The organism is Bradyrhizobium sp. UFLA03-84 (assembly GCF_002289535.1).
In the GTDB taxonomy this organism is placed as follows: domain Bacteria; phylum Pseudomonadota; class Alphaproteobacteria; order Rhizobiales; family Xanthobacteraceae; genus Bradyrhizobium; species Bradyrhizobium viridifuturi.
In genome coordinates, this window is record NZ_NSJY01000013.1 from 962622 (window position 1) to 1019623 (window position 57002).

The 57002-nt window shown below is 64.9% G+C and carries 53 protein-coding genes (2 of these 53 cut by a window edge); 27 read left to right on the top strand and 26 right to left on the bottom strand.

Going from position 1 to position 57002, the window contains the following annotated elements:
• From CK489_RS18675 to CK489_RS18685, 3 genes are all read left to right on the top strand, one after another.
• Positions 1–920, top strand: the 3' portion of a protein-coding gene (locus CK489_RS18675; protein WP_028337031.1) for an isocitrate lyase. Its footprint begins 718 nt before the window's first position; 920 of the gene's 1638 nt are visible here — the last part of the coding sequence; its start codon lies beyond the left edge, outside the window; its stop codon occupies positions 918–920.
• 211 nt (positions 921–1131) lie between these two features.
• A complete protein-coding gene (locus CK489_RS18680; RefSeq protein ID WP_095733248.1) occupies positions 1132–1659 on the top strand; it encodes a DUF4269 domain-containing protein in 528 nt (175 codons plus the stop codon).
• A gap of 259 nt (positions 1660–1918) precedes the next feature.
• Positions 1919–3106 carry a hypothetical protein gene (locus tag CK489_RS18685; RefSeq protein ID WP_143278185.1) on the top strand — a complete coding sequence of 396 codons (1188 nt, stop codon included), beginning with the start codon at positions 1919–1921 and terminating at the stop codon, positions 3104–3106.
• 32 nt (positions 3107–3138) lie between these two features.
• Here the strand turns inward: CK489_RS18685 and CK489_RS18690 are convergent, their stop codons facing one another.
• From CK489_RS18690 to CK489_RS18720, 7 genes are all read right to left on the bottom strand, one after another.
• Positions 3139–4353, bottom strand: a complete 1215-nt coding sequence (locus CK489_RS18690) for a PepSY-associated TM helix domain-containing protein (protein ID WP_095733250.1) — start codon at positions 4351–4353, stop codon at positions 3139–3141.
• Positions 4346–5362 (bottom strand): extracellular solute-binding protein, encoded by a 1017-nt coding sequence (locus tag CK489_RS18695; RefSeq protein ID WP_095733251.1) that lies wholly within the window; start codon positions 5360–5362, stop codon positions 4346–4348. Before CK489_RS18695 ends, CK489_RS18690 begins: the two co-directional genes overlap by 8 nt.
• A gap of 1 nt (position 5363) precedes the next feature.
• Entirely contained in the window at positions 5364–7697 is a 2334-nt protein-coding gene (locus CK489_RS18700; RefSeq protein ID WP_095733252.1) for a TonB-dependent siderophore receptor, read from the bottom strand.
• A 270-nt stretch (positions 7698–7967) separates the two neighbouring features.
• Positions 7968–8204 carry a hypothetical protein gene (locus CK489_RS41405; RefSeq protein ID WP_157860908.1) on the bottom strand — a complete coding sequence of 79 codons (237 nt, stop codon included), beginning with the start codon at positions 8202–8204 and terminating at the stop codon, positions 7968–7970.
• Positions 8205–8413: 209 nt separating this feature from the next.
• Positions 8414–9340 (bottom strand): acyl-CoA thioesterase, encoded by a 927-nt coding sequence (locus CK489_RS18710; RefSeq protein WP_095733253.1) that lies wholly within the window; start codon positions 9338–9340, stop codon positions 8414–8416.
• A 5-nt stretch (positions 9341–9345) separates the two neighbouring features.
• Positions 9346–10461: an Rv3169 family protein gene (locus tag CK489_RS18715; RefSeq protein WP_095733254.1), complete on the bottom strand. Its 1116-nt coding sequence runs from the start codon at positions 10459–10461 to the stop codon at positions 9346–9348.
• A gap of 48 nt (positions 10462–10509) precedes the next feature.
• Positions 10510–11745 (bottom strand): ABC transporter substrate-binding protein, encoded by a 1236-nt coding sequence (locus CK489_RS18720; protein ID WP_095733706.1) that lies wholly within the window; start codon positions 11743–11745, stop codon positions 10510–10512.
• Positions 11746–11946: 201 nt separating this feature from the next.
• On the opposite strand from CK489_RS18720, the gene CK489_RS18725 reads away from it, so the two are divergent.
• From CK489_RS18725 to CK489_RS18765, 9 genes are all read left to right on the top strand, one after another.
• Positions 11947–13500 carry an acyl-CoA synthetase gene (locus CK489_RS18725; RefSeq protein WP_095733255.1) on the top strand — a complete coding sequence of 518 codons (1554 nt, stop codon included), beginning with the start codon at positions 11947–11949 and terminating at the stop codon, positions 13498–13500.
• A gap of 131 nt (positions 13501–13631) precedes the next feature.
• On the top strand, positions 13632–14567 hold the full coding sequence (locus CK489_RS18730; RefSeq protein WP_158226469.1) for a phosphotransferase family protein: 936 nt from the start codon (positions 13632–13634) through the stop codon (positions 14565–14567).
• The gene (locus CK489_RS18735) at positions 14564–15067 is read left to right on the top strand and encodes a hypothetical protein (protein WP_050627701.1); all 504 of its coding nucleotides are present in this window, start codon (positions 14564–14566) and stop codon (positions 15065–15067) included. The genes CK489_RS18730 and CK489_RS18735 overlap by 4 nt, the downstream gene beginning before the upstream one ends.
• Before the next feature lie 181 nt (positions 15068–15248).
• Complete coding sequence (locus tag CK489_RS18740) at positions 15249–16508, top strand: aromatic ring-hydroxylating oxygenase subunit alpha (RefSeq protein WP_095733257.1); 1260 nt, start codon at positions 15249–15251, stop codon at positions 16506–16508.
• On the top strand, positions 16508–17005 hold the full coding sequence (locus tag CK489_RS18745; RefSeq protein ID WP_095733258.1) for an aromatic-ring-hydroxylating dioxygenase subunit beta: 498 nt from the start codon (positions 16508–16510) through the stop codon (positions 17003–17005). Before CK489_RS18740 ends, CK489_RS18745 begins: the two co-directional genes overlap by 1 nt.
• Positions 17006–17018: 13 nt before the next feature.
• On the top strand, positions 17019–17813 hold the full coding sequence (locus CK489_RS18750) for an enoyl-CoA hydratase/isomerase family protein (protein ID WP_095733259.1): 795 nt from the start codon (positions 17019–17021) through the stop codon (positions 17811–17813).
• A gap of 1 nt (position 17814) precedes the next feature.
• Complete coding sequence (locus CK489_RS18755; RefSeq protein ID WP_095733260.1) at positions 17815–18564, top strand: SDR family NAD(P)-dependent oxidoreductase; 750 nt, start codon at positions 17815–17817, stop codon at positions 18562–18564.
• Between the two features lies 1 nt (position 18565).
• Positions 18566–19501: an alpha/beta hydrolase gene (locus tag CK489_RS18760; protein WP_095733261.1), complete on the top strand. Its 936-nt coding sequence runs from the start codon at positions 18566–18568 to the stop codon at positions 19499–19501.
• Positions 19498–20691: an acyl-CoA dehydrogenase family protein gene (locus tag CK489_RS18765; protein ID WP_095733262.1), complete on the top strand. Its 1194-nt coding sequence runs from the start codon at positions 19498–19500 to the stop codon at positions 20689–20691. Before CK489_RS18760 ends, CK489_RS18765 begins: the two co-directional genes overlap by 4 nt.
• A 38-nt stretch (positions 20692–20729) precedes the next feature.
• Here the strand turns inward: CK489_RS18765 and CK489_RS18770 are convergent, their stop codons facing one another.
• The 9 genes from CK489_RS18770 to CK489_RS18810 all read right to left on the bottom strand — a co-directional run bounded on the left by CK489_RS18770 (position 20730) and on the right by CK489_RS18810 (position 29883).
• The gene (locus tag CK489_RS18770; protein ID WP_050627695.1) at positions 20730–20942 is read right to left on the bottom strand and encodes a hypothetical protein; all 213 of its coding nucleotides are present in this window, start codon (positions 20940–20942) and stop codon (positions 20730–20732) included.
• Between the two features lie 187 nt (positions 20943–21129).
• Positions 21130–21873: an NAD(P)H-dependent oxidoreductase gene (locus tag CK489_RS18775; protein WP_050627694.1), complete on the bottom strand. Its 744-nt coding sequence runs from the start codon at positions 21871–21873 to the stop codon at positions 21130–21132.
• Between the two features lie 4 nt (positions 21874–21877).
• Positions 21878–23038, bottom strand: a complete 1161-nt coding sequence (locus CK489_RS18780; RefSeq protein ID WP_095733263.1) for an ABC transporter substrate-binding protein — start codon at positions 23036–23038, stop codon at positions 21878–21880.
• Between the two features lie 36 nt (positions 23039–23074).
• Positions 23075–24121, bottom strand: a complete 1047-nt coding sequence (locus tag CK489_RS18785; protein WP_095733264.1) for a branched-chain amino acid ABC transporter permease — start codon at positions 24119–24121, stop codon at positions 23075–23077.
• Positions 24121–24993: a branched-chain amino acid ABC transporter permease gene (locus tag CK489_RS18790; RefSeq protein WP_095733265.1), complete on the bottom strand. Its 873-nt coding sequence runs from the start codon at positions 24991–24993 to the stop codon at positions 24121–24123. The genes CK489_RS18785 and CK489_RS18790 overlap by 1 nt, the downstream gene beginning before the upstream one ends.
• Entirely contained in the window at positions 24994–26925 is a 1932-nt protein-coding gene (locus CK489_RS18795) for an AMP-dependent synthetase/ligase (protein WP_095733266.1), read from the bottom strand.
• Complete coding sequence (locus CK489_RS18800; RefSeq protein WP_095733707.1) at positions 26925–27716, bottom strand: ABC transporter ATP-binding protein; 792 nt, start codon at positions 27714–27716, stop codon at positions 26925–26927. Before CK489_RS18800 ends, CK489_RS18795 begins: the two co-directional genes overlap by 1 nt.
• On the bottom strand, positions 27713–28567 hold the full coding sequence (locus CK489_RS18805; protein WP_095733267.1) for an ABC transporter ATP-binding protein: 855 nt from the start codon (positions 28565–28567) through the stop codon (positions 27713–27715). The genes CK489_RS18800 and CK489_RS18805 overlap by 4 nt, the downstream gene beginning before the upstream one ends.
• A gap of 5 nt (positions 28568–28572) precedes the next feature.
• On the bottom strand, positions 28573–29883 hold the full coding sequence (locus CK489_RS18810; RefSeq protein WP_245350418.1) for a phytoene desaturase family protein: 1311 nt from the start codon (positions 29881–29883) through the stop codon (positions 28573–28575).
• Positions 29884–30134: 251 nt separating this feature from the next.
• Between CK489_RS18810 and CK489_RS18815 the strand changes: the two genes are divergently transcribed.
• Entirely contained in the window at positions 30135–30770 is a 636-nt protein-coding gene (locus CK489_RS18815) for a TetR/AcrR family transcriptional regulator (RefSeq protein WP_095733268.1), read from the top strand.
• An 18-nt stretch (positions 30771–30788) separates the two neighbouring features.
• Here the strand turns inward: CK489_RS18815 and CK489_RS18820 are convergent, their stop codons facing one another.
• The gene (locus tag CK489_RS18820; protein ID WP_095733269.1) at positions 30789–31928 is read right to left on the bottom strand and encodes a thiolase family protein; all 1140 of its coding nucleotides are present in this window, start codon (positions 31926–31928) and stop codon (positions 30789–30791) included.
• A gap of 18 nt (positions 31929–31946) precedes the next feature.
• Positions 31947–32366 carry a Zn-ribbon domain-containing OB-fold protein gene (locus CK489_RS18825; protein ID WP_143278187.1) on the bottom strand — a complete coding sequence of 140 codons (420 nt, stop codon included), beginning with the start codon at positions 32364–32366 and terminating at the stop codon, positions 31947–31949.
• Positions 32367–32511: 145 nt separating this feature from the next.
• On the opposite strand from CK489_RS18825, the gene CK489_RS18830 reads away from it, so the two are divergent.
• The 11 genes from CK489_RS18830 to CK489_RS18875 all read left to right on the top strand — a co-directional run bounded on the left by CK489_RS18830 (position 32512) and on the right by CK489_RS18875 (position 43590).
• Positions 32512–33114, top strand: coding sequence for a TetR/AcrR family transcriptional regulator (locus tag CK489_RS18830; RefSeq protein ID WP_158226470.1), 603 nt, complete (start codon positions 32512–32514; stop codon positions 33112–33114).
• The gene (locus tag CK489_RS18835; protein ID WP_095733272.1) at positions 33111–34661 is read left to right on the top strand and encodes a class I adenylate-forming enzyme family protein; all 1551 of its coding nucleotides are present in this window, start codon (positions 33111–33113) and stop codon (positions 34659–34661) included. The genes CK489_RS18830 and CK489_RS18835 overlap by 4 nt, the downstream gene beginning before the upstream one ends.
• Positions 34658–35449 (top strand): SDR family NAD(P)-dependent oxidoreductase, encoded by a 792-nt coding sequence (locus CK489_RS18840; protein WP_050627685.1) that lies wholly within the window; start codon positions 34658–34660, stop codon positions 35447–35449. The genes CK489_RS18835 and CK489_RS18840 overlap by 4 nt, the downstream gene beginning before the upstream one ends.
• Positions 35450–35458: 9 nt before the next feature.
• On the top strand, positions 35459–36232 hold the full coding sequence (locus CK489_RS18845) for a crotonase/enoyl-CoA hydratase family protein (RefSeq protein WP_050627684.1): 774 nt from the start codon (positions 35459–35461) through the stop codon (positions 36230–36232).
• A 2-nt stretch (positions 36233–36234) separates the two neighbouring features.
• Positions 36235–37209, top strand: coding sequence for an NAD(P)H-dependent flavin oxidoreductase (locus CK489_RS18850; protein WP_245350419.1), 975 nt, complete (start codon positions 36235–36237; stop codon positions 37207–37209).
• A 26-nt stretch (positions 37210–37235) separates the two neighbouring features.
• Positions 37236–38453: an ABC transporter substrate-binding protein gene (locus CK489_RS18855; RefSeq protein WP_095733273.1), complete on the top strand. Its 1218-nt coding sequence runs from the start codon at positions 37236–37238 to the stop codon at positions 38451–38453.
• Positions 38454–38593: 140 nt separating this feature from the next.
• Complete coding sequence (locus CK489_RS18860) at positions 38594–39082, top strand: DUF417 family protein (RefSeq protein WP_050627682.1); 489 nt, start codon at positions 38594–38596, stop codon at positions 39080–39082.
• Positions 39083–39257: 175 nt separating this feature from the next.
• Positions 39258–41480 carry a fused MFS/spermidine synthase gene (locus CK489_RS18865; protein ID WP_198960957.1) on the top strand — a complete coding sequence of 741 codons (2223 nt, stop codon included), beginning with the start codon at positions 39258–39260 and terminating at the stop codon, positions 41478–41480.
• A 182-nt stretch (positions 41481–41662) separates the two neighbouring features.
• Positions 41663–41827, top strand: a complete 165-nt coding sequence (locus tag CK489_RS41410) for a hypothetical protein (protein ID WP_158226471.1) — start codon at positions 41663–41665, stop codon at positions 41825–41827.
• A gap of 173 nt (positions 41828–42000) precedes the next feature.
• Positions 42001–43131: a serine hydrolase gene (locus tag CK489_RS18870; protein ID WP_095733274.1), complete on the top strand. Its 1131-nt coding sequence runs from the start codon at positions 42001–42003 to the stop codon at positions 43129–43131.
• A gap of 141 nt (positions 43132–43272) precedes the next feature.
• Positions 43273–43590 carry a hypothetical protein gene (locus CK489_RS18875; RefSeq protein WP_095733275.1) on the top strand — a complete coding sequence of 106 codons (318 nt, stop codon included), beginning with the start codon at positions 43273–43275 and terminating at the stop codon, positions 43588–43590.
• Between the two features lie 84 nt (positions 43591–43674).
• Here CK489_RS18875 and glgA read toward each other — a convergent pair whose 3' ends face one another.
• Both glgA and glgC read right to left on the bottom strand, forming a co-directional pair.
• On the bottom strand, positions 43675–45126 hold the full coding sequence (gene glgA / locus CK489_RS18880) for a glycogen synthase GlgA (protein WP_050627680.1): 1452 nt from the start codon (positions 45124–45126) through the stop codon (positions 43675–43677).
• Positions 45123–46385 (bottom strand): glucose-1-phosphate adenylyltransferase, encoded by a 1263-nt coding sequence (glgC, locus tag CK489_RS18885; protein ID WP_050627774.1) that lies wholly within the window; start codon positions 46383–46385, stop codon positions 45123–45125. Before glgC ends, glgA begins: the two co-directional genes overlap by 4 nt.
• 247 nt (positions 46386–46632) lie before the next feature.
• Here glgC and CK489_RS18890 point away from each other — a divergent pair, with 247 nt between their 5' ends.
• Positions 46633–47865: a rhodanese-like domain-containing protein gene (locus tag CK489_RS18890; RefSeq protein WP_095733276.1), complete on the top strand. Its 1233-nt coding sequence runs from the start codon at positions 46633–46635 to the stop codon at positions 47863–47865.
• A 183-nt stretch (positions 47866–48048) separates the two neighbouring features.
• Here the strand turns inward: CK489_RS18890 and CK489_RS18895 are convergent, their stop codons facing one another.
• From CK489_RS18895 to CK489_RS18905, 3 genes are all read right to left on the bottom strand, one after another.
• Positions 48049–49053, bottom strand: a complete 1005-nt coding sequence (locus CK489_RS18895) for an NHL repeat-containing protein (RefSeq protein WP_095733277.1) — start codon at positions 49051–49053, stop codon at positions 48049–48051.
• A gap of 262 nt (positions 49054–49315) precedes the next feature.
• Positions 49316–50617 carry a serine hydrolase domain-containing protein gene (locus CK489_RS18900; protein WP_502694126.1) on the bottom strand — a complete coding sequence of 434 codons (1302 nt, stop codon included), beginning with the start codon at positions 50615–50617 and terminating at the stop codon, positions 49316–49318.
• A gap of 108 nt (positions 50618–50725) precedes the next feature.
• On the bottom strand, positions 50726–52102 hold the full coding sequence (locus CK489_RS18905) for an aminotransferase-like domain-containing protein (protein WP_095733278.1): 1377 nt from the start codon (positions 52100–52102) through the stop codon (positions 50726–50728).
• 95 nt (positions 52103–52197) lie between these two features.
• Between CK489_RS18905 and CK489_RS18910 the strand changes: the two genes are divergently transcribed.
• Positions 52198–52617 (top strand): DUF983 domain-containing protein, encoded by a 420-nt coding sequence (locus tag CK489_RS18910; RefSeq protein WP_050627676.1) that lies wholly within the window; start codon positions 52198–52200, stop codon positions 52615–52617.
• 17 nt (positions 52618–52634) lie between these two features.
• Here CK489_RS18910 and CK489_RS18915 read toward each other — a convergent pair whose 3' ends face one another.
• Positions 52635–53834, bottom strand: a complete 1200-nt coding sequence (locus CK489_RS18915; protein ID WP_502694133.1) for a multidrug effflux MFS transporter — start codon at positions 53832–53834, stop codon at positions 52635–52637.
• Between the two features lie 315 nt (positions 53835–54149).
• Between CK489_RS18915 and CK489_RS18920 the strand changes: the two genes are divergently transcribed.
• Positions 54150–55484: an MFS transporter gene (locus CK489_RS18920; protein WP_095733280.1), complete on the top strand. Its 1335-nt coding sequence runs from the start codon at positions 54150–54152 to the stop codon at positions 55482–55484.
• A 183-nt stretch (positions 55485–55667) separates the two neighbouring features.
• Here CK489_RS18920 and CK489_RS18925 read toward each other — a convergent pair whose 3' ends face one another.
• Positions 55668–56609 carry a YiiG family protein gene (locus tag CK489_RS18925; RefSeq protein WP_095733281.1) on the bottom strand — a complete coding sequence of 314 codons (942 nt, stop codon included), beginning with the start codon at positions 56607–56609 and terminating at the stop codon, positions 55668–55670.
• A 183-nt stretch (positions 56610–56792) separates the two neighbouring features.
• Positions 56793–57002, bottom strand: the end of a protein-coding gene (locus CK489_RS18930) for an aspartate/glutamate racemase family protein (RefSeq protein ID WP_095733282.1). 426 nt of this gene lie beyond the right edge of the window; the window shows 210 of its 636 coding nt (coding positions 427–636); its start codon lies beyond the right edge, outside the window; it ends in the stop codon at positions 56793–56795.

Below are 57002 nucleotides of genomic sequence, written 5' to 3' on the forward strand. Positions count from 1 at the left end.
ACGGCAAGGTCACCGTGCCCCACGAGGTGTTCATCGCGAAGATCCGCGCCTGCCGCCATGCGTTCCTCGAGCTGGGCGTCGAAGACGGCGTCATCGTGACCCGCACCGACTCGCTCGGCGCCGGCCTGACCCAGCAGATCGCCGTGAGCCACAAGCCCGGCGACCTCGGCGACCAGTACAACAGCTTCCTCGATTGCGAGGAAGTGACGGCTGCCAATGCGCGCAACGGCGACGTCATCATCAACCAGAACGGCAAGATGATGCGTCCGAAGCGTCTGCCCAGCAACCTCTACCAGTTCCGTCCCGGCACCGGTGCGGATCGCTGCGTGCTCGACTGCATCACGTCGCTGCAGAACGGCGCTGATCTCCTGTGGATCGAGACCGAGAAGCCGCATATCGAACAGATCGCTTCGATGGTCGACCGCATCCGCAAGGTCATTCCGAACGCGAAGCTGGCGTACAACAACTCGCCGTCGTTCAACTGGACCATCAACTTCCGTTGGCAGGTCTACGACGCGATGAAGGAAGCCGGCAAGGACGTCAGCAAGTACAACCGTGCCGAGCTGATGAAGCCGGAATACGACGAGACGCCGCTGGCGATCGAGGCCGACGAGCGCATCCGTACCTTCCAGGCGGATTCGGCCAAGCGCGCCGGCATCTTCCACCACCTGATCACGCTGCCGACCTATCACACGGCGGCGCTGTCGACCGACAATCTCGCGAAGGAGTATTTCGGCGAGCAGGGCATGCTGGGCTACGTCAAGAACGTGCAGCGCGCGGAGATCCGTCAGGGCATCGCCTGCGCCAAGCATCAGAACATGGCGGGCTCCGACATCGGCGACGATCACAAGGAGTACTTCGCCGGTGAGGCCGCGCTGAAGGCGGGTGGCGCCCACAACACGATGAACCAGTTCGGCTAATCGCTCGAACGGATCAAGGTATCGGCGGACAGGCGGGATTGCGAGGCAGTCCCGCCCGTTCTCTTTTTGCCCGGGGCGGTTTCGACCATGCTGAAGTGGTCGGGATCGCCTCGTTCCATTTGCAAACCCTTTTCAAGGCGCCGCGCGTGTGTGGAGGTTCACGCATCCGATGCGCGCGTGATACCCTGCGAATTCGAGGGTACGCCACGCGATGAATGTCGGGCACTACGCATCCACCGTCACCAGCTCTGCCGTGATGGAGCGGCTCAAGCCGTTCGATCCACGCGTCGTCGGAACGCTGCCGCTGGACCTTGCCGTGGCCGGCAGCGATATCGATATCGTCTGTCATGCGTTCGATCCGGACGCTTTTGCCGAGATCATCTGGACCCACTATCGATCGGCCGCTGATTTCGCCATCTACCGATGGACCTCGGACACGCGGCCGGTGATTGCTCGCTTCGTGTGGGACGGTTGGCTGTTCGAATTGTTCGGTGACCAGCGTCCGGTGGACCGGCAGCAGGGCTGGATCCATTTCGAGGTCGAACGGCGGCTGCTCGCGCTTGACGACGGGAGGCTGCGACGAGCCGTCAGCAAGTTGAGGGCAGGCGGCCTCAAGACCGAGCCTGCGTTTGCCGCCGTGCTCGGCATAGCGGGCGATCCCTACCGCGGATTGCTCGCGCTTGCGGCCGAGACCGACGCCGCGTTGCGCGTGCGGATCGCGACGTGCGATCTCGGCTGATGGCCGACACTAGTTCCGAATGTGGACTCACGCCGCGAGTTCCATGCGATGTGACGAAAATGCGTCACACGAAATGAGCGATTGTGACTCAAGCAAGACGCACTTCGCCTCATTTTTTCCTTGGCGTCGCTGAATAGTCCGCGTCTCGTCCAAATGGCGGCGAGCCAACGAAGAAATTGACGCGCGCAAACTTGTCGATCGGGAATTCCCCATTCTCGATATCGTGCGCGTCGCAAGAAAATCGAGGAGTCGTCTCTCCATGTTTTTCAAGCAATGTGCAACCTGGTCTGTTCCCGTCATGATTTGTCTCGGTGCGTCGCCACTGCTGGCGCAGACCACGGTTACTCCGAGGCCCGATGCGCCGTCGGCGCAGGCCGGCGCCAATATGCCGGACGCCTGCAAGCTGCTCACGCAAGGCGACCTTGAAGCCTTGTTCCCCGGCCGCCTGGTTGCGAGCAAGGGCGGGACCCTGAGCCCGGTCTACAAGGGTCCGCAGTACAATCAGAGCTGCATGTACACGGTCAAGGTGCCAAGCCCGACATCGAAGTCCGAGCTGACCAAATTCGCCACCATCACCATCGTGCAATCGGGCGAGCCGATCGACGGCCTGCGGGGCTCGACGGCGACCTTCGCGAACATGCGCTCGATGCGCGAGAAGCTGCAGCAGGATCCGAAGCTGAACCTGAAGCTGGAGCCGCTGTCCGGGATCGGTGACGAGGCTTTCGTGGAGACGTCGCCGTCAACCGTCACGGTTCGGGTGCGCAAGGCGGATTTGATCTATGTCGTCAACCTCGACATCTACTCGCCGCAGACGCAGCCGAATGTCGTCGCGCTCGCGACGCAGGCCGCCAAGCGATGGAAGCCGGGCACAGGCATGGTCGAGGCCGATACGCCGATTGCCGCGAACGGCAGCGTCGATATCCCCGAGGACACCCGGACCTCGTCGGCAGCACCCGCAGACCAGTGGCCCGATGCCTGCGCGCTGTTGTCGCCTGAGGATATCAGCGCGAATTTCAGCGACATGAAGATCGATCCGCCGCGCAAGACGATGGCGCAGCTCAAGCTGGAATCCCGCATCGACAAGGTCGAAGCCCTGCCGAAGCCGATCCGCTGCGTCTACTCGACCAGCCGTACGGATATCGTCAATGGCGAGAAGCGCTTTGCGGTCTACGACGCCAGCCTGATCATCGACAACATGGCAGCGAACGACGAGCTGTCGAAGAAATTCTATCAGATCGCGCGCAAGACCAGCGATGCCGATACCGATGTCCCCGGACTCGGCGATGAAGCCAGCATCGGCAAGATGAACTCGGTTGTGATCCGGAAAGGACGGCTCGTCGTCGAGGTGCGGGTCAGCGGCGGTGACCGCGATCGTCAGCTCTATGACGACGCCACTCGGCGTGTCAACGCGCTGGCCAAGCTGGTGGCGGCGAAGCTGCAGCCCTGATCGCCGACAGCGCTTGTTCCAGGCGGATCAAGCTATTCGCCTGGAACCAGGCTCGCGACCGGCGGCCGCGCGAGGCGTCGGTGCCTGCGGCGGGACAGATAGAGCAGCAGGCCGGTCACGGTGAACAGCGGCATCAGGGCGGCGGCGAGCATGAAGGCGAGCTTGCCGGGCCATCCTAGGATTGCGCCGCGGTGAATGTCGAGCACGCCGGCAAGGACGCGCTCGCCGAGCGTCTTGTCCACGTAGCGGTCCGAAGAGATGAGCCGTCCGGTGACGGCATCGATGCGGAATTCGTCGCGCACGCTCTCGAGCGTCGAATCCTGCGGCCATGACCGCACGCGCACCGCCGTGCCCGCGCTCGCCGGCAGGGTCAGCAGCGCCCTTCCGTAACTGCCATTTTCCTGTTGCAGATATGCAGTCCAGACACGGTCGAAGGCGAGCGGCTTTGCCTCGCCCCTTGCTTCGGTCTTGTCTTGCCCTTTGCCCTCGGCGGCTGCGCCGCTGCGCGGTGCCTTGGGTTGCATTGCCGCGACGGTGGTCTGCGGGCGCGCCAGCAGCCAGTTCGCTCCGGCCTTGTACCATTCGAAGGAATACCACAGGCCGGTCATCGTCATCACCAGATAAACCGGCAGCACCCAGGTGCCGATCACGGCGTGCAGCGAGCGGTGTAGGCCGCGCCCGCGCAGTCCCAGGTTTGGCTTCAGCCACATCTTCACGCTGCGCGCGCGGTGCGGCCAGCGCAGCACGAGGCCGGTGATCAGCATCACGATCAGGCAGACCGCGGCTGCCCCCGTGATCTTGCGGCCGATGCCGTTGCCGTCGCCCGGCAACAGCAGCCAGCGATGCAGCTTGCGCACGGTGGCGAAGAAGTCCTCGCCGCGCGGCGAGCCGAGCACGTGTCCGTCATAGGGATCGACATAGACCGAGGACGGCCGCGTGCCGCCTTCGCTGCGGGCGAAGCGGATGCGCGCCGCAGTCGAGGGATCGCTGGCCATCGCTACGGCCGAGACCTTGCCGAAATCGCCCGCCGCCTGAAGCCGCGCGACCAGTTCGTCCGGCGTGAGCCGCCCGGTCGCGCTGGCGTCGACACGCATCATCTTGCTGTTCAGGCTGGCCTCGATCTCGTCCTCGAAGGCCATCGTCGCGCCGGTGAGGCCGACCACGGCCCACAGCAGTGCCAGCGCAAGACCCGCAATGGAATGGATCTGCAACAGCGCGGCCTTGATCGGGCGCCGGACGTCACTCATCGAAGCCGGCCTTTCGGATCAGGGCGATTGCCGCCGCTTGATGCGCGGCGATCTCGTCGACAGGCAGCGCATCGATGGTGAACGATCCGATCGCATCGACAATCGAAGGCCGCGGTGCGGTCGCCAGCACGGGATATTCCAGCTCGGATGCGGCAAAGATCGTCTGAGCCTCGGGCGTGACGAGGAATTCGAGGAACGCGCGCGCGGCGGCCGGATGCGGGGCGTGCCGCGCAATCGCAGCTCCAGTCAGATTGACGTGACTGCCGCCGCCCGAGAACGCGGCGGGCACCGCCTTCACGACGTCCGCCCGGGCGCGCCAGTCATTGCCCTCGCGGCCGTCGCGGAGCTGCGCGAGCGCGACCGTGTTGCCGATGCCGATGTCGCAGCGTCCCTCCGCGATCTCGCGGACCACATCATTGTCCTTGCCGGCCGGCTTGTGGGCAAGATTGTCCTTCAGCCCGGTGAGCCAGCTCGCCGTCGCGTCAGCCCCGTGATGTGCGAGATAGGCCGCGATCAGCGCGACATTGTTCTGGTGCGTGGCCGGCCGCATACACAACTTGCCGCGCCATTTCGGATCGGCGAGCTCTTCATAGGTGATCGCCGCGAGGGGGCTGTCCTTGCGTGCGAACACCACACGCGGTCGGACCGCGAGCGCGATCCACTGGCCGCCGCCACCGCGCAGGCTTGCCGGTATCGTTTGGTCGAGCACGGCAGACGCGAGCCGCTGCGTCAGCCCGCGCGTGACGAGCTGCGTGGTCTTGTCGAGCCCGATGGTCAGCAGGACATCCGCGGGCGAATTGTCGCCCTCCGACGTCAGGCGCTTGACCAGGCTGTCTTCGACGAAGACGGTCTTGACGCCGGTGCCGCTCGCGGCCGTGAACGCTGCGATGACAGGCGCGACCAGGTTGGATTCGCGGGTCGAGTAGAGCGTGAGCTCGTCGGCCCGGACCGCGGCGCAGGCCAACGCGGTCGCGGCCAGCAGTCCGATCGCTGTCCGCACCGTCGCCATGCTAGAATTTCACCGTCGCCGAAAGCGAGAAGCGGCGCGCATCGCCCATCGCCACCGTCAGGATGTTGTTGGCGGATGGATAGTAGACGGTATCGAACAGGTTCTTGACGTTGAACTGGTAGATCACCGGGAAGGTCTGGACCTTGGTCTCGTAGGTCGCAAATGCATCCGCTACGGTGTAGGCCGGCAGCACGAAGCTGTTCGCCGCGTCGCCGGGCCGGTCGCCGACATAGCGCGCGCCGCCGCCGAGACGCAGGCGGCCGGGCAAGGTGGTGCCGAAATCGTAGACCAGATAGAGCGAGGCGGTGTTGAGCGCGACGTTCTGCAGCGCCTTGCCGACGAGCACTGGATCTTCGGTGACGCGCGCATCGGTATAGCCGTAGCTTCCGATCATGCTCCAGCTATCAGTCAGCCTGCCAGTGACGTCGAATTCGACGCCGCGCGAGCGCGCCTTGCCGGCGGTGCGGTACTCGACGATTCCCGTCGCGGAGTTGAGCTGCGAAACCAGCACGTTCTTCTTGTCGATGTCGTAGAGCGCGAGCGTGCCGGATAAGCGTTTGTTGAAGTCGAACTTGACGCCGGTCTCCCACTGGGTGCCTTCCTCGGGGGCGATGTTGGAATCGATCACGACGCCTCCGGTAAGCGGTGCGATGGTCGAGGTCGGCTTCAGCGACTGCGTGTAGCTCGCATAGAGCGAGACCTGGTCGGTGAGCTTGACAATGGCGCCGCCGAGCGGAAGCACCTTATCGGCCGACACGTTGGTGTTGGTGATGAACGGCCGGCCCCTGCCGGCGATCTGGTCGTAATCCATGTAGCGCACGCCGCCGACCAGCGCGAAGCGCTCGGCCAGATGCAGCGTATCCTGGAAGAGCAGCGACCATTGGCCGAGCTTGTCGGTCTGGGCGCTGTCGCTGGCCGATACCGTGGTGCCCGGCGTGATCAGCCCATAGACCGGATTGTAGAAGTTGAAGCTCGGCGTCGCCTGCCGGATCAGGTTGTCACGGTAGATCGTGCGGTACTGGCCGTCGCCGCCGAACAGCACTTCGTGGCGGAATCCGCCGAGCCAGACATTGCCCTGCAGATAGGAGGTGCCGTAGCTGGCATTGCTGAGCGAACCCTGCGTGCCGTCATTGCTGCGGGTCTCGACGCCGGTCTTGCTGTTGATGCCGGTGATGCGAAGCTGGTTGGCGCTGAAGCTCTCGGTGTTGTAGCTGTAGGCCGCGAACAGCTTCCAGTCCTGGTTCAGGCGGTGTTCGACCGAGGCCTGCATCAGGTCGGAGGTTCCCCACATGTTGTTGAAGGGCTCGTCGAGCCGGCGTGTCGCGGGGATCGCAAGCGGCGCCTTTGTCACGGAATCGAACGCGGTGCCGCGGTCGAACGGCGTGATGAATTCGCGGTGCTCGTAGTTGAGCTGCACGGTGGTGTTGTCGCCGTACCAGGCCAGTGACGGGGCGATCAGCATCTCGCGATGGCGTCCGAAATTGCGCCAGTAGTCCTCGCTCACGCCATAGCCGATGAAGCGATAGGCTAGACCGCCATTGCCGATCGGGCCTGTGATATCGATGGTGCCGTCGGCGCCGCTCTTGTTGTTGGCGTAGGTCGAGCCGAGCAGGGTCATCGAGCCGTGCTGATAGAGCTCGGGGCGCTTACTGATGGTGTTGACGATGCCGCCGGGGTCCATGATGCCGTAGAGCAGCGAGGCCGGGCCCTTGAGCACCTCGACGCTCTCGACCGTGGCGTTGAGGCTGCGGCCCTGCACCAGCGGCATGCCGTTGCGCATGATCGAGCCGTCACGGTTGTCGCCGAAGCCGCGGCGCATCACGGCATCCTGGGTGCCCGCCAGCGTGTTGCCCTGGGTGACGCCGCTGACGTTGGACAGCGCGTCGTCGAGATTGCGCGGCAGCTGGTCCTTCAATACCTGCTCCGGCACGACATTGACGGTCTGCGAGGTGTCGAGCGGCGAGGCGCCGCTGCGCAGCGTGGTGGAGCTCGGCATCGCGCGATAGCCTAGCTTGGCTTCATTCAGCGCGGCGGCGCCAGCTGCCGCGCGCTCCGACGCCGTCGGCGGCGTCGACTGAGCATTCCGGCTGCGCTGCCGTGCCGCGGCTGCCGCCTGCGTTCGCTGCGCCGGCTTCACCGAACTGCTTGCCGGCTTACGCTTCTGCGTTGGTTGCTCGACCGTGACCGGCGGCAACGGGACGCTCGACTGGGCACTTGCCGGTGTCACCGCGGTGGAGACATCGGCGAGCAGGAATGCTGCGCCGATCAGCAGGTGGGTGTGGCCCTTGTCGGCGGCAATTCGACGGTCGCCGACAATCCGGCAATCAGCATTCACAGGCACGCTTGGACTTCCGATTCACACGAACGTATTCACGCCGCGCCTCTAGCAGTCGGCGCGCGCGAAAAGAACCGGAGCAGACTTGAATCCCTCTAACCGGATTGGATTTGAATCGTTCTAAGACGCAGCAAGGCTCGCGCACGCGCGCGAGCCTTGCACCTCATGACTTGATCGTTGCGTCAGCGCGTCAATTGGTCGCGCGATCCCGGAGGTCGTTTGTCCTGTCACGCCTCACGCGTAGATGTACGCCGTGTCGCGCGATGCGGCTCACGACATCGTCAGGCTGACCGGCGCCTTGCCGACCATTCCCGTGCTCACGCCGTCGCGCGCCATCGATTCGATCTCGCCCCAGTTCTCGCGAAAGATTCGCGCCGCCTCGTTGGCGCTTTCCGCCTGGATCGTCAAACTGCACGCGCGTCTCGTGCCGTTGCTGGCAAGCTGGAAGTAGAGGACATAGCCAGACGATTCCGCGTTCCGCGCGCCCAACGGTGCCTGCTGCTGCATGTAGGTTTTCCCCAATAGTGTTCTTGTTGCGCCACCGGGGTACAGGATTTGACAGGGATGCGGCACCTTCGTGATTCAAGACGCGCAATCTACGCAATTGCGCGTTTTTGTCTGACAGTGTTGCCGGGATTCAACAGGCGATGGAACCGGCGCCGCGCATCGACCGCACCCCAGCAGCGATCGCGACGGAGCCTCAACCGCGGTGTGGCCTAAGCATCGCCATCCGGATGCACCATCAGGGTTTCCTGGATCGAGGTCGCGAGCATCGCCCCATTGCGGTCATGGACACGGGCGATCGACAGCCCGCGGCCGCCATCGGCGCAGGGGCTCTCGGTTTCGACGTGCATCCACGCGTCAGGTGAAAATGCGCAGTGAAACCAGATGCAATGGTTGAGGCTCGACAGGTAGAGCGGTGCGCGTGACTGCAGGTCGCGGAGATGGCCGCCGACGCTGGAGAAGTTGAGCCACCAATCCGAGAGATAGGCGAACACTGCCGCCTGGGCGCGGGAACCAGCGGCGAGTGGCTGCCTGCTTCTGATCCAGAAGCGCAGGCGCGGTTCCGCTGACGCGGCCGAGAGTTGCCGATCGATCTCGGGGATACGAAAATCCATGCTCGGCTTGATGTACTGCGAGTAGGGGCCGAGCGGCCGCAGCTGCGCCATCAGCGCGTCGGGGATCATTGCCAGGCCGGGCAGGCTGTCGGGATCTTCCGAAGCTGCGAACGGCGCGGCGTGGCGCGGACCCGGCTGTGCTGCGCAGAACGTGGCCTGTGCGCTCAGCACCGTTCGCCCATCGCCCTGGTGGCCGACGACATGGCGGGAGGAGAACCGCTTGCCGTCCTGGAGAACTTGCGCGTCGAACGTGATGCGCCGGGCAGGATCGGCGCCGCGCAGGAACAGGAGCTGCAACATTGCCGCCGGGCGATCGTCGGGCGCACTGAGCGTCGCCGCCATCATCGCCTGGCCGAGGATCTGGCCGCCATAGGACCGTCCGTTGAGATTGCCGTCGCCGAAGCGGCTGCGATAGCGGAGCGGGGTTATGGTTTCGAGCGAGACCAGCGACTCGGCCGCCTGGTTGTCCCATCGATCGCAGGCGGCTTCGTCACCGTCCGCGACGCGGATGCCTTGCCCGTCCATCCCGATCACATCGCCGGGAATTTCTGCGGTCCCGGATAGAGCGGGTAGCCGGCAGCGACGCCATATTCGCTGATGCCGAATCCGGTCTCGTTGCCGCTCTCGAGCCGCACGACATGGTCCGAGAGCGTGCGTGCGACGGCGCGCGTCGCGGCATCGTCGAGGTTCCAGACATCGTGCGCGGCATCGTGCTCGCCGCGGTCGTCGCCATGGGTCCAGCCCTGCAACCCGCCATACATGCCGGCCTTGAGATAGAACCGGATCGGCAATCCCAGCATCCTGACCTGGCGCGGCTCGCCGCGATCGAAAGCGAAGGTAAAGTCGGCCGTCGCGATGGTCTGGCCAAGCGGATCGTCGGCCCACTCGATCCTGTGCTCGACCGCGGTGACCTCGCGATGCGACACCGATCCGTCGGCTTCGCGGCGGAACTCGGTGCCGGAGAGGTAATGCGGCTTGCCGGGTGTTCGCTCCTTGATGAAGATCGACAGCGCCGACTGCGGAAACTGGAACATCGACCAGGTCCAGAAGAAATTGCGATGGGTCGCAACCGGCGGTCTCGCCTCGTCGGTGCGCATCTCGGAGCGCAATCCCCAGGAGCGGTCGCGCTGTCCCCACCACAGTTCGGGCTCGATCTCGTAGCGCTTGCCGTCGGCGACGATCCAGCCACGCCAGCGGCCGAACTGCGAGACGCGGGCGAGGTCTTCTTCGACGACGCCGTTGCGCTCGCGGAAATTCTGCTTCTCCTGCGCGGCCGGAAAGCTCGCCTTGAATTCGAGCGCGAAACTGATGCCGGACGGGTTCTCGGCGAGCGAGACCCGGTGCAGGCTGTTGCCCTCGACGATCTCGATTCTGAGCCCGCCGACTTCCGTCTCCAACGGCCGGCTCCCGAGCCGGCGCGAGGCGCGGAAATTGTGCTGCCGGCGGCCGATGGTGATGCCGGCAAAGCCGTCCATCACGTTGCGGTTCGGATAGTAACCGAGCCCGATATCAATCAAAAGCTCGCTGCCGTCGATCGGATGCGCGGTGTACCAGTAGCGCTCCGTGAACCTGATATCGCCGCCACCTGCCTTGGCAAATGGCTGCGGTGTCTGGTGGCCGATCAGATCATCCTGGGCTGTCAGCATTGTTCTTGTCCTTGTGTTTGAGCCTCGGTCGTTCGATGCGAGCTGCGGTCAGTCCTTGGCCGCCTGCTTGGCCGGTCCCGCGCCGACGATGTCGCCGAACAACACCCAGGTCTTGCCGTCGAAACGGGCGAAGCGGCGTTCGGTGATCGCCGCGTAATCCTGCGGCGTGGTCTGGATCGTGATACCCGGCAGCAGCATCGGCAGCTCGATGCCGCTGAGGTTGGTGGCCTGCTTCAGCACGTTCTCCCGCGTGAGATTGTCGCCACAGCGTTGCAGGATGATCGCGCCGAGCTGTGCGGTGGTGTAGCCGGTCACCGCGATCACGTCGTTCGGGTCCATGCCCGGCATGTATTTCGCGACGAAGGCGAGATAGTCGATCATGCCCTTGTCATTGGCCCAGGCCGGATCGTTCGGCGTCTTGTAGGAGGTCGTGGTCAGGATGCCGGTCGATGCCTCGAGCCCCGCCGGTACCAGCACGCCGGCGATCGAATTCGCGGTCGAGCCGAGGAAGATCAGCGGCTTCCATCCGAGTTCGTGGATCTTGCGGATGGCCATCGAGGCAAATTTATTTTGCGCGGCGATCAGGATGGTATCCGCGCCCGAGGCCTTCAGGTTCACGATCTGGGAATCGATCGTCGGTTCGGTCGATTGATACATCGCCTCCTTGACGATCATCGTGTCGGCCTTCGCGCCGAGTCCCTCCTTCAGGCCAAGGACAAAGTCCTTGCCGATATCGTCGCCCTGCAACAGCACGCCAATCTTTGCATCCGGCTTCTCGCGCAGGACGTAGCGCGCGATGATCCGGGATTCGTTGACATAGGTCGGTGAGTAGGGCGTCGTCCACGGAAACTGCTTCGGATCGTTCCAGCGGGTGCCGCCGCTTTGCACGAGCAGTTGCGGGACGCCGTTGCTGTTGAGATATTTCTGGATCGCAGCGTTGGTCGGCGTGCCGAACGGCGCCAGGATCGCGAGCACCTTGTCGTTCTCGACCAGCGCGCGGGTCACTTCGACAGTCTTGGGCGGGCTATAACCATCGTCGCGGGTCAGCAAGTTGATGTGGCGACCGTTGATGCCGCCTTTCTCGTTCAGCATCGCGAAATAGGCGAGCATGGTCTTGGGGAAGCTCGCATAGATCGATGCCGGTCCGCTGTAGGGCGCATTGGCGCCGAGCAGGATCTCGGTGTCGCTCACCCCGGGACCATAGGCCTTCTCTGCCTTCGCTGCTCCGAGTGCGCCGGCAAGCGCGAACGCCCACACGGCAAACGTGACGATTGGCTTCCGCATCATCCCCTCCCATGACGGCCCTCTTTGCGGGGCTCGTTGATCCCTGCGGCGGGGCCTTCAAAGGCTTTACCCGTCGCGTCGGCTATGTAATAATAGACCGTCTGTCCGGATTATCAACTGGAATCTCCGGGCAGGGATATCGGCCTCGCGCGTGACGGAAACATCCGCGCGTGCGCGGCTGCCTGGCGGTGAGGAGGAAACATGAAGCTGACGCAGGCGCTCATCTCGGCGGTGCAGTTGCGCAAGGATGCACCCGGCACCATCCATGCCGGACGATCGCGGAGCTGGAAGGAGATCGGCCGGCGCGTCGCATGTGCCGCGGGCGGCCTGCGGCGGCTCGGCATCGAGGCCGGGGATCGGGTCGCCATCCTGGCGCACAACAGCGATCTCTATATCGAGGCGCTTTATGCCATCGCTTGGGCGGGTGCGGTCGCGGTGCCGCTCAACACGCGCTGGGCGGTTGCCGAGAACGCCTATGCGATCGATGATTCCACGCCAAGGCTGTTGCTGGTCGACAAGGCCTTTGCCGAAATTGCATCAGCGCTGAAGGGGGCGAAGTCACTCACCGCGACGATCTATCTGGACGAGGGCGAGGTCCCGGTGGGCATGCAGAGCTATGACGAACTCGTTGCGCAGGCGCCGATCGAGGATGCCTCCGGCGCCTACAACGATCTTGCCGGCATCTTCTACACCGGCGGCACCACGGGCTTCCCCAAGGGTGTGATGCTGTCGCACGCCAACATCATCTATGAATCGCTGGTCTGGATCTATGCGCTCCGCTTCCGCGAGGACACCAGATATCTGCATTCGGCCGGCATGTTCCATCTCGCCGGCACCTCGCCGATGATCGCGCTCACTTTGGTCGGCGGCACGCATGTCACCATCCCGAAATTCGAACCCGAACTCGCGATGCAGACGATCGCCGAGCACAGGGTGGACTACTGTCTGTTCGTGCCGACCATGCTCAACATGATGCTCAATCATCCGTCGTTCGGCAAATATGATCTGAGCAGCGTCAGGGATTGCGAGTATGGCGCCTCGCCGATGCCGGACGCGCTGCTGGTCAAGCTGATGCGAGTATTGCCGAGCTGGCGCTTCCACCAGGGCTACGGCATGACCGAGAGCGCGGCGCTCGCGACGATCCTACCCTGGGAATACCACGCGCTGGAAGGCCCGCTGGCAGGCAAGCGCAAGTCGGCGGGCCGGGCGGCTCCTGGTGTCGAGATCCGCATCGTCGATCCCGCGGGCAACGAGCTTCCTCGCGGCACGGTCGGCGAGATCGCAATCCGCGGCGCCGGCGTGATGCTCGGCTATTGGCGCAAGCCAGAGGAAAGCGCCCGCGTGCTGCGCAATGGCTGGCTGCACACCGGCGACGGCGCCTGGATGGACGAGGACGGCTTTGTCTATATCGTCGATCGCCTGAAGGACATGATCGTCTCCGGCGGTGAGAACGTCTATTCCGGTGAGGTGGAGAACGCGATCTTCCAGCATGAGCAGGTCAAGGAATGCGCCGTTATCGCGGTGCCTGATCCGCAATGGGGCGAGGCGGTGCACGCGATCGTGGTCCCGAAGGATGGCGCGCGGCTCGATTCCGAGACTGTGATCGCGCATTGCCGCACGCTGATCGCGGGTTACAAATGCCCACGCTCGGTCGACATCCGGCTTGAGCCGCTGCCGCTGACCGGCTCCGGCAAGATCATGAAGTCGGCGCTGCGCGAGGAGAAGTGGCAGGGCTATATGAGGTCGGTCAATTGATGCAGGAAGCTGCGAAACGATCGGACGATCTGGCCGATGCGGCGTCGGCGCCCACGCGCCCCGTGGTCGTGAATGACGACGCAGTACGCGGTGCGCTCGCACGATATATGTCGCGGATATCCGGGGAGCGGATGGAGATCATAAGCTTCGGCCGCAAATCGTCGGGCTTCTCCTGGATTACCTACGCTTTCGTGGCGCGCTCGGCCGATGGGGACCGCAAGTTGATCCTCCGCGTCGGTCCGCCGAACGGCCTGTTCGCGCCGTACACCGTGCTGCCGCAGGTCTATGCGCTGCAAGCGCTGGCCGGCACGGGCGTTCCCATTCCGGCGCTGGTGTCGTTCGAACAGGATGGCGCCGAGATCGGCTTTCCCTTCTTCATCTGCCAGCACGTCGAGGGCGATGTTCCGGCGCCCTGGGCGGCGAGCGGGCTCGATCCGCAGCACAAGCGCGCGATCGCGCGGCAGTTCGTCGAGATCCTCGCGTCGCTGCACCGGATCGACGCCGGCACGACGCCATTTGCGTTGCTGCAGCAGGGCGAAGAGCGCGCCGAGCTGCGCGCGATCGGCGGCTGGCGCGCCTCGCTCGCGCGCCCGACGGCGCGATACTATCCGCTGCTCGATTGGGGCGGCCGCTGGCTTCACGACAATTGCCCACAGCCGCCGCGCCGTACCATTGTGCACGGCGACTACCGGATCGGAAACTTCATCGAGCACGAGGGGCGGATCACGGCGATCCTCGATTGGGAGCTGACCCATCTCGGCGATCCCCATGAGGACCTGGCCTGGGCGCTGATGCCGACGTTCAATGCCCGAAGCCGCAAGCTCTACGGCGTGCTCGAGCGCGCCGAGGTGATCGATCTCTATCAGGGCGCCTCGGGCATCGCGGTTTCCGACCGCAGCCTCGCATTCTACGAGGCCTATGCGCTCTATCAGGCCGCCGCGATCCAGATGTGCGCGGTGCGCGCCTTCGAGGTCGACCGTTTCAATGACATGCGGCTTGCGGTGATGGCAAGCCAGATGCCCTCGATCGTGCGGGCCTTCGAGCGCGCATTGGAGGCCGCGGCATGAGTGCATCTTTCGAGCGGTTGATCGACGGCATCATCGATGCCTTGCAGAGCCATGTCGTGCCGAACAGCGGCGACGATTTCGTCCGCGGTCAGGTGTTCTCCGCGATCTACGCGCTGAACGGGCTGAAGCTCGCCGCCGACTGGAAGGCCGGGCCGCTGCTGGAGCAAGTGAGCCTGCAAGACGACACCTTCGCCGCGATCAGGCGATTGGCCAATGGCATGGCGCATCCGGAGATTCCCGCGACGCCCCGCATTCATGGCGACAACTCTGATGCCGCCGCGATCGAGGCGTTGCGCGACGACGGCGACCGGCGGCTCGGGCAACTCCTGCTCTGGGCCAGCGGTGAGGGCGCGCGTGCGGCGGACCGCGTTGCCGCGAACGAGATCGAACGCCTGCTGCGGCGTGCGATCTGCGACCAGCTCAAGATCGAGCTTGCGACGACGCCGAAATCGATGTTGCAGCAGATCGCGGGCGGTGACGGTGGCGCGGCACAGGGCTGAGGCGCGCCCGCGACCACCGGGAATTGCATCTTTGCGCGTTGCTCCGGAACAGCAGCGGAGATCACAAGAAGCTTGCCGGTCCGCCGCACGCGTGTTATTCATTGATCGAACGGTCGTTCGGATTATTATTGGCGACCGGCAGGACATCCGCAGGCAGGTGGCGGGCGAGGGAGACGGAGTGATGAACATGATGACCGGCGTCTCGCCATGGGAGCGGCTGATCCGGCCCGACCGGGTGCACGGATCGCTCTACACCGATCCCGAGATCTTCGAGGCCGAGCTCAAGCACATCTGGTACCGCACCTGGGTCTATGTCGGCCACGAGAGCGAGGTGCCGAACGCCAACGACTACGTGGTCAAGTCGATCGGCCCGCAATCCGTGATCATGACGCGCGACGAGCAGGGCAAGGTCAATCTGCTGCTCAACCGCTGCTCGCACCGCGGCAACCAGGTCTGCTCCTTTGAGCGCGGCAATGCGCGTTCGTTCACCTGCCCGTTCCATTCCTGGACCTTTGCCAATGATGGCCGGCTGGTCGGCTATGCCTTCCCTGACGGCTACGAGGGGCAGGACAAGGCGCAGCTCGCGCTCGGGCGGGTGACGCGCGTCGACTCCTACCGCGGCTTCGTGTTCGGCTCGTTCGCGGCCGATGGTCCGACGCTGAAGGAGCATCTCGGCGGTGCCGCGGAGACCATCGATCGACTGGTGCGCACCTCGCCGGAGGGTGAGGTCGAGATCACGGCGGGCTTCCTCAAGCACCGCGTCAAGGCGAACTGGAAGTTCATCCTGGAGAACGAGTGCGACGGCTATCACCCGGCCTTCGTGCACACCTCGATCTTCGGCGTCGCCGACAGCATGATCGGCAAGCTCTATGGCGGTGCCTCGACTGCGCTGACGCGCGATTATGGCAACGGCCATACCGAGATCGACCTGCGGCCCGAGTTCCGCAAACGCGATGCGCCGATGAGCTGGTTCGGGACAAGCGAAGAACGGCTGCCGGACTATACGGCACGGATGAAGAGGGCGTATGGCGACACCGCGGCGCGCGAGATCATGATCGACGGCACGCCGCATGTGATGATCTTCCCGAACCTGTTCATCGCCGAGATCCAGATGTTCGTGATCCAGCCGCTCGGCGTCGACGACAGCGTGCAGCACGTCACCGCACTGCAATTCAAGGGCGCGCCCGATCTGAACCGGAGGCTGCGCCAGCAGACCATGGGCTCGGTCGGCCCGGCCGGTTTCCTGCTCGCGGATGATTCCGAGATGTATGAGCGCTGCCATCGCGGCGTGCTGGCGCGCAATCCGGAATGGATCTTCCTCGGTCGCGGCGAGAAGCGCGAGCGGCGGGACGAACTCGGCTTCACCGTCGGGCACGTCACCGACGAGGTGCCGTCGCGCGGCATCTGGACCCATTATCGCAAGCTGATGGAGCCGGTTTGATGCTGTCGCGCGAAAGCAGCGCCACGTTGATGAGCGCCATCACCGCCTTCCTCTATCGCGAGGCGCGGCTTCAGGACGAGCATCAATACGAGGCCTGGGAAAAGCTCTGGACCGACGACGGCGTCTACTGGGTGCCGGCCAACGGCGCCGACATCGACCCGGAGCGGCAGATGTCGATCATCTACGACAACCGCTCGCGGATCGCGCTACGCGTCCGGCAGCTGATGACCGGCAAGCATTTCACCCAGACGCCGCAGTCGAATTTGCGCCGACTGATCTCCAACATCGAATTGATGGACGAGCAGCCTGATAATGGCGACATCACGGTCGCCAGCAACAGCCTGATTTTCGAGTCGAGCCTGCGCGACGATACGCTATGGGCGGCGCGCAACGAATACCGGCTGCGTCATGTCGATGGTGAATTGCGGATGGCCCACAAGAAGGTCATTCTCGTCAACAATGACAAGGCGATCTACACGCTCTCGTTTCTGGTCTAGGGAAGGTCTCGCCATGATCGACAAGGGCCCCGTCCTGCTCGACATCACCGACGGCATCGCGCGGCTGCGGCTCAACCGCCCTGATGCAGCCAACGGCATGAGCGCCGAGCTCCTGAGCGCGCTGTGTGAAGCCATCATGCTGTGCCACGGCCATCCGGATTTGCGCGTGGTGCTGCTGACCGGTGAGGGCGCCAATTTCTGCGCCGGCGGCGATGTCCGCGCCTTTGCCTCCAAGGGCGAGAAGCTGCCGGACTATATCCGGCAGGCCACCGCCTATCTGCAGAATGCGGTGACCGGATTGCTGCGCCTCGAGGCGCCGGTGATCGCATCGGTGCAGGGTTTTGCAGCGGGCGGCGGTGGCTTCGGCTTGGTCTGCGCCTCCGACATCGTGATTGCGGCAGAGTCCGCCAAATTCCTTGCGGGTGCGACGCGGGTGGCGATGGCGCCAGATGCCGGCGTCTCGGTCACGTTGTCGCGGCTGGTCGGGTTGCGGCGGGCGATGTCGATCCTGCTGACCAATCCGGTGATCCCGGCAGCCGAAGCCTTGCAGATGGGCATCGTCACCAAGGTCGTGCCCGACGCCGAGCTCGCCGATGCATCGCTCGCGCTGGCGCGCGAGCTTGCTGACGGTGCGCCGAAAGCGTTGGCGGCGACCAAGCGGCTGGTCTGGGCCGGCACCGGCACCAGCATCGAGCAGTGCCTGTCGGAAGAGGCCCGCACCGTTGCCGAGCTCTCGGGCATGGCCGATGCTCGCGAAGGGCTCGCCGCCGTGATCGAGCGGCGCAAACCAGTGTTCACGGGGCGCTGAGGTGGCGACCTTGCCATTCGGACGCCTCGACGGACGCCGTGCCTTCGTCTCCGGCGGCGCGCGCGGCATTGGTGCTGCGATCGCGCGCAGCTTTGCCGGCGCCGGCGCCCGAGTCGTGGTCGCCGATCTCGATGTCGCCGCAGCCTCTGAACTTGCGCGCGAGATCCATGCCGGGGTCGCGGGGCTCGACGTCAGCGACGCCACGGCGGTGCAGGCCGTGATGACGCAGGACGGCCCGTTCGACATCGTCGTCAACAATGCCGGCATCGATCAGCACGCCTTCTTCACCGACACCAGTGCGGAGGATTGGGCCCGGCTGATCGCGGTCAACCTCACCTCGGTGTTGGCTTGCACGCATGCCGCCCTGCCGGCAATGCAGGCGGCGCGTTTTGGCCGCATCATCAACGTCACATCGGAGGCGGCGCGGCTCGGCTCCAAGGGCGGCGCGGTTTATTCCGCAGCCAAGGGCGGCGTGATCTCCTTCACCCGGAGCATCGCGCGGGAGAATGCGCGGTTTCGCATCACTGCGAATGCGATCGCGCCGGGGCCGATCCGCACGCCGATGCTCGAGCGGGCGGTCGCCAAGGGCGGCGACAAGATCCTGCAGGCGATGACCGGCGCGACGCTGCTCGGCCGCCTCGGCGAGCCGGAGGAGGTCGCGGCCGCTGCGCTGTTCCTGGCTTCCGACCAGGCAGCCTATATCACCGGCGAGACGCTCGGCGTGTCCGGCGGCATGGGCATCGGCGGCTGAGATGGCGAGCGCGGGCGACGATATCGCAATCGATCCGGTCGAACGTGCGATCGAGCGCCTGCGCGCAATCTATCGGAACTGGACCCGCGAAACGACCGTGGCGCAGATGCGGAGCGATTGGGATGCTGCCTTTGCCGGCTGCTCGGTGCCGGTGACGTGTCGGCCGGTCTCTGCCGGCGGCGTCGATGGCGAATGGATCGTGCCCGCCAACGCATCGCGTGACAAGGCGATCCTCTATTTTCACGGCGGCGCCTTCCGCATTGGCTCGGTCGCCTCGCATCGCGATCTGATCGCGCGGATCGCCGATGCATCCGGCTGTCGCGTGCTCGCGATCGATTATCGGCTTGCGCCGGAGCACCGCTTTCCGGCAGCGCTGGATGATGCGTTGACGGCCTATCGATATCTGCGCGATCAGGGATTGCATGCGGCGGATATCGCCCTCGCCGGTGACTCCGCCGGCGGCAATCTCGTGCTCGCTGCGATGCTCGCCGCGCGTGATCGCAGCCTGCCGCTCCCGGCCGCTGGCATGCTGATGTCACCCTGGACCGATCTCGCCGCGACCGGCGCCAGCTATGAGAGCAGGGCGGAGGCCGATCCGATCCACCAGCGTGCCATGATCCTGGCGCTGGCGAAGAACTATCTCGGCAAGGACGGCGATGTCAGCGATCCATTGGCCTCGCCGCTCTATGCCGATCTCGCCGGCCTGCCGCCGCTGTTGGTGCAGGTCGGCGACCGCGAAACCGTCCGCGACGATTCAGTGGAACTCGCTGCGCGCGCCAAGGCGGCCGGCGTCGACGTCGAACTCCAGGTCTGGGACGGCATGATCCACGTCTTCCAGATGTTCCCGGAGATTGCGCAGGCGCGCGAGGCGATCGCATCGCTGGCAAAATTCTTGCGCAACCATCTTCACATTACCCCAGAGAGGGCGCCACAATGAACGTCATGACGTCGGACCCGCGCCAGCTCGCTGAGACCGAATTCCATTTCCCGGAGCCGCCCAACCTGCCCGAAGAACTGCGCATGCTGCGCGAGCAGGTCCGCCGCTTCGTCGAGAAGGAGGTGGTGCCGCATGCCGATGCGTGGGAGCGCGACGGCAAGATCCCGCGCGAAATCTATCGCCGCATGGGCGCGCTCGGCTTCCTCGGCATGCGCCACGCGACCGAATATGGCGGCACCGACATGGGGCCGCTGGCCTCGATGGTGTTCGCCGAGGAGCTCGGCCGTTCGAGCTTCGGCGGCTTCACCTCGTCGATCCTCGTACACACCGACATGTCTGCGGTGCACATCTCCTTGCGCGGCACGCCTGAGCAGAAGCGGAAGTATCTCCCGGCGATCATTCGCGGCGAGACGGTCTGCTCGATCGCGGTGACCGAGCCCGATGCCGGCTCCGACGTCGCAGGCCTCAAGACCCGCGCGCGCCGTGACGGCGATCATTGGGTGATCAACGGCGCGAAAATGTTCATCACCAACGCGGTCTATGGCGATATCCTGATCGTCGCCGCGCGCACCGATCCGCATGCCAAGGGCAGTCGCGGAATTTCGCTGTTCATCGTTGAACGCAACACGCCGGGCATCACGGCGACCAAGCTCGACAAGCATGGCTGGCTCTGCTCGGATACTGCCGAGCTCGGCTTCCAGGACGTCCGCGTGCCGGCGGAGAATCTGCTTGGCGAGGAGAACAAGGGCTTCTATGGCATCATGGAGACCTTCCAGAACGAGCGGATCTGCATCGGCGGCATCTGCGCCGGCGAATCGGCCAAGGCGATCGAGCTGACGACGAATTATGTGAAGACGCGGCAGGCGTTCGGCGGCCCGCTCTGGAACCAGCAGGGCGTGCGGATGAAGCTCGCCCAGCTCGCTGCGAAGGCGGCGGCCGCGCGGGCGCTGGCCTATCAGGCCGCCGAGCTCGCGGCGGCCGGGAAGGAATGTCTCCGCGAGGTGTCGATGGTCAAGGCGTTGTCGCCCGAGGTACTGCACGAGGTCGTGCATGGCTGCCTGCAGCTGCATGGCGGCTCAGGCTTCATGCGCGGCACAGCGATCGAGCGCATGGTGCGCGACGCCCGGGTGCTGACGATCGGCGGCGGCGCCACCGAGGTAATGCTGGAAGAAGTCGCCAAGCGGATGTGAACCGGGCGTTGCGACCGCGGCCTCCACCACTCGGATATTCAGTTCGCGGAGCCCTTGTGGAGTGCGTCCGCGATCTTCTCCAGGATGGCGTTCGTACGCCGGGTCTCGGCGATTTGTTGCTCATAAAGCTCGACGACGGAGAGCCCGGACGCTGTGCGTTGGCGGTTCAGGCGAACGATCAGGATCCACGCGCCGATAAGCATGACGAACGGCCACCACGAGAGCAAAACCGACATCCAATCGCCGTTCATCGAACTCTCCAATTTCCCCGACCCGATGCGGGAAAAGGAATGCCGTCCAAATGTTAACAAACGCGCCGTCGCGCGTTGATAAATGTATGCAATACGTGCAGCGTTGAGTTGTGGACGGGTGAAGCGGGTTCGCCGGGCGGTGCGCTTGGCGGTTACTCAAGTTGCACGTGGCACCGCGGCGGAACGATCAACTGGTATGCTTACCCTGGCCGACCGCCTGCGCGGCGATCCCGGGCTTCAGCCGCCAGTCCTCGCCGAAATCCGCCAGCGGATGGAAGAACAGCGGCTCGGTGGTCTCGAGCTGCCGCAGCCGCTCGGCGTAGTCGTCGAGATAGCGATGCCGCGTCGTCTCGTCGACGAAGTTCACCGAATAGGACACGAAAGGCGGCAGTACCTTGCAGCCGGCATAGGCCAGCATGCCGTTCTGGATCGGCCATAACACCACGTCGAGCGCGCCGACCAGGCCGTCGGGCGCGCACATGCCCGGATAGGCGGCGGTCGAGGTCACAACCATGGCGCGGCGGCCGGCGAGGCCGCCGGTGTCGTAGCGGCGGCCACTGCCATAGACCGCGCCATTGACGAAGACGCGGTCGATCCAGCCCTTCATGATGGCGGGGACGGAGAACCACCACAGCGGAAATTGTAGGATCAGGACGTCGCACCACAATAGCTTCTCGATCTCGGCGGCGATGTCGCCGCTGAGTGTTCCCTGTTGCAGATTGTACTTCTGCTCGCGGTCATATTGCAGGCGGTCGGGAAAGCGTCGCTCGCCGAAGTCGTCCGCGGTCGCCACCGGATTGAAGCCCATTGCGTAGAGGTCGGAGATCCTGACCGTATGCCCGAGCGCGGTGAGCTCCGCCACCGACCGCGCCAGCAATGCGGTGTTGAATGACTGCGCCTCCTGATGGGCGAAGACGATCAGGACCTTCATTGATCTAGTTCACCGGCTTGAAGCTGAGCGTGGCCGTATCGGCCTGCATGATCTGCAGCTTCTGGTTGGAGAAGCGGACGCCGGGGCCGAAGCTGATCGGCGCCATCACGCCGGTCTCGACATTCTTGGTCTTCTCCAGCTCCGAGATGGTGCAGGCCCAGGTCGGCTGCTTGCCGCAGCGCTCGATCGCCGCGATCAGTACTTTCGCGGCAGCGTAGCCCGTCATGGTGTAGCGGTTGATGCCCTTGAACTCGGCCTCCGATACGAGTGGCTTCGCTTTCTCCAGGAACGCCTTGCCGGCCGCGCCTGCGAACGGCTCGACATAGTCGACCGCATAGATACCGTCGCCGGCCGGGCCCATCAGCTTCAGCACCGGCTCGATCCGGCCGGGCCAGAAGATGCCGGTCACCGGCTTGATGCCGAGCTTCTCGATCTCCTTCATCATCGCGATGTTCTCGGCGATGATGCCGCCGGCCAGGAACACCTCGGCGCCGGAGTCCTTCAGCTGCAGCATGTCGGACGAGAAGTCCTGCTGGCCTTTCTTGTAATTGCCGCTGTAGACGACGTTCAGCTTCTTGGCCTTGACCACGCTATCGAAGCCGTCGCGCACCGTGATGCCGTAATCGTCGTCCTGGGTGATCAGGCCCCACTTCTTGCCCGGGTTCTTGTCGGCCAGGAAGTTGACGAGGTGGACGATGCCCTCCTCATAGGATTGTCCGACCACGAACACGTTCTTGCGCGGCGGCTCCCAGAGGTGCTTGACCGGCGCGACGTCGATCACGGTCGGGATGCCCGACTTCTCCAGCACGGGCATCACGGCGATCGACTGGCCCGAACCGGAGATGCCGATCATCGCGAAGACCTTGTCGACGTCGATCACCTTCTTGACACCCTGGATGGTGCGCGCGGTGACGTAGCCGTCGTCTTCCAGCACATATTTGATCTTGCGGCCGTTGATGCCGCCGGCGGCGTTGGCCTCCGCGATCGCGATCTTGTGGCCGAGCGAGGCCGCGACGCCGAGCAACGCCGGCGGGCCGGTCAGCGGCTCGACGTCGCCGATCAGGATCTCGGTGTCGGTGATCCCGGGATCGGCGGCGCGAGCCGGGCCGGCGACGAGACAGGCGGTGGTGAGCAGCAGCGAGGCTGCCGCCAGATATTTGATCATTGTCTCCTCCTCATGGTGTTGTGTCGCTTTTCTTGGTTAGTAGCGCAGCGGCCAGTGCACCCAGGCCCGCTTGATGTCGTGCCAGGCGCCGACCAGCCCGCGAGGCTGGAAGCGCAGGAACAGGATGATGACGAGACCGTAGAGCATGCTCTTCAGCTCCTGCGCGCCGGTCGTGAAGGTCGCGTCCATCTGCGCGCTGAACAGGCTGAAGACGAGTCGTGTCGCCTCCGGCAGCAGCACGATCAGGATGGTGCCGAGCACCGCGCCGAGCGCCGAGCCCAGCCCGCCGACGATCAGGATCGCCAGCGCCTCGATCGAGAGCAGGAACGGAAAGCCCTCCACACTGACGAACGACAGATAGATGCCGTAGAGCGCGCCGGCGATGCCGGTGATGAAGGCCGAGGTGACGAAGGCGAACAGCTTGTAGGCGTGCAGATTGATGCCCATGACGCGGGCCGCGGTGTCGTTGTCCCGGATCGCGACGAAGGCGCGGCCGACCCGGCTGCGGCGGATGTTGAGGGTGGCGAAAAGCGTCAGCGCCGCGATCGCAAGACAGAGATAGGCAAAGGCGGCATCGCCGTCGAAACTGATGCCGAAGATCTCGGGCCGCTGCACCTGGATGCCGCGGGCGCCGTTGGTGAGCCAGCGCATCTCCAGGATCACCGTATTGATGATGAAGGAGAAGGCGAGTGTGGTGACGGCGAGATAGAGCCCCTTCAGCCGCAGCGACGGCGCACCGACGATCAGGCTCGCCAGCGCCGGCACCACGCCGGCGCCGAGGAAGCCGACCAGCGGCGGCATCTGATATTTCGACACCAGCACCGCATAGGCATAGGCGCCGGTGACGAGAAAGCCGACATGGCCGAGCGAGATCAGGCCGGTGTAGCCGGTCAGGATGTTGAGCCCGAGCGCGCCGGTCACCGTGATCAGGATGATCATCAGGAACGATAGCGCGTAGGAGTTCAGCAGATAGGGCGCGGCGATCAGTCCCAACAGCAGCACCGCCGACCATAGCCAGACCGGCGGGGAATCGATCAGTGCAACCAGCTCGCCGTAGCTCTGCTTGTAATCGCCGGTCCGCATCACACCCTCTCGATATCGCGTTCGCCGAAGATGCCGAACGGGCGGACCATCAGCACCACGATGATCATGGCAAAGCCCGCGACCTCCTTCATCCCTGAGCCGAGATAGCCGCCGGCCAGATTTTCCGTGATGCCGATCAGCAGGCCGCCGAGGCCGGACCCCAGCACGGCATCGAGACCTCCCAGGATCGTGGCCGGAAACGCCTTCAGCCCGAGCTGGAACATGGCCGGCGACAGATCGTAGGACAGTGCGAAGAACACGCCGCCGATGCCGGCGATCACGGAGGACGCGGCCCAGGCCAGCGCATGGACCTTCGTCGCGCTGATGCCCATCAGGAGCGCGGTGCGGTCGTCGGCCGCGACCGCGCGCATCGCGACACCGACCTTGCTGTAGCGGAAGAACGCCCAGATCGCCGCGAGCAGCAGAAGCAGCGTCGCGATCACGGCAAGCTGGCCGGTGCGCACGCCGATGCCGCCGAGATGTACGACGCTGCGGCCCATGCCGATATCGAGACCGTGCGGGTAGGCGTCCCAGATGAAGTTGATCGCCGAGCGCAGGATCACTGCGAGCCCGATCGTCACCATCACGGTCGCGAACACCGGCTCGCCCAGCATCGGCCGCATCACCAGCCGCTCGATGACGAGGCCGAGCACGACCGCCGCCAGGATGGCGCCGATTGCGACGACGAATACATTGCCGCTCACCGTGGTCGAGATCGTCCAGGCGATATAGGCGGTGATCATGGTCATCTCGCCCTGTGCGAAATTGACCAGCCCGGTCGATTTGTAGATCACCGCAAAGCCCATCGCTATCAGGCCGTAGATCGCGCCGATCGCGAGCCCCGAGATCAGCAGCTGGATCAGATACTGCACTCAGCCCTCCGCCTGGTAGATGATGGCGAGCTCGCGGGCGAACTTCTTCTCGATCGTGGCGCGGCGTACCTTCTGCGTCGCGGTGAGCTCGCCGTCGTCGTGGTCGAGCTCCTTCTCCAGGATGGCGAAGCGCCTGATGTTCTCGACCCGGGCGAACCGCTTGTTGGTCTCGCCCACGATGCGCTCGACCAGCTCGTGCACGTCAGGCAGCTGCGACAGCGATTTGTAGTTGGTGTAGGCCAGCGCGCGGTCGCGTGCCCAGCGGCCGACATTGTCGTAATCGACCTGGATGATGGCGCCGAGGTACTTCCGGGCCTCGCCGACCACGATCGCTTCCTTGATGAACTCGGAATCCTTCAGCGCGTTCTCGATCTCCGATGGCGCGATGTTCTTGCCGCCGGCGGTGATGATGATCGCCTTCTTGCGGTCGACCACGGCGATTTCGCCATTATCGAGGATGTCGATGATGTCGCCGGTGCGCAGCCAGCCGCCTTGTTCCAGCGATGCCGTCGAGGCGTTCTCGTCGAGGAAGTAACCCTTGAAGACGCCGGGGTTGCGCAGCAGGATCTCGCCGTCGCTGTCGAGTTTCCATTCGGTCTGCGGCAGCGGGATGCCGCAGCCACCGATCCGGTGATGGCTCTCGGTCTGGATGAAGGCAACGCCGCCGCTCTCGGTGAGGCCGTAGCCCTGCGACACCGGGCGGCCGATGATGTCGAAAAAGCGCAGCGTCTCCGGCGAGATCGAGGCGCCGGCGCACAGCCGGTGCCGGCTGTAGGCGAAACCGAGATGGCGCTGCAGATTGCGGAACATCAGCAGGTAGAGCAGGCCGAACGCGGCGCGATCGAGCAGGTTGGCCTTGCCGGCCTGCCGTCGGTCGGACAGCCTGCGGCCCCAGGCGACGCAGGCTCTTGTAAAACCTTGCCGCAGCCTGCCGCTCTCGCCGAGCCGGAACAGAAAGCCCTGCTGCAGCTTCTCGTAGATGCGGGGCACGCCGACGAAGAAGGTTGGCGCGATCTCGCGAATGTTGACCGCGACCGTGTCGATCGATTCGGCAAAGGACACGGTGCCGCCGAGCACCAGATGCGTCACCGTGCCGTAGCAGCGCTCGGCGACGTGGCACAGGGGCAGATAGCTCACGGCCTCGAACGGCTTGTCGGCGATCCCGACGGTCTTGGCATAGGCATAGGCGGCGTAGACGAGGTTGCGATGGGTCAGCATCGCGCCCTTGGGCGGACCCGTCGTGCCCGAGGTGTAGACGAGGATGCAGACATCGTCGGGCGCGGCCTGGCTGATCAGCCGGTCGAGCGTGGCATCGGCGTCCGGGTTCTGCTGCGCATGGGCTTTGCCGCGCTCGCAGAGGGCCTCGAACGACATCAGCTCCGAGTGGCGGTAGTGCCGCAGCCCCTTCATGTCGATGCAGATGATGGCCTCGAGCTCCGGCAGGCCGCCGTTGTTGGCCATCGCGTCGAGCACCTTGTCGGTCTGCTCCTGGTCGCCGGTGACGAGGACGCGCGCGCCGGAATGCTTGACGATGTATTGCAGCTCGACCCAGGGATTGGTCGGATAGATGCCGACCGCGACCGCGCCGATCATCTGGGCGCCGAGATCGGCATAAAACCATTCCGGCGTGTTCTCGCCGGCGATGGCGATGCGATCGCCCGGCTTGATGCCGAGCGAGAGCAGGCCCAACGCGACTGCACGCGCGGTCTCGTAATAGTGCCGCCAGGAATACGGGTTCCAGATGCCGTAGTCCTTCTCGCGCAGCGCTAACGCCTCGCCATGCATGGCGGCGCGCTGCCGCAGCAATTGCGGGATGGTGATGGCGGCGTCCTCGAGCGCTGTCTGGAGCGCATCGACGCTTGCCAGCGGCGCGGTGCGCGCGGTGGCCTGCAACGGCGGATGAACGGTGCGAAAGCTGTCCAGCGTCGACATCACGCGCCCACCTTCATCGCCCCGCCGCGCTGGCCGCCGAGATAGGCCTCCGCGACCGCGGGATCGCGCCTGATCTCGTCGGGCGTCCCCTCGGCGATTTTGCGCCCGAAGTTCAGCACATGGATGCGGTCGGAGATGTCCATCACGATGCGCATCTCATGCTCGATCATCACGACGGTGATGCCGAGCTCGTCACGGATATCGAGCACGAAGCGCGCGATATCCTCGGTCTCCTCCTGGTTCATGCCGGAGACCATCTCGTCGAGCAGCAGCAGTTTCGGCTCGCAGGCGAGCGCCCGGGCGAGCTCGACGCGTTTCTGCTGGCCGTAGGACAGGGTGCCGACCACGGCATCCCTGATGTGCTCGACCTCGAGGAATTCGATGATGTGTTCGACGCGCTGCCGCGCCGCGATCTCCTCCTTGCGGGTGCGGCCGAAGAACACCACGGCATCGAGCACGGTCGAGCGCAAATGGGTGTGGCGGCCGGTCAGGATGTTCTCGACCACGGTGCCGTGCTTGAACAGTGCGAGATTCTGGAAGGTCCGACCGATGCCGACGGCTGCGAACTTCCACGGTGAAATGGTCGCAAGGTCGATGCCGTCGAAGCTGATGCGGCCGCCGCTCGGCCGCAGCACGCCCGAGATCATGTTGAACAGCGTGGTCTTGCCGGCGCCGTTCGGCCCGATCACGCTGCAGATCTCGCCAGAGTTCACCTGCAGACTGACATCGGCGACCGCGTGCAGGCCGCCGAAGCGTTTCGACAGATTCTCGATCGCGAGCAGCGCGGTCACGACAGCCACCGCTTGCGCCGCTTGTAATGCTTGACGTCGCGCAGGCTCTTGCGGCCGGACGAGGAGACGCCGAGATAGAATTCCCGGACGTCCTCGTTGGCGGTGAGATTTTTGGCCGTGCCGTCGAGCACGACGCGGCCGGTCTCCAGGATGTAGCCGTAGTCGGCGATATCGAGCGCGCGCTGCGCGTTCTGCTCGACCAGCAGCACGGTCATCTTCAGTTCGTCGCGCAGGCGGACGATCACCTCGTAGATGCGATCGATGATCAGGGGCGCAAGGCCGAGCGACGGCTCGTCGAGCGCCAGCAGCACCGGATCGGTCATCAGCGCGCGGCCGATGGCGAGCATCTGCTGCTCGCCGCCGGACATGTAGCCGGCGATCTGGTCGCGTCGCTCAAACAGGCGTGGAAACAGCGCGAACACCTTGTCGCGGCGCTCGCGCGCCTCGGCGCCGGTTCGTGTGTAGCCGCCCATCTGCAAATTCTCGTCGATGGTCAGCGCCGCGAACACGCGGCGTCCCTCCGGCACCTGCACGATGCCGCGGCGGACCAGCTCGTCCGGCGCGAGGCGATGCACCTCTTCGTTGCGAAAACGGATGCTGCCGTTCTCGATCACGCCTTCCTCGGTGTAGAGGATGCCGGACATCGCCTTCAGCAACGTCGACTTGCCGGCGCCGTTGGAGCCAAGCAAAGCGACGATGTTGCCTTCAGGCACGGCGATCGAGACATCGCGGATCGCCTCGATCGCGTTGTCGTAGACGATCCGGTTGTTGCGGAATTCGAGCAGAGTATCCGGCGCCGGCTTCGCCTGTGGCGCTGCCTGCGGCGTCGGATGCGGGACAGTCGTCGGCATCGCGCTCAGACCCGGCCGGCCGAACGACGCGGGCGCGCGGCGAGGATCGCATCGGTGACGATCTTGGCGGTCTCGGCGCAGGCCTGGGTGCCGCCATTGCCATACTGCTTCACCGCGTCGCCGACGCACCACAGGCCCTCGATGCCGGTTTCGCGCGGCAGATCGTAACCCGCGCAGCTGCGTTGCGCCGGCCAGTCGTCCCGCATCACCCGGATCGACAGGATTTTTGCCTGGTCGAAATTGGCGAACTGCTCGCGCAGGTCTTCCAGCGCGAGCGCGACCTCGGCATCGCCATCGAAATCGCCGAGCGCGGGTACCGGCACGGCATAGGCGACGTAGAGATGCCAGCCAGGCGGCGCCAGCTCCGGACAGGTCGCGGACAGATTGGCCATGTTGCAGAGCCGGCGCGTCTTGCCGAAGGTGACGATGCCGGGATGGTTGATCAGCGGCTCGCGGCTGGCGACGTTGATGACGATATTGGCGGCCGGGCGCAGATCGTTCTTCACCTTGGCGATATAATCGGGCGGGAACGCATCGCTGCCCGCGAGCGCGACAGTGGCTTTCGGGCCGGCATTGCTGATGACGAGGTCGGTGTCGATCCGCACCTTCTCGCCGTTGCGCAGCACGGTGACGCCTTCGACACGGCCGTTGGTGGTGTGGATCGTCGTCGCCGGCGTGTCGAGCCAGATGTCGCCGTTGCGCCTGATCGCGCTACCGAGGCTGTTCCAGACGCCGATCGTGCCTTGCGGGCAGAAGCCGAATTTCTTGAAGGCGCCCTTGCTGGTGAAATAGGTGAGGAAGGCGCGGGCAGGCAGCTCGGCGGCGTTGCAGGCGAAGATCGCCGCGCAGAGATTGCGGAACAGCGCGTGCACCGTGGCGTTGCTGGTGTAGCCTTTCAGCCAGTCCTCGGTCGATTGCCGTCCGTCGGGCAGATTGCCGGAGCGGGCGTCGGCGAACTTCTCCAGGATGCGCGAGGCCTGCTTGGTGAGTTGCCCCAGCAGCAGCGACCAGCCGCCGCGGCCGACATCGATCACCTTGCCGTCGATGAAGAACGAGCTCGCAGGCTCCGGCGCGCGGATATCGAGCGGCGCGCCGACGGTGTGGAAGGTCTCCTCGAACACCCCACCGAACTCGATCGCGATCGCGCCGATATTGACCTTGAAGCCGTCGATCTCCTCGGTCGAGGCACGGCCGCCGAGCCGGTCCTTGTCGTCGACGACGAGCGTATGCAGCCCGCCATGGGCGAGACGCGCCGCAGCGCACAGCCCGCCGGCGCCGGCTCCGATCACGACAGCATCGATCCTCTGAGCATCCACGCGCAGCCTCCCTCCGTGCCGCCGGATTGGTTCCGGCGTGCGCAATCCGCTTGCTTGATGACGAGCAGCCTAATATAATCCGACCGGTCGTTCAAATTATTTTTTGACGCAGGTCAATGATCCCGCCGCGCCAGATAGACGAGTTGTGGTGGATGGTGCCCGCAAAGGGGAGGAGCGCGCGGCGGCAATAGTATAGAGAGACGGAAGCCGCCCGATTCCGGCGGCGTCAGCGGTGGACGAGAGAGACTGTAATGGCGCGGACGCGCTCAGAGAATTACGACGAGATCCAGCAGGGCATTCTCACCACCGCCTGCGGCCTGTTCGCGCGGCAGGGCTATATGCGTGCCTCGATCGCCGACCTTGCTGACGCCTGCAAGCTGTCGCGCGGCGCGCTGTATCACTATTTCGACTCCAAGGAAGCGATCCTGTTCGCGATCCTCGATGCGCATATCCGCGAGATGATCGCCGACGTCGAGGCCGCGATGGCCGGCAAAACGACGACGCTGGAGCAGTTCCGCGCCGCGATTCAGGCCATCGTCGCGCTCAATGCGCGCTCGAGCGACGAGCAGCGCGTGATCCTCAACGACCTCTCTTTCCTCGGCGAGACCGAGCAGGACGCGATCAAGGCGTTGGAGCGCCAGCTCGTCGACACGGTCTCCGATCTCCTGGTCAAGCTCGACAAGGAGAGCAAGATCGTCAAGCGGACCAAGAAGATCTACAGCATGATGCTGTTCGGCATCCTGAACTTCAGCCACACCTGGTACGACCCCAAGGGCGGGATCGACCCCAGTGAGTTCGCCGACATGGTGGTGGACCTGTTCCTGTACGGTTTCACCATGCCGGTGCCGGCGAAGGATGCCGCGCGGCCGCTGCGCCAGCGCGCGTAGGGCCATCGCGGCGAAGCGTCACTTCTGCAGGATGTGCACGTAACAGACCGCGCCCACGCCAACCATATGCGCCAGCCCGGTTCGCGCGCCGCCATGCTGGCGCGGGCCCGCTTCACCGCGCAGCTGAATGACGATCTCGCCGATCTGGCCGATGCCGGTCGGGCCGATCGGATGCCCCATCGCGATCAGGCCGCCGGAAGGGTTGATCGCGCATTGCCCGCCGATATCGAGCGCGCCCTCCTTCAGCATGCGAACGCCGTGCCCTTCGGGACAGAGGCCGATGCTCTCGATGTAGTGCAGTTCCTCCACCGTGAAGGCGTCGTGCAGCTCGATGATGTCGAGATCCCCAGGCGTCAGCTTGGCCTGCGCCAAGGCGAGGTCTGCGGTCTCCTTGGTGAGCGCCGCGTCGAAGCCGGCGCCGGGCGGATAGACCCGCTCGCTGCAGCCGACGGACGCCGTGGTGCGAATAGCGCGGCCGGCGTCGATGCCGAGCCTGCGAATGCCGTCCTCGGATGCGACGATCACGGCCGCAGCGCCTTCGCCGATCGGCGTGCATTGCAGTGCCGTTAGCGATCCCGACACCCGCTTGCCGCCGAGCACCTCGTCGAGCGTGCGCTCCTGCTGCCGCTGCGCATTGGGATTCTTCGCCCCGTTGCGATGGTTCTTCACCGCGACCCGTGCGATGTCCTCAGTCGATGCGTTGTGGCGGACCGCGTATTCATTGGTCAGCAGCGCAAAATGCGTGAAGGGAACGATCGCGTCTTCGGCAAGGTTTCCGATGCCGGTGTCCGAGCGCCGCACCGGATTGCGCTTGTCGACGCCGACCGCCAGCGCGACGTCGGAGATGCCGCTTGCGACCTCGATGCAGGCGTGGCGGAACGCGGTCGATCCGGAGGCCGAAGCGTTCTCGACATGCATCAGCGGCGCACCGGTCGCGCCGAGATGGCGCAGCATCGGCCGCCCCGACGCCATACCGAGCAGCGCGGTCGCGACATAGCTCGATTCCACCGTGGGCCATTCGATGCGCGCATCTGCAAGCGCTGAGCGGATCGCGGTGAGGCCGAGCTCCACATAGGGTGTCTCGCTCGGGTTCTGATAGCGATGCCAGCCGATGCCGACGACGTAGACCGGCCGCAGTTCGTTGAGTGATCGTGCCATGGCGAACCTCCGGGTCGATCAGGATGCGATGCTGAAACGAAGATCGAGCACGGTCTCGCCGCTCTCGTTCTGCGTCGTCGGAACGAGTCTGCCCGTCACGCGCTGGCCCGGCGCAACCGGTGCGCTGTCGTCGGCCAGCAGGGTGCGGATGACGGGGCCGTCATCGAGCGCGACCTTGACGATGGTGAAGGGGGCCAGGCGGTTCTTGTCGGCGTGCAGGTGAACGGTCGCTTCCGCAAGCAGCGTGCCTTCGGCCGATAGTTCGCAGGGCGTGAGCGCGTCCCCATAGCTGCCGCAGCGCTCGCAGCCATAGGTCTGCATCGGGAAGAAGACGTAGCCGCAGTGGCATCGGCCGCCCCTAAGGCGGACAGTCGTGCCATCCCGATCGCTCGAGCCTTCGGAATAAAGGCCTGGTTTCAATAGCTTGTTCGGTCGCATGCGTTTCCTCCAAAGAAACTTGTTGACTGACCAACAAACATTATTCTAGCTTGAATGCAAGCAAGAAGTCGCCGCACGGCAAAGGGAGCGAAGCTGAATGGCACGAGCAGTTCGACGCGCGCAGGAATCGCGAGACGAGGCGCCCGTGTCTCGGCGGACGCAGGTCGAGCGACGCGACGAAGCGGAGCGGCGGATCCTTGAAGCCGCCGCGCTGATCGTCGCTGAGAATGGACTCGAGGCGATCACGCTGGCGGAGGCAGGTGCGCGCGCCGGCTACAGCCGCGGATTGCCGTCGCACTATTTCAAGACCAAAGCGGACCTGCTGTCGGCGCTCGGCGCGTACATCATCGATTCATTCATCAACGACCGCCGCGCCGCTTCGCCGGAGCTGACCGGATATGACGGCCTGATCGCGTCGTTCAAATACTACTTCGTGATGCCGGCCCGAACGCCTGTCATGGCGCGCGCGTTTCACGCCGTGCTGGCCGGCGCGCTCACCGTACCGCCGATCACCGCCACCGTCGCCAAGCTCAATCGCGAAACGCGGGGCGAGATCGCCGCGGGTCTCAAGGCAGGGATCGCCGCGGGCCGGTTGCGCCCCGACATCGATCTGGAAACCGAGAGCGCGCTGATCCTCGCCGGTCTGCGCGGATCAGTCGCGCAGTGGCTGGTCGATCCGGAGGGCGTCGATCTTGAGGCTATCAGCGCCTGCTTCATTGCCACGGTCGAAGGAAGGCTGGCGAAATGAGCATTCTGCCGAACAGCGTCGAGTATTGGGCCGCCAACCGTCCGGATGATGTCGCTTTCATCGAGGGCGATCGCCAGATGACCTGGTCGCAGCTCAACGACGCCGCGAACCGCGTTGCGCATGGCCTTGCGGCCCGGGGCGTCGTCGCCGGCGACATCGTCGTGCTGCGGACCCAGATCCGGATCGAGTGGCCTGTTCTAAGCGAGGCGATCGGCAAGCTGCGCTGCTCGCTGCTCGGCCTGAACTGGCGGCTGACGCCGTCGGAGACGCAGTATGTGCTGTCTAACAGCGGCGCCCAGGTCGTCGTCTGCGACGATGAGGATCCTTCGGCGTTGAAGCCCGCATTCGAAGGTTTGCCGATCAAGCTCGCGGTCTCGATCGGTGCCGCGTCGCCCGGGTTCGTCGCATTCTCCGATCTTCTCGACGCCTCCGCAGAGCCGGCACTGCATTCAACCGGACGGCCGCCGCTGATCCTCTACACCTCGGGCACCACCGGCCTGCCCAAGGGCGTGGTCTCGGTGTTGCAGCCGGGCGTGCAGATGGATGCGCGCACCAGCGAATATCTCTCTGACGTTGCATCGACCCGGCGCGGCCAGCCCGGCGGCGTGTCGCTGCTGACGCTGCCGCTGCATCACGGCGCTGGCCCGTCCCAGGTCTGGGGCGCGATCCAGCTCGGCAATCCGACTGTCATGATGCGCCGTTTCGATCCCGAGGCCGCGCTTCGCCTGGTCGCGCAGCATCGCGTCACCAACTGGACCGGCGTCCCCACCATGTACAAGCGCCTCGCGGCGCTGCCGAAGGACGTGCTCGATACCTACGACGTGTCGTCGATCCGCGCGCTGTCGGTCGGCGCGGCCCCGGTGCCCTATGAGCTCAAGCGCTGGATCATCCGCACCTTCGGCAGCGGCGTCCTCGGTGAAGGCTACGGCGCTACCGAGGTCGGCATGATCAGCTTCCTGCCGCCGGAGATGCAGGAGCGCAAGCCCGGCTCGAGCGGTCGGCCGCACAAGCATGTCGACATCTCGATTCGCGATGCCGACGGGCGCGAGCTGCCGCGCAACCAGTCCGGCGAGATCTGGATCAGGACGCCGGTGACGATCCGCTCCTATCTGAACGGCAAGCCGCTTGGACCTGATACGCGGGACGACGCCGGATATTTCCGGGTCGGCGACGTCGGGATGCTCGACGACGACGGCTATCTGTTCATCACCGATCGCGCCAAGGACATGATCATTGCCGGCGGCGTCAACATCTACCCGGCCGAAATCGAGGCGGCGATCCTCAGGCATCCCGACGTCCAGGACGTCGCTGTCATCGGCATCCCCGACGACGAGTTCGGTGAGCAAGTCAAGGCATTCTGCGAGCTGAAGCCGGGCCACGAAACCGACGAGGCCGCGATCCTCGCATTCTGCCGCGACCACCTTGCTTCGTACAAGCGGCCCAGGACGCTGTCGATCGTCGACGAACTGCCACGCAACACCATGGGCAAGCTGCTCAAGCGCGAATTGCGCGAGCCCTACTGGAAGGGACGGGAGAGAAACGTATGAGTGACATCCTTGATTTGAACGGCAAGGTGACGCTGATCACCGGCGCCGGCCAGGGCGTCGGGCGCCAGATCGCGCTGCATTTCGCCGCGCACAACGCGGCGGGCATTGTCGTCAACGATTACTTCCTTGAACGCGCCGAGCAGGTCGCGCGCGAAATCAACGCCACCGGCGGCAAGGCGATCGCGGCGCAGGCCGACGTCACCGATCTCGCCTCGGTGAAGGCGATGATCGGAAAGGCCGAGCAGGCCTTCGGCACGATCGACGTGCTCGTCAACAATGCCGGCAACGCCGGTGCGACGCCCGATCCCGATGCGCGCAAGCCGTTCTGGGAGACCGGCCCGGAGGTCTGGAACAGCTTCATCGGCGTCAATCTCTACGGGGTGATCAACTGCGCGTCGGCCTGCATTCCGCAGATGATCGCACGCAAGGGCGGCCGCATCGTCACCATCATTTCGGATGCCGGCCGCGCCGGCGAAGCGGGCCTCGAGGTCTATTCAGGTGCGAAGGCGGGCGCCGCGGGCTTCACGCGCGCAGTCGCGCGATCGCTCGGCCGCCACAACATCACGGCGAATTGCGTGGCGATTGCCGCGACCCTGACGCCGGCGATCGAGGCGCGGCTGAAGGCCAATCCCGAGATGCAGAAGAAGATGATGGAGAAGTACGTCATCCGCCGCCCGGGCCTGCCGTCCGACGTCGCCAACATGGTGCTGTTTCTCGCCTCCGATGCGAGCGCATGGATCACCGGCCAGACCTATCCGGTCAATGGCGGCTTTACCTTCGCATTGTGAGGCGCATCGATGAGCACCGAGAACGAACAGGTCGTTCTGACCGAGCGGCGCGGCCACATCCTCGTCGTCACCCTGAACCGTCCCGAGGCGCGCAACGCCTGCAACGCGGCGCTCGCGCGCGGCATCTCCGATGCGATGGACTTGCTTGACGCGGAGGACGCGCTGTTCGCGGGCGTCATCACCGGTGCGGGCGGCAACTTCTCGGCCGGTGCCGACCTCAAGGCGGTGGCGCGCGGCGAGCGGGGTGTCACCGAACGCGGTGGCTTCGGATTGTTTCGCCGGCCGCCGCGCAAGCCGCTGATCGCGGCAGTCGAGGGCTATGCGGTCGGCGGCGGGCTCGAGCTTTGCCTGTCCTGCGATCTCATCGTCGCCGCGCGCGACGCCAAGATGGGACTGCCGGAGGTCAGGCATAACGTCGTTGCGATCGGTGGCGGCCTGTTCCGGCTGCCGAAGCGGATTCCCTATCATATCGCGATGGAGCTGGCGCTGACCGGGCAGTTCAAGGGCGCGGAGTATTTCGAGCGCCTGGGCCTCGTGAACCGGCTCGTCGAACCCGGACACGCGCTCGAGGCGGCGATCGCCTTCGGCAACGAGATCCTGGTCAATGGCCCGACCGCGCTCGCTGCGTCGAAGGAGATCATCTTCCAGGCCGCGAACTGGACCGATGAGGCGGGATGGACCGCGCAGGGCCCGATCGCGGAACGCGCCTTGAACTCCGAGGACCGCGTCGAAGGGTTGAAGGCGTTCGCCGAGAAGCGAAAGCCGGTGTGGAAGGGGCGCTGATCATGCAGGCCTCTGCCCGCCGGAGCGCGCTTCCGGCCGCGATCGTGCAGCGGCTTCGCCTGCCGCTGATCGCAGCGCCGATGCTGCGTGTATCCGGTGTCGATCTCGTGACCGCGGTCTGCCGCACCGGCGCGATCGGCGCATTTCCGACCGCGAACGCCGGCTCGGTCGAGGAGCTCGATGCCTGGCTCACCCAGATCGAGCACAATGTCGCGGAGCGCGGCCGCCCGGCCGCACCGCATTGTCCGAACCTCATCATCCGTCAGCCGCGCTTCAAGGATGATCTCGCCTGCCTCGTCAGGCATAAGGTCGAGATGGTCATCACCAGCGTCGGCTCGCCGGCCGCGGCGGTGCAGCCGCTGCACGATGTCGGCTGCCTCGTGTTCGCTGACATCGCCTCGCTGCGGCATGCCGAGAAGGCGATCGAGGCGGGCGCCGATGGCCTGATCCTGCTGACCGCGGGGGCCGGCGGGCAGACCGGCTGGGCCAATCCGTTCGCCTTCGTGCGCGCGGTGCGCGCCATGTTCGACGGTCCGGTCGTGCTCGCGGGCGGCGTGACCGACGGCACCGCGCTCGCCGCGGCGCAGCTGCTCGGTTGCGATCTCGCTTATATGGGAACGCGTTTCATCGCGGCCCGCGAGAGCATGGCGAGCAATGCCTATCGGAGAATGCTGGTCGACAGCACGCTCGACGATATCATGTTGACCAAGGCCTTCACCGGGCTCGACGCCAGCATGCTGCGGCCATCGATCGTCGCCGCAGGCCTCGATCCCGCAAATCTAGACGAGTCCGTGTCGGAGGCGCGGGCGCGCGAAAAGTTCGGCGGCAAGAGCGATGCCGGAGGACCACGGCGCTGGATCGAAGTCTGGAGCGCCGGGCATTCAGTCTCCGGCGTCCATGCGGTGACGGCGGCGGCCGACATCGTCGACGAGATCGCCGCGCAATATCAATTGGCATTCGAAGGAGGCGCCGCCTAAGGCGCCCAATCCAACGGAGGAAACCCATGATGACGGTCAGCCGTAGAACGCTGCTCGGGACGATGGCGGCCGGTCTCGCGGCGTCGATTGGCGGCAAGGCGTCTGCCGGTGCCTCATACGATCCCGGCGCCAGCGACCAGGAAATCCGCATCGGGCAGTTCGGACCACTCAGCGGCCCGGTGTCGTCGTTCGGCGTGCTCGCCAATGCGATGGATGCCTATTTCCGCATGCTGAACGACGCCGGCGGCATCAACGGCCGCAAGATCAAGTTCATCAACTATGACGACGCCTACAGCCCGCCGAAATCGGTCGAGGCGGCGCGGCGTCTGGTCGAAGGCGACGAGGTGCTGTTCATCGCCGGCGCGATGGGAACGCCGGGCAACATCGCCGTGCAGAAATATCTGAACGCGCGAAAGGTCCCGCAGCTGTTCCTGGCGGCAGCCGCCAGCAAGCTGTCGGATCCGGCGACCAATCCGTGGACCATGGTCGGCGGATCGACCTACGAGATCGAAGGAGGCGTCGTCGGCCGCTACATCGCCGGCTCAACGCCCAATGCGAAGATCGGCGTGCTGTATCAGAACGACGATGCCGGCAAGGCGACGCTGTCGGGCCTGAAGGCGGGATTGGGCGCGAAGACCGCGCAGATCGTCTCTGAGCTCAACTATTCGGTCGGCGATCCCACCGTCGATTCCCAAATCGTCCAGATGAAATTATCCGGTGCCGACGTGGTGTTCCTCATCACCATCCCGAAGATGGCGAGCCAGGCGCTGCGCAAGATGGCCGCGCTAGAGTGGCGGCCGCAGGTGTTCCTCGGCGCCGGCAATGCCTCGGTGCGCGCGACGCTGAAGCCGGCGGGGTTCGAGACCGCGCAGGGCATCCTCGCCTTTGCGACCCGGATGGACCCCGGCAATCCGCTCTGGGCCGATACGCCGGACATGAAGCAGTATATGGCGTTCCTCGACCGTTACGTCCCGAATGCCGATCGCGCCGACGATCTCTATGCGATCGGCTACACCGCGGCGGCAACCGCCGCCCACGTCGTCAGCCAATGCGGCGACCAACTGACCCGCGCCAACATCCTGCACCAGGCGACCAACCTGAAGAACTTCGCCGCGCCGCTGCTGATTCCCGGCATCACCCTCAACACCACGCCGAGCGACTATGTGCCGGTCAAGCAGTTTCAGCTGATGCGGTTCAAGGGCGAGGCCTATGAGAAGGTCGGCGAGCTGCTTACTGCGGCCTGACTGATCACATCGCCTGCACATCCTTGTGATGGATGGGACGGACGCCACGCGTAACACGCGCGCGGCGCGCTGCGTAGTCATGTCACGAACGCCGCAACGGCGGCCGATAGCGGCATCGCAGCAAGGGAAGAAACATCCGCATGAATCTGTCGTTCAACATCGCCGAACAGGGCGAGGGCTCGTTTCGTCCGCTCGCGATCCTGCGCTGGGTCATGGTGGTGATCTTCGTGTCGTTCGGCATGCAGAAATTCACGCTGCAATCGGCGCAAGGCATCGCGCAGTTCATCAGCAACAGCCCGTTCGTCTCGTGGCTGTCGGTGTTCGGTCTCCGCGGCGAGGCCTATGTGCTTGGCGTCACCGAGTTCGGCATCGCGGTGCTGCTCGCCGCCGGCGCTTTCAGCCCGCTCCTGTCGGCGATCGGCGCGCTGATGGGCGTGATCACCTTTGCCGTGACCTGGTCGTTTTTCTTCACGACACCAGGGGTGGTGAAATGGAGCCTGTCGACCGACCCGATGGCCTGGAACCTGGCCGGCGAGTTCCTGTTCAAGGACATCGTGCTGCTGTGTGTCTGCCTCGTGTTGTTGCTGGCGTCGTTGCCGCGGTCGATCGTCCGGTCGCGAACCGGGTAGTTGTCGCCTTGGTTAACGATCGCTGAATCAACGGTATCTCGCGGCGACCAAAACGTATCCGCGTTGAAGCGTTCGGCCGAAACGCCGCTCCCGCTGCTCGAATCCGAGGGACCGCTGCAACCGTCGATTGACATATTGTTGCTATGAGAAATCTCCCGAAATTGGGGGGATAAACGTGACTGCCCTTGAACTGTCGACGGCAAGCTCGGTCTCATCAGCTGTGCGCCATCGGATCCTGCCGATCCTGTTCTTCTTCTCCGGAATTCCCGCGCTCGTTTACCAGCTCACCTGGCAGCGAAGCCTGTTCCGCATCTTCGGGGTCAATACGGAATCCGTCACTATCGTCGTGACCGCATTCATGCTGGGCCTCGGGCTCGGCAGCCTTGCCGGCGGATGGATCACGCGGCGGCGCGCCGTGCAGCCCTTGCTGCTGCTCGGTATCATCGAACTGCTCACCGCGGCGTTCGGCGTCGTGTCGCTTGCGATCTTCGAATGGATCGGCGACCTCGCGCTCGACTGGTCGTTGCCGGCCATCGGCGCCATAAATTTGTTGCTGGTGCTGATCCCGACGCTTCTGATGGGCGCGACGCTGCCGATCCTGGTCTCGCACCTCGTGAGAACGTCGGGGCAGACGGCCCATTCGGTCGGCCTTCTCTATTATGTCAACACGTTGGGGGCCTCGGCGGCCTGCCTGCTTTGTGCGATCGTGATCTTCCCTCATCTCGGGATGCGCGCGGCGGTGTACATCGCGGCGGGGATCAATGTCGCGATCGCCGCCGGTGCGTTCATCGCCCATTATCGCCGCAAGGAGTTGAACGACGCGAGCATCGTTGCGCAGCGCCCGCGAACGGCGCCGCCGATCCTTTCAATGCCGTTCGTGATGCTGCTTGCCGCCGTCGGCGGTTTCGTTTCGCTGTCCTTCGAGATCTTTCTGTTTCGGACCGTGTCGTTTGCCTCTGGGTCGAGCTCGATGGCGTTCGCCTTCGTGCTCTGCGGCTTCTTGGCCGGCGTTGCCGGCGGTGCGTACAACACGGCGCAAGTCTGCGCGCGGCTTTCGCCTGCGGATGCGATGGGGGAGGCCGCCAGGGGCTTGATCTTGGCCAACGCTGCGGGCGCTGCCTTTCTGCCGCTGGCGAACCAGTCCGCGGGAATGGGAATCGGATTCATCCTGATCGTGCTCGCGGGGATCTACCTGATCGCGCGGCAATGGGGCGCACTGCTGCCGTTCCTCTCGCATTTCGGCATCGCGGCGGACGATCGCGCCGGCATGCAGACCGCGCTGCTCTACAGCGCGAACATCGCCGGATGCGCCACCGGCGCCGTCGTCACCGGCTTCGTCCTGACGAATTACCTCGGTCTGCAGCACATCAGCATGTTGCTGCTCGGGATTGGCACCCTGTGCTCGCTGCTCCTGATCTACAAGTCCCCGAGCGTGACCGGCGCGCGGGCCAGGGCGGCCGCAACCGCGGTTGCCGTTCTATGCGCCGGAACACTCATTGCGCCGCCGCTGTCGCGGCACCTATTCGAAAACCTCCAGACCCATACGACTTCCAGTCAGGCCTTCGCCCGGGTGGTCGAGAACCGGAGCGGCGTGATTACCGTCGACGCCGACGGCGTCGTCTACGGCAACGGCATGTATGACGGACGCTTCAACACCAGCCTGAAATCCGATCGCAACGGCGTCATCCGCGCTTATGCGCTCAGCCTGTTTCACCCGGCGCCGCGCGACGTGCTGATGATCGGGCTTGCATCCGGGTCGTGGGCACAGGTCATCGCGAACAATCCGGCGGTCGAATCGCTCACCATCGTCGAGATCAATCCGGGCTACACCGAATTGATCGCGGAGCGGCCCGAGGTGCAATCGCTGTTGCATCATCCTAAAGTCACCATCATCGCGGATGACGGACGCCGCTGGTTGCGTCGCCACCCGGGACGGCAGTTCGATGCGGTCATCTCCAACACCACCTGGAATTTCCGCGCCAATGCCACGAATCTGCTCTCGGTCGAGTTTCTCGAACTGGTCAGCGGCCATCTCAATCCCGGCGGCATCGTGTTCTACAACACGACGTCGTCGCGACGGATGCAGAAGACGGCATGCACCGTGTTTGCCCATGGAGCGCGGTTCACCAACCACATGGTGGCGTCGAATGCTCCGCTTGACTGGAACTATGCACGCTGGCGGGCGGTCCTGGAGGCCTACACGATCGACGGAAAGCGCCAGTTCAATCCGGCCGACAAGACCGACCGTGATTTCCTCGACGAGCTGATGAGCGAGTTCCGCCTCGACGGCGAGATGATCGAGCAGTGTCCGACCCTGCTGTCGCGGACAACCGATCAGGTTCTTGTTACCGACGACAACATGGGAACGGAGTGGCGCTACTATCTCGGTCTGGACTAGCAGCGGCATCCAGGTACGCGCGCTCGCGCAGGTGGCATCGGGAACCTGGAACTCGGAACCGGGAACCGGACGATTCGTCGCAGGCAACCGTGTCTTGTCAATCGAATCCCATCGGCCTATGCAACCGTTGATTGACGAATTGTTGCTACTAGGAAACGGTCCCCAGTTGGGAGCGGAATGTGATGAAGTCAGACATATCGGCGGCCGGCCCGGCAGACGCCGGTATCGCCTTTCCGTCCAAGCACATTCCCTGCATTTTTAAAGATCCCGATTTTTTTAGTTCCATTGCAGTTCCCGCACCGTGGCTGGAGTGGGAGGGCGGTCGCGATCGCGGTTTCCGGCAGTGACCGCCGGAACAGCGATCGGGCCGCCCCTTCCCAGCCTGGACAGGTAACGGTGAAATGCGCGCAATCGTGAACGCGGACGACTAGGTTCCGTCGCTTAAGATCGCGATGTCGCCATCTCGCGGTGGCTGAACAGATCAGCCTGCCGTCGCAACATTGTTCCGATCTCGCCCTTGATGAAACAGTGGCTCCCCGTCCGGATCGCGGCCATCGTGCTTGCCGTCGCAGCAAGTGCACTTCCAGGCGCGCGCGCGGATTCCGACATGGATGCGCAGATCAGGGACATCGTCGAGGCGGAGCTCGCGCCGACCGCAACCGCAGCAGATCCGGGCGGCCTCGCCGCCGCGGTCTATGCCGGCGGCCGGGTCACCTTGTTCAACTACGGTTTCGCCGACGCCGCGGCGAAGCGCCCGATCACCTCGGACACGCTGTTCAACCTCGCCTCGTTGCGCAAGCTGTTCGAGGCGGCGCTGGTGGCGCTCGGCACCGAGCGCGGTGAATTGCGGCTCGACGATCCCGTCGGCAAGGTTCTGCCCGAGTTGCACGGCGACTATATCAGCCACGTCACCGTCGGCGAGCTCGTCAACCATACATCCGGGCTGCTGCTGCCGACCGATCATCCGCCCTGGCCGAACGAGACCTTCAGCCGCGATCAGTTCATCGCGATGCTCAATGCGTGGACGCCGCCGGCAGACGTGCAGCCGGGCAGGCAACGCATCTACAGCCATGCCGGCTATGTCTTGCTGCAGCTGGTGCTGGAACGGCGCTATCGCATGCCGATCGCGACCTTGATCGAGAGCCGCATCCTCAAGCCGCTGGGCATGACGTCGACGTTCATTCCGGATCGCGGCGAGGACAATCGCGCGGCGATGCTGCCGGAGATCATGCAACGCATGGTCCAGGGTTACTCCCATCAGGGCATCCCGATCGGTCCGCCTGGCAATCAGCAGAGCTATTACGATTTTCCGGGCACCGGCCAGATGTTCTCGTCGGCGCGCGATCTCGGCATCCTGCTGCGTGCCTGTCTCGACGGCGGGGTGATCGATCCGCAATTGCGCGCGGCATTGCAGATGACCATGCGCGAGAGCTTTCGCGTCGACGCGAAGTTCGGGCAGGGGATGGCATGGGAGCATGTGCGGCTCGACGGCGTCACCGTCATCGACAAGCCCGGCGGCCTCAACAATGCCTCGGCCTATATCGGCCTGGTGCCTGCGCGCAGGTTCGGCATCGTGTTACTCGCCAATCGCGGTGACTATCCGCACGAGATCGCGCGCTACAGGATTCTGCCGGCACTCGCGCGGCTCTGATCAAACCGACATACCCTAGCGATGCTGCGTGCCAATCCGATGACGCGGCCCGGCAGGGGATGCATGCAAAAATCGCGATGGCGCGGAACCATGATCGGCTGTATAAGCCGGTAGCTTCTTCTCCATGTTGAAGAGGCTGATATGACCGATTTGCAAAATCCTGATTTACATACTTGGCTTTCGCAGCAGCCGCACGGCTTGCGGACCTTCAGGACCTTCCAGCAAAAACTCGAGACTTTGAGCAAGGACGACCCCGAGCAACGCGGCGTTTGCCGGCTGCTGAGCGGTCTCGTCGGCAATTATGTCGAAACCTTTGACGAGGAGCCGTTGCCCGTTGCGGTCGCCGACCGCGCCTATGGCAGGCTGCTCGATCTCGTCGCGAGCCTTGATCTCAAGGGCAATCCCGATCGACGCCTCGCCGATATCAACCGCATCGCGTCCTGCGATCAGTTGAACTGAGCATGCTTTACCTGCTCACCTTGAGAGCATGATCTCCGCGCAAACGCTTTGTCGCGAGGGAAAACCGCTTCGCACTTTTCCGGATCATGCTCTGGCGGCGAGCTCGCGATAGAGCGCAGCGTAGCGGCCGGCGCGATTGTGCCAGGAGACGTCGGTGGCCATGCCGGCGAGCTGCAGCCGGCGCCAGGTCACCTTGTCGTTGAACAGCAAGTTCGCTGTGCGCAAGCCATGGGCGAGCGCCTCCGCGGTGACGGGCGCGAACTTGATGCCGGTTGCGGCACTGCCGGTGACCGCGGCTTCGTCGAAGCCGAGTACGGTGTCGGCAAGGCCGCCGACATTGGCGACAACAGGGACCGCGCCGTAACGCAGCGCGCAGAGCTGGGTGAGGCCGCATGGCTCGAACCGCGACGGCACCGCGAGCGCATCGGAGCCGGCCTGGATCAGGTGCGCCAGCGCCTCGTCGTAGCCGATCACGACTGCGATCCGTCCGGGATTGTCGCGCGCCAGCGCGGCGTAGCGATCCTGCAGATCGTGATCGCCACTGCCGAGCAGCGCAAGCTGGATGCCTTCGCCAAGCAAGGTCGGAATGCTCTCGAGCAGCAGGTCGAGGCCCTTCTGCCATGACAGCCGGCTGATGACGCCGAGCAGCATCGCGTCCGATGCGGGATCGAGCCCGAAGCGCCGCTGCAACGCCGCTTTGTTGGCGGCGCGCGCCGCGATCTGCTCGGCGCTGAAGCGCGCGGCGATCGCGGGATCTGTGGCGGGATTCCACACCTCGATGTCGATGCCGTTGAGGATGCCACTCAGCACGTCGGCGCGTTCGCGCAGCAGGCCGCCGAGCCCCATGCCGCCTTCGTCGCTCTGGATCTCCTGCGCATAGGTCGGCGACACCGTGGTGATACGGTCGGCGAATTGCAAGCCGGCCTTGAGCAAGCTGATGGTGCCGTAATATTCGACGCCGTTAAGCGAGTAGGCCTCGCCGGGCAGACCGAAGGTCGCGAGCATGTCCGGCGAGAACTGGCCCTGATAGGCGAGGTTGTGCACGGTCATCACCGTGCCCGGCCGCGGCTGCCCGCCATAGTGCAGGTAGGCCGGCGCGAGGCCAGCCTGCCAGTCATGCGCATGCACGACGTCGGGGACGAAGGAGGCGATTGCACCGCGGCCGATTTCGGCCGCCATCCGTGACAGCGCCGCAAAGCGGATGCCGTTGTCGGGCCAGTCGCGTCCCTCGGGGCCGACATAGGGATTGCCGGGCCGCGTATAGAGATGCGGCGCGTCGAGCGCATAGAGATCGAGGCCGTCATGGGTGCCTCCGAGCACGCGGACCGGCCCGCCATAGAACTCGCCCCAGTGCAGCAGCGTTTCCGCCGAGGCCAGCGCGTTGAGCACGGCAGGATATCCGGGTACCAGCGTCCGCGTCGTGACGCCGTGCTGTTGCAGCGCGGCCGGCAGCGCGCCGACCACATCGGCGAGGCCGCCGGTCTTGACGATCGGGTAGACTTCCGAGGCGACCGCGAGGACGCGGATGGGCGTCATGTCCCGAGCCTGTCGATCATCGATTGCGTGATCAGCGTGATCCCGTTCTCGGTGGTACGGAAGCGCTTGCCGTCGAATTCGGGATCCTCGCCGACCACGAGCCCTTCCGGTATCCGCACGCCGCGATCGATCACCACGTTCCTGAGCCGTGCGCCGCGGCCGACATTGACATAGGGCATGATCACCGCGTTCTCGACATTGGCGTAGGAATTGACGTGTACGCCGGTGAACAGCAGCGACCGCCGCAGCGATGCACCCGAGATGATGCAGGCACCCGAGACCAGCGAGGTCACCGCCTGGCCGCGCCGTCCATCCTCGTCATGGACGAACTTCGCCGGCGGCGTGATCTCGGCATAGGTCCAAATCGGCCATGACCGATCGTAGAGGTCGAGCTCAGGCACCACGTCGGTCAGGTCGATGTTGGCGCCCCAATAGGCATCGACGGTGCCGGCATCGCGCCAGTAGGAACGGGGATCGTCGCCGGAGCGGACGCAGGAATCGTTGAATTGATGCGCCACTGCGCGGCCGTGCTTGACGATATAGGGGATGATGTCCTTGCCGAAATCGTGGGCCGAGTTCGAGTCGGCGGCATCGCGGCGCAATTCGTCGTACAGGAATTCCGAATTGAAGACATAGATGCCCATGCTGGCCAGCGACTTGTCGGGCTTGCCCGGCATCGGTGGCGGATCGGCGGGCTTCTCCAGGAAAGACTGGATCACGCCGTGCTCGTCGATATGCATGACACCGAAGCCGCTGGATTCCGCCCGCGGCATCTCGAGGCAGCCGACGGTAACGTCGGCGCCGCTTTCGACATGCTGCTTCAGCATGATCTCATAGTCCATCTTGTAGACGTGGTCGCCGGCGAGCACCAGGATGTACTTGGTGCCGTGAGCCTCGAGGATGTCGATGTTCTGGTAGACCGCATCCGCCGTGCCGACATACCACATCGTCTCAGACACGCGCTGGCTGGCTGGCAGGATGTCGAAACTCTCGTTTCGTTCCGGACGGAAGAAGTTCCAGCCGCCTTGCAGATGCCGGATCAGGCTGTGCGCCTTGTACTGGGTCGCCACCGCGATGCGGCGGATGCCGGAATTCACCGCATTGGAGAGCGCGAAATCGATGATGCGTGACTTGCCGCCGAAATACACCGCAGGCTTGGCGCGCTTGTCGGTGAGCTCCTGAAGTCTGCTGCCGCGTCCGCCGGCCAGCACGAAAGCGAGGGCGTGACGCGACAATGGTTCATTTCCGACTGATCTCATGGTCATCCTCCCAGAACTTCAGGCCGGCCCCGCTACCTTCTCTTGTCCGGAAGGGCTGATCGGGCGCCAACGGGGCCGATTGGAACGTAGCAAGCGCGTCCCGGTTGGGCAAAGCGGGATGGTGGGTTTTCGTTCCCGTACCCCTCTCTCGTGAAGATCGGGGTTGCGGGCTGGTTAAGCCTATTGACGTCGCGCGATTTCGGCCTAGAGCAGGCCTGCGCATTTTCCCGCCCAGGCCAGCCCTCTCATGACAGTTTCTTCCGTCACCCCCCAGGACATCCGCGCAGCGCTTTTGCTGCGCCGGGAGATCGCGCTGCTCGACGTCAGGCACGAGGCGGAATTCGCCACCGGGCATCCGCTGTTCGCCGCCAACATGGCGGCCGGGCGGATCGCGCTCGAAGCCGAGTTGCGCCTGCCGCGCAAGGACGCGCCGATCGTGCTCTATGACAATGGCGAGGGACTGGTCGCTGTCGCGGCCGACCAGTTGCGGGCGCTGGGTTATGGCAACATCGCCTCGCTCGCCGGCGGCCTCGAGGCCTGGAAGACAGCCGGCTACGAGGTCTTCGAGGACGTCAATTCCTACGCCAAGGCGTTCGGCGAGCTGGTCGAGGCGCGCCGGCACACGCCCTCGCTCAGCGCCGACGAAGTTGCCGCGCTGATCTCGGACAAGGCCAACATCGCGATCCTCGATGTCCGCCGTTTCGACGAGTATGCCACCATGAACATCCCGGGCTCGGTCAGCGTGCCCGGCGCCGAGCTGGTGCTGCGCGCCGGCGGCGCGGCGCCCGATCCCGACACCACGATCATCGTCAACTGCGCGGGCCGGACCCGTTCGATCATCGGCACGCAGTCGCTGATCAATGCCGGGCTGCCGAACAAGGTGAGGGCGCTGCGCAACGGCACGATCGGCTGGACGCTGGCGAAACACGATCTCGAGCACGGCGCCGGCAAGCGCGGCGATGTCGGGCCGTTCGAAGGTGCCCCCGACAATGCGCGCGACGTCGCCTATCGGGCCGGCGTCCGTCACATCGGCGCGACCGAGCTCGCCGCACTGGAAGGCGACGCACGCCGTACGCTGTATCGCTTCGACGTGCGCGATGCCGAGGAATATACCGCCGGTCACCTCGCCGGCTTCCGGCATTATGCCGGCGGCCAGCTGGTGCAGGAGATCGACATGGCCGCGCCGGTGCGCGGCGCGCGCATCGTGCTGACCGACGACAGGCGCATCCGCGCCGACATGACGGCGTCCTGGCTCGCGCAGATGGGCTGGGAGGTGTATGTGCTCGAAGGCGGATATGATGGACCGCTGGAAGTCGGACCGCCGCGCGTCGTGCCGAGGCCCGACCCCGCGCACCGCTACCGGCGTCCCTATGAGGGCACCGATGTCGCGGAACGGGCGATGCAGGCCTATCTCGATTGGGAGTACGGCCTCGTCGACCAGCTTCGCCGCGACGGCACGCACGGGTTTTACGTGATCTAAGCAACCGTGTGGCTCGGCTCATGCGCCGCGGCCTATCCCCGTCATTGCGAGCCAACGGGTCGCGCGAATGCGCGCCCGATGACAGGCTCCGTGAAGCAATCCATCGCTACCGCATATGCGGCGAGATGGGTTGCTTCGTCGCTATCGCTCCTCGCAATGACGAGGCTGGATGTATCCGGCTCCCTACTTCGGCAGCGCGACCGGCGTCAGCTTGAACGGGCCCGGATCCTTGCCCTTGTTATCGCCGATCACGTAGGACAGTTTGCCCTCGGCGACCCAGCCGACATCACCGACCTGGGTCACCGAGACCGGCTCGGCCAGACCATCCTTGATGGTGTCGATCGTGGCCTCGCTGCCCTTCACCGTGACCTTGTCGAGCTTGCCATTGCCCTCGATCAGCAGGAGACCGCTGCCATGGGCGCGTAGCGCGTCGGCGTGGTCGAGTGGCCGCGACGGCTTCAGCTCGGTCACGGCACCGGCCTTGCCGTCCTGCATCTCGATCTTGAACAGCTTGGCCGGAATGAAGGTCGTGACATAGAGATTGCCGTCGGCGCCGATCGCAATGCCGTCGAGCCCGACCCCGTCCTTGGCCGGCGCGAGCTGCGGATCGGTCGCGAAGGTCGAAAGCGCGGTGCCGCCGGGCTTCAGGCTGTAGACGAACGGCGCGAAGGAATCGCTGACATAAGCCGTGCCGTCGGCGCCGACCACGATGTCGTTGCAGAACGATTTCGGATCGCTCAAGGCGAAGCTGCCCTTCGGCGCGCCGCTCTTGAGGTCGAAGGTCTTCAGCCATGCGCCCTTGGTGTCGCTCGGCCCCGCGACGCCCATCGCGCTGATGTCGTTGGAGCAGACATACAGCGTGCCGCTCTTCTCGTCGGCGAGCACGCCCAGCGTCGAGCGGCTGTCGCCGGCGCCAGGCTTGACCAATTGCTCGGCCTTGCCGCCCGAGACCTTGGTCACCCCGCCATGATTGAAGCTGCCGACATAAAGCGTGCCGTCGGAGGTCGAGGTTACGCTCTCCGGAAAACTTTTGTCGGGAACGCCGACCGGAGCGGTTTCGGCGCGAGCCGCGCCGGCCATGCCGAGCGCAAGGATGACGGCCGCAGCGCTGTTGAGTGTTGCGCGGCGGATCTCCAGCGTTTCTCCCGTTGCGCGCGGACGTCCCGCGTCGCCATTGTTCTTTATCATGATCGCGTTTCCTCAATGGACCTGGTTGGACCAGGCAGGATTGTGAGGCGATCGTCTCCGGTCGATGGTTGTTGTGCGCAGGGTTCCCGACCGGATCGTCACCGCCTGCCTTGTCGTCTCGATATATACGATAGTATATAGCGAAAGGGAAGCTGAAGCGGGAAGCTGCGACGGCGGAAAGGCGCGTCATGGAACGGGAATCGGTGTCACACCACTGAGTGTCGCGTCGCTGCGCGCGACGCGAAGCAATAACCGACGCGACTCAGTCCGGGCTGAACGCGTCGTACACCAGCTTGCGGAAGATCGGCGTGATGCGCTGGCGTTCGTTCTGGGTCTGCTCCAGCATGATGTAGATCATGTCGAGCTTCGGATCGACGCCGAAATAGGTTCCGCTGCCGCTGTCCCATTTCAGCTCGCCGATCGAGCCGGGCGGCGGCGGCTTGGCGATGCCGGGATCGGTGCGCACGGCGATGCCGTAACCATAGCCAAAGCCGTCGCCGGGGAAGTACCAATAGTCGCGGCCGACGCCGGAACCCGGACCGATATGGTCCCTCGTCATGTCCTTGAACGCGGCCGGGCTCAGATAGCGCTTGCCGTCGAGCTCGCCGCCGTTGAGCAGCATCTGCGCAAAGCGCGCGTAATCGAGAATGGTCGACACCAGGCCGCCGCCGCCGGACTCCCACTCCGGATGCGCGCGCCGGTCGTTCTCCCCGTCGATCAGGATCGTGTCCGAGGGCAGCGGCTCCGCCAGCCGCGTCCGTTCGGTCTCTGCATCGAGCACAAATCGGGTGTCGTTCATCTTCAGGGGATCGAAGATGCGCTCCTTCTCGAACTGGTAGAGCGACTTGCCCGAGACGATCTCGATCACCCGGCCGAGCACGTCGGTCGAATGACCATAGCGCCACAGCGTGCCGGGCTGCCGCGACAGCGGCAGCTTGGCCAGCCGCGCGGTGAACTCCTTGTTGTCGAATTTGCCGTCGAACAGATGCCCTGCGCGATAGATCTTCTGGATCCAGTCGGCGCCGATATATTCGTAGGTGATGCCCGAGGTGTGCCGCATCAGGTCCTCGATGGTGACCGGGCGGATCGGCGGCACCAGTTCCACCTTGGCCGGATCGTTGCCGCCGTCCGGTTCGATCGCGACCTTCACGTCGGCGAATGCCGGAATGTATTTCGACAGCGGGTCCTGCGGCGACAGCTTGCCCTCGTCAACCAGCATCATGGCGGCGGTGTTGGTGATCGGCTTGGTCATCGAATGCAGCGCGAACATCGTGTCCGGCCGCATCGGCGACTTGGTCGTGACGTCACGATAGCCGAAGGTCTTGAGATAGATCGGCTTGCCGTGCTGCTGGATCAGGATGACGGCGCCGGGCAGCTTGCCGCTCGCGACCTCGTTGTTGAAGAATTCGGTGATCCGTTCGAGTTTCTCCGGCGACGGGGCGGGGGCGCCGGTGGCGCGCGCGACGCCCGATGTCACAAGCGCAAGACAGGCGACTGCGGTCAATGCTCCGCGAAGCGTCCGCACGGCGAGGTGGATCGTCGCCCGATCATATCCGCATGACATTGAAAAAAGCCGCCCCTGCCTGATGCCTTGAACGCCGCAGCCTTAGCGCAGGCGCCCCCGCACCATAATCATTTTCAGGCGACATTATTCCCTAACGATGGTCGAAATTCAGACAATTTGCGTGGCGCCGACCGGCGTCCGCACGGCATTCGACAGCACCTGCAGCGCCTGGCTCAGTTCGGCGCGGTTGCGCGCGGCGCCGAGCGACACCCGCAGGCCGCGCGGCGCGGCGTCTCCAGCCGCAAAGGCATCTTCGCCGACCACGGCGAGACCATTGCGCATCAGATGCGACAGCAGGTCGGTGCCGTCGAAATGCTTTGGCAGCGGCATCCAGAGATGGTGGCTGGCCGGCCGCGCCGCGTAGGTCACGCCCTTGAGGAAGCGGGCCGCGAGCTGCTGGCGGGCGGCCGCCTCGTTGCGGATGGCGCGGATGATGTCGCCGGCGACGCCGGAGCGCAGCCATTGCGTGACCAGCGCCACCATCAGCGATGGCGGCATCTGCATGGTGGCCTGCATGTCCGCGCGCATGCGCTGCTCGGCGCTCGCATCGGGCGCCAGCAGATAGGCGACGCGCAGCGCGGGCGCGATGCATTTCGCGATGCTCGCGGCAAGGTAGGTGCGTTCGGGAATCAGGGTGGCAATCGGCGCCATCTGCGGTTCCAGCGGGCCGTAGACATCGTCCTCGATCAGCACGCAGCCGCGCTTCCTGATGATGTCGGCGACCGCCTTCCGCCTGATAGCACCCATCGTCGCGGTGGTCGGGTTCTGCTGCGTCGGCACCAGATAGACCGCCTTCGGCTTGTGCTTGCGGCAGGCCTCGTCGAGCGCGTCGGGCCTGGCGCCCTCGGCGTCCATCGCAACGCCGACGAGGCGGACGTCGAGCCGCGCCGCCGCGGCCTTGATGCCGGGAAACGTCAACGCCTCCGTCACCACCACATCACCGGGCGATGTCAGCTCCAGCAGCGCGTTGAAGATGATCGCCTGCGATCCCGGATAGATCACGATGCGGTCGGCGGTTGCCTGCGGCACGCGCGATGCGAGCCACGCCGCGCCGACCTCGCGCTCGTCTGCGGTGCCGCCGGGCCGGGCATAGCCGAGATAGGCGGAGAACCCGGCCTCGGAGCGGATGGTCGCAAGTCCCTGTGCGATCCGCAGGTCGAGATTGGCCTCGACCGGCTGCGGCGGCAGGTTCATCGACAGGTCGATGTTGACGGGGGCTGATAGCTCGGACGCTGCGCGCGCGGTGGTCTCCGACACGAAGGTGCCCTGGCCGACGCGGGCGTCGAGCAGCCCGCGCCGCCGCGCCTCGCCATAGGCGCGCGTCACCGTGGTGAGATCGATGTCGAGCGCGGTCGCCAGCGCGCGATGGGTCGGCAGCCGCTGGCCGCGGACCAGCCGGCCGCTGGCGATGTCGGCGGCGAGCGCGTCGACGATGCGCAGGAACATCGGGCCTTGCCATTCCGAAACTGTAGGGATCCAATCCATGCAATCCGGCGCTTTGTCTTTGATTGTATGCTCTACGAGGCATATTGTATGGATCATCAGATCAGGTCAAGGACAACAGTCAAAGGACGACGGCAATGACCGAGACGGTTTCCCTGCAAAAGGCGATGTGGCGCGGCTTCACGATGAAGTGCCCGAACTGCGGGCGCGGCCATCTGTTCGGGCGCTTCCTCAAGGTGGCGGATCATTGCGAGGTGTGCAGCGAGGACTTCACCCCGCAGCGCGCCGACGATTTCCCGGCCTATCTCGTCATCGTCGTGGTCGGCCACGTCGTGGTGCCGGCGCTGCTCTGGATGGAGATGACCTACGCGCCGCCCGCGTGGCTGCAACTCGCGATCTGGCTGCCGGTGACGCTGTTCAGCGCACTCGCGCTGCTGCAGCCGACCAAGGGCGCGATCGTCGGCCTGCAATGGCAGCTCGGGATGGAGGGATTTGCGGCGACGCGGCGTGCAGCGGCTCCGGTTCGGGCTAACGTTGCTCGGACCAGGGAAGCCTGACGCGGGCTACGGGTTCGTCAAATCGGATGATGATGCGGCCGGAACATCCGGCCCTTCTCGGTCACCAGCACCACTGCTAGCGCGGCCAGCGTGCAGAGGAAGAAGCCGGTCGCGAACGGCAGCAGCGTGCCGTCGTAATCCTGGCCGATCGTGGTGCCGACACCGATTCCGAGCAAGGTGGTGATGGTGCCGTACAGCGAGGAGGCGGTGCCGGCGATCTTGCCCTGCGGCTCCATCGCCAATGCAGTGAAGTTCGCCATCATCAGGCCGAACGCGAACATCATCAGGCCCGATAGCACCATGAACAGCGGCAGCGACAGCGTGCCGGTCTTCACGGTGAGGAACAGCAGCCCGGCGACCACGGCAAAGCCGGTCAGTGCGGCGTGCGAGATCACGCGCATGCCGATGCGGCCGACGATGCGCGAATTGAGGAAGCCGGCGATCGCGACGCCGACCGCGCAGGCCGCGAAGGCGACCGGGAAGTAATGCCCGAGCTTGAAGATCTCGGTGAAGATCTGCTGCGACGAGAACACGAAGGCGAACAGCGAGCCCTGTACGCCGCCGGCTGCGAGCGCATAACCGAGCGTCTGGCGGTTGGTGACGGTCTGGCGGAACGCGGACAGTACGTCCGGGATCGCCAGCGACTTGCGCAATTCCATCGGCAGCGTCTCCGGCATCCGCATCGCGCTCCAGGCCAGTGCGATCACGCCGTAGATCATCAAGAGCACGAAGATGCCGCGCCAATGCGTCAGCAGCATCACGGCCTGGCCGAATGACGGCGCGATCACCGGGACTGCGATGAACACCATCATCGCCAGCGACATCACGCTCGCCATCCGCCGTCCGGCGTAGCAGTCGCGCACGATCGAGGTCGCGATCACGCGGGTGGCTGCGGTGCCGAGCCCTTGCAGCGCGCGCGCCAGCAGCAGCGTCTCGAACGAAGGCGCCATGATCGCGAGCAGGCCGGCGATGGTGTAGACGGTCATGCCGCCGAGCAGCACCGGGCGGCGGCCGAAGCGGTCCGACAGCGGGCCCATCACGAACTGGCCGACGCCGAAGCCGACCAGGAAGATCGACAGCACCATCTGCGGCCGGTTGGCGTCGGCGATCTCAAACGCGGAGCGGATGTTAGGCAGCGCCGGCAGCATCATGTCCATCGCCAGCGGGTTCAGCGCCATGATCGAGGCGATGACGACGACGAATTCGGGAAAGCCCATCGGGCGGTGGCCTGAGGAAACCCAGGCGTCGGCATTGATGTCAGACACTTACGACCTCTTGGAGAGCCTCGGATCATAGTTGTCTTGCTGCGTTGCACAATCGGCATTTCCAGATGGGAGACCGTCGGCGAGGGCTGAGGTAATCCGTTCATGGAACCGGACCGCGGGCCTCGGCTGGGGAGATATCGTTGCTGCTGCAACTATTTAGCTCGTGCCGCGCGAAAACCTCTGCTATCCCCCGTACCAGCATCCGCACGGGGCAGGCGCATCGCGCCGATCACGCCGCGCGGCCAAGAACGGGTTTGGGGAGGCCATATGTCCATCGAAATGTCCGCGCGCTCGCGCGGCGCTGAACTGTCGGATGAGGAGCGCAAGGTCCTTACCGCGACGCTCGTCGGCACCACCATCGAGTGGTACGACTTCTTCGTCTACGCCCAGGCGGCGGGCCTGGTGTTCGGCGCGCTGTTCTTCGCGCCGATGAACGCGAACAACCCGCTGCTGGCACAGATCGTCTCGTTCGCGACGCTCGGTCTCTCCTTCCTGTTCCGTCCGCTCGGGGCCATCGTCTGCGGCCATCTCGGCGACCGCTTCGGGCGCAAGAACATGCTGGTGGTCACGCTGCTGTTGATGGGCGCTGCGACCGCGCTGGTCGGCCTGCTGCCGACCTATGCGCAGATCGGCGCCTGGGCGCCAGCACTCCTTATTCTGCTTCGCATCCTGCAAGGCTTCTCGGCCGGCGGCGAGTGGGGCGGCGCGGCGCTGATGGCGGTGGAATCGGCACCTCGCGACAAGCGCAGCTTCTTCGGCTCGTTCCCGCAGATCGGCACGCCGCTCGGCATGATCCTGGCAACCGGCGTGTTGTGGGTGCTCACCACGACGCTCGGCAAGCAGGCGATGATCGAATGGGGCTGGCGCATTCCGTTCCTGCTGTCGATCCTTTTGATCGTCGTCGGCATCGTGATCCGCCGCACCGTGGAGGAATCCCCGGTGTTCAAGGCGATGCAGCGCCGGCACAAGGAATCCTCCGCGCCGCTGCGCGAGCTGATGCGCAATCATGCCAAGGAGATTTTCCGCACGGCGCTGATCTTCATGGCCAACAATGCGGCCGGCTATATCCTGATCGCGTTCCTGATCAGCTACGGCGCCAACACGCTGAAGATGCCGTCCGACCAGTTGCTGCTGGTCGGCACGCTGGCGGCGGTGAGCTGGTTCGTCTTCACGCTGCTGGGCGGCATCCTCGGTGACAAGATCGGCCGCGTCCGCTGCTTCCAGATCGGCTACGGGCTGATGGTGCTGTGGGCGGTGCCGATGTGGTTCCTGATCGACAGCAAGAACCTCCTGCTGTTCTTCGTCAGCGCCGTCGGCCTCACCATCGCGCTTGGTTTGTCCTATGGCCCGCAGGCGGCGCTCTATGCCGAGCTGTTTCCGGCCAAGGTGCGCTATTCCGGCGTCTCGATCGGCTATGCGCTCGGCGCCATCTTCGGCGGCGCCTTCGCGCCGATGATCGCGCAATGGATCATCGGCACCTACGGCGAGTCGTGGCGCGTCGGCGTCTACATCGCGGTGCTGGCGTTGATCTCGCTGATCACGGTGTCGACCATCAAGGACCCGCAGGGCGTCGATCTGAACGTGAATGACGCGGGTACGTAGGCTATGAGGGGTGTCTCCCGTCATTGCGAGGAGCGATAGCGACGAAGCAATCCACGGCTCCGCGTATGCCGCGCGATGGATTGCTTCGCTGAGCCTGTCATCGGGCGCGCGTTCGCGCGACCCGTTGGCTCGCAATGACGGAGATCATGCCCCAGGCAGCGCCGCAATGTCGGGCACGGCCACTCAGATGCGGGCGCCGCGGTTGTAGCCGTCGACCAGCTGATTGTAGTCGCGCATCAGCCGGGGCGGCGATCCTTCCACCATCCAGCCGGCGCCGACGTTGCTAAGCATCATCTTCTCACCCGAGCTGTAAGGCACCTTGTCGCGAACCCGGCGCATCAGTTGCTTCGCCGTGGTGAGGAATGATTTGGCGCTGCCGATGAACATCGAGCCGAGCTTGGCGTCGCCGTCCTTGCCGGAGGCGTCCTCGGTTGCCTTCACTGTGGCCTCGTACTCGTTGAGCGCCTGGGTTATCGCGTCGATGTCGGGTTTGTCGGCCTGCTGCGCGCGAAGCACGCGTTTGGCCTGTATCATCAGGGCCTCGACATAGTAGTGCGTCTTGCGGCCTTCGCTCGCCTCGATCGCGGCCAGCTGCTCGGCGGCGCGCTTGTCATTGATGGCCTCGACGCCGGCGCGCAACGCCTTGTCGGCGCCGGCGAACGCATCCCAGGCCGCGACCAGGCGCGGATGTAGCGCCTTGCCCTTGGCCATCTTGTCGTCCTTGTAATTCTCCTGGGTGTAGTAGTCGTCCGCCTCCTTCAACAGCGGCTCGAGCGTGGTGACGGCAGCCACATAGGCATTCGCAGCGGCTTCAAGCCCGGCGTCGTGCGGCTCCGCCGCATTGGCGGCCGCGACATTCGTCTTGCAGTCGGTTGTGTCGTAGATCGTGTAGGTGCCGTAGATGATCCGCTCCTTGCCGGTGGGACCGTTCTTGGCGGCCCAGGAAAAATAGCGGTCGCGGGATTCGTACGATCGTGCCGAGAGACGGTTGATGCACCCGACATAGGCGTTCATCTTTTGCGTCAGTTGCGCATTCGCCGGCGAAGCGGGCGGGGCCTGCTGGGCGGCGGCCGGTTCGAGAAAGGCAATGACGGCCGCAATCACAAGGAAAGTCGCATTTCGCATCAGGAGTTTGCCCTCATCTCAGCCGGAAGTCGGCCACGCAAGTCTAGGAAGATTATGTGACGGCAGAAGGTGACGTCACGAAGCCTCCGCCGAGGCCGTGCGGCACATTATCGTTAGACTTGTTGGTCGGCTACGGGGCAATCAAGTCGATTGATCGCCGGAACTCGGTGCGCAAATGCGCGCTTAGTTGATTCCGAGCATCGTCTTCAACTTCAGCACCGCGCTGTCGGGCGTCGTCAGCACTTCGCGGCCGGTGGCTTCAGCGACGCGCTCGGCGGCGGGCGCCATACTGTACTGTGCTAGCGCGATCAGGTCGCAGTCGCGCAAGTCCCTGCTGGCCTCGACCACGATGCGGTCGTGCTCGGCACGGTCGCCGCGATCGAGCGCGGCCAG

Excerpts from the sequence above, each read along its gene's own strand:
- CK489_RS18680 (WP_095733248.1), top strand. The coding sequence starts at position 1,132 with ATGAATGTCGGGCACTACGCATCCACCGTCACCAGCTCTGCCGTGATG.
- CK489_RS18685 (WP_143278185.1), top strand. The coding sequence starts at position 1,919 with ATGTTTTTCAAGCAATGTGCAACCTGGTCTGTTCCCGTCATGATTTGT.
- CK489_RS18690 (WP_095733250.1), bottom strand. The coding sequence starts at position 4,353 with ATGAGTGACGTCCGGCGCCCGATCAAGGCCGCGCTGTTGCAGATCCAT.
- CK489_RS18695 (WP_095733251.1), bottom strand. The coding sequence starts at position 5,362 with ATGGCGACGGTGCGGACAGCGATCGGACTGCTGGCCGCGACCGCGTTG.
- CK489_RS41405 (WP_157860908.1), bottom strand. The coding sequence starts at position 8,204 with ATGCAGCAGCAGGCACCGTTGGGCGCGCGGAACGCGGAATCGTCTGGC.
- CK489_RS18710 (WP_095733253.1), bottom strand. The coding sequence starts at position 9,340 with ATGGACGGGCAAGGCATCCGCGTCGCGGACGGTGACGAAGCCGCCTGC.
- CK489_RS18715 (WP_095733254.1), bottom strand. The coding sequence starts at position 10,461 with ATGCTGACAGCCCAGGATGATCTGATCGGCCACCAGACACCGCAGCCA.
- CK489_RS18720 (WP_095733706.1), bottom strand. The coding sequence starts at position 11,745 with ATGCGGAAGCCAATCGTCACGTTTGCCGTGTGGGCGTTCGCGCTTGCC.
- CK489_RS18725 (WP_095733255.1), top strand. The coding sequence starts at position 11,947 with ATGAAGCTGACGCAGGCGCTCATCTCGGCGGTGCAGTTGCGCAAGGAT.
- CK489_RS18730 (WP_158226469.1), top strand. The coding sequence starts at position 13,632 with ATGGAGATCATAAGCTTCGGCCGCAAATCGTCGGGCTTCTCCTGGATT.
- CK489_RS18735 (WP_050627701.1), top strand. The coding sequence starts at position 14,564 with ATGAGTGCATCTTTCGAGCGGTTGATCGACGGCATCATCGATGCCTTG.
- CK489_RS18740 (WP_095733257.1), top strand. The coding sequence starts at position 15,249 with ATGAACATGATGACCGGCGTCTCGCCATGGGAGCGGCTGATCCGGCCC.
- CK489_RS18745 (WP_095733258.1), top strand. The coding sequence starts at position 16,508 with ATGCTGTCGCGCGAAAGCAGCGCCACGTTGATGAGCGCCATCACCGCC.
- CK489_RS18750 (WP_095733259.1), top strand. The coding sequence starts at position 17,019 with ATGATCGACAAGGGCCCCGTCCTGCTCGACATCACCGACGGCATCGCG.
- CK489_RS18760 (WP_095733261.1), top strand. The coding sequence starts at position 18,566 with ATGGCGAGCGCGGGCGACGATATCGCAATCGATCCGGTCGAACGTGCG.
- CK489_RS18765 (WP_095733262.1), top strand. The coding sequence starts at position 19,498 with ATGAACGTCATGACGTCGGACCCGCGCCAGCTCGCTGAGACCGAATTC.
- CK489_RS18770 (WP_050627695.1), bottom strand. The coding sequence starts at position 20,942 with ATGAACGGCGATTGGATGTCGGTTTTGCTCTCGTGGTGGCCGTTCGTC.
- CK489_RS18775 (WP_050627694.1), bottom strand. The coding sequence starts at position 21,873 with ATGAAGGTCCTGATCGTCTTCGCCCATCAGGAGGCGCAGTCATTCAAC.
- CK489_RS18780 (WP_095733263.1), bottom strand. The coding sequence starts at position 23,038 with ATGATCAAATATCTGGCGGCAGCCTCGCTGCTGCTCACCACCGCCTGT.
- CK489_RS18785 (WP_095733264.1), bottom strand. The coding sequence starts at position 24,121 with ATGCGGACCGGCGATTACAAGCAGAGCTACGGCGAGCTGGTTGCACTG.
- CK489_RS18795 (WP_095733266.1), bottom strand. The coding sequence starts at position 26,925 with ATGTCGACGCTGGACAGCTTTCGCACCGTTCATCCGCCGTTGCAGGCC.
- CK489_RS18805 (WP_095733267.1), bottom strand. The coding sequence starts at position 28,567 with ATGCCGACGACTGTCCCGCATCCGACGCCGCAGGCAGCGCCACAGGCG.
- CK489_RS18815 (WP_095733268.1), top strand. The coding sequence starts at position 30,135 with ATGGCGCGGACGCGCTCAGAGAATTACGACGAGATCCAGCAGGGCATT.
- CK489_RS18820 (WP_095733269.1), bottom strand. The coding sequence starts at position 31,928 with ATGGCACGATCACTCAACGAACTGCGGCCGGTCTACGTCGTCGGCATC.
- CK489_RS18825 (WP_143278187.1), bottom strand. The coding sequence starts at position 32,366 with ATGCGACCGAACAAGCTATTGAAACCAGGCCTTTATTCCGAAGGCTCG.
- CK489_RS18835 (WP_095733272.1), top strand. The coding sequence starts at position 33,111 with ATGAGCATTCTGCCGAACAGCGTCGAGTATTGGGCCGCCAACCGTCCG.
- CK489_RS18840 (WP_050627685.1), top strand. The coding sequence starts at position 34,658 with ATGAGTGACATCCTTGATTTGAACGGCAAGGTGACGCTGATCACCGGC.
- CK489_RS18845 (WP_050627684.1), top strand. The coding sequence starts at position 35,459 with ATGAGCACCGAGAACGAACAGGTCGTTCTGACCGAGCGGCGCGGCCAC.
- CK489_RS18850 (WP_245350419.1), top strand. The coding sequence starts at position 36,235 with ATGCAGGCCTCTGCCCGCCGGAGCGCGCTTCCGGCCGCGATCGTGCAG.
- CK489_RS18855 (WP_095733273.1), top strand. The coding sequence starts at position 37,236 with ATGATGACGGTCAGCCGTAGAACGCTGCTCGGGACGATGGCGGCCGGT.
- CK489_RS18860 (WP_050627682.1), top strand. The coding sequence starts at position 38,594 with ATGAATCTGTCGTTCAACATCGCCGAACAGGGCGAGGGCTCGTTTCGT.
- CK489_RS41410 (WP_158226471.1), top strand. The coding sequence starts at position 41,663 with ATGAAGTCAGACATATCGGCGGCCGGCCCGGCAGACGCCGGTATCGCC.
- CK489_RS18870 (WP_095733274.1), top strand. The coding sequence starts at position 42,001 with ATGAAACAGTGGCTCCCCGTCCGGATCGCGGCCATCGTGCTTGCCGTC.
- CK489_RS18875 (WP_095733275.1), top strand. The coding sequence starts at position 43,273 with ATGACCGATTTGCAAAATCCTGATTTACATACTTGGCTTTCGCAGCAG.
- glgA (WP_050627680.1), bottom strand. The coding sequence starts at position 45,126 with ATGACGCCCATCCGCGTCCTCGCGGTCGCCTCGGAAGTCTACCCGATC.
- glgC (WP_050627774.1), bottom strand. The coding sequence starts at position 46,385 with ATGAGATCAGTCGGAAATGAACCATTGTCGCGTCACGCCCTCGCTTTC.
- CK489_RS18890 (WP_095733276.1), top strand. The coding sequence starts at position 46,633 with ATGACAGTTTCTTCCGTCACCCCCCAGGACATCCGCGCAGCGCTTTTG.
- CK489_RS18895 (WP_095733277.1), bottom strand. The coding sequence starts at position 49,053 with ATGATAAAGAACAATGGCGACGCGGGACGTCCGCGCGCAACGGGAGAA.
- CK489_RS18900 (WP_502694126.1), bottom strand. The coding sequence starts at position 50,617 with ATGTCATGCGGATATGATCGGGCGACGATCCACCTCGCCGTGCGGACG.
- CK489_RS18905 (WP_095733278.1), bottom strand. The coding sequence starts at position 52,102 with ATGGATTGGATCCCTACAGTTTCGGAATGGCAAGGCCCGATGTTCCTG.
- CK489_RS18910 (WP_050627676.1), top strand. The coding sequence starts at position 52,198 with ATGACCGAGACGGTTTCCCTGCAAAAGGCGATGTGGCGCGGCTTCACG.
- CK489_RS18915 (WP_502694133.1), bottom strand. The coding sequence starts at position 53,834 with ATGGGCTTTCCCGAATTCGTCGTCGTCATCGCCTCGATCATGGCGCTG.
- CK489_RS18920 (WP_095733280.1), top strand. The coding sequence starts at position 54,150 with ATGTCCATCGAAATGTCCGCGCGCTCGCGCGGCGCTGAACTGTCGGAT.
- CK489_RS18925 (WP_095733281.1), bottom strand. The coding sequence starts at position 56,609 with ATGCGAAATGCGACTTTCCTTGTGATTGCGGCCGTCATTGCCTTTCTC.